This is a genomic window from Aerococcus sp. HMSC062A02 (assembly GCF_001809535.1).
GTDB lineage: Bacteria > Bacillota > Bacilli > Lactobacillales > Aerococcaceae > Aerococcus.
Genome location: NZ_KV797940.1, coordinates 11,056 through 57,825 on the forward strand (window position 1 = coordinate 11,056; position 46,770 = coordinate 57,825).

The 46,770-nt window shown below is 45.9% G+C and carries 41 protein-coding genes and 1 riboswitch; of the genes, 21 read left to right on the forward strand and 20 right to left on the reverse strand.

All coding sequences use genetic code 11. From position 1 onward, the window contains the following. Positions 1 to 478: 478 nt before the first annotated feature. The 3 genes from rsmG to HMPREF2626_RS07950 form a co-directional block, all read right to left on the reverse strand. Positions 479 to 1,195 carry a 16S rRNA (guanine(527)-N(7))-methyltransferase RsmG gene (rsmG, locus tag HMPREF2626_RS07940; protein WP_070619835.1) on the reverse strand — a complete coding sequence of 239 codons (717 nt, stop codon included), beginning with the start codon at positions 1,193 to 1,195 and terminating at the stop codon, positions 479 to 481. A gap of 8 nt (positions 1,196 to 1,203) precedes the next feature. Further along, entirely contained in the window at positions 1,204 to 1,533 is a 330-nt protein-coding gene (locus HMPREF2626_RS07945; protein WP_070619837.1) for a DsrE family protein, read from the reverse strand. A gap of 97 nt (positions 1,534 to 1,630) precedes the next feature. Then, the gene (locus HMPREF2626_RS07950) at positions 1,631 to 2,791 is read right to left on the reverse strand and encodes an MFS transporter (RefSeq protein ID WP_070619840.1); all 1,161 of its coding nucleotides are present in this window, start codon (positions 2,789 to 2,791) and stop codon (positions 1,631 to 1,633) included. Between the two features lie 292 nt (positions 2,792 to 3,083). Here HMPREF2626_RS07950 and HMPREF2626_RS07955 point away from each other — a divergent pair, with 292 nt between their 5' ends. Further along, the gene (locus HMPREF2626_RS07955; RefSeq protein ID WP_070619844.1) at positions 3,084 to 3,284 is read left to right on the forward strand and encodes a hypothetical protein; all 201 of its coding nucleotides are present in this window, start codon (positions 3,084 to 3,086) and stop codon (positions 3,282 to 3,284) included. Positions 3,285 to 3,293: 9 nt separating this feature from the next. Then, positions 3,294 to 3,509 (forward strand): hypothetical protein, encoded by a 216-nt coding sequence (locus HMPREF2626_RS07960; protein ID WP_070619847.1) that lies wholly within the window; start codon positions 3,294 to 3,296, stop codon positions 3,507 to 3,509. A gap of 883 nt (positions 3,510 to 4,392) precedes the next feature. Here HMPREF2626_RS07960 and mnmG read toward each other — a convergent pair. Together mnmG and mnmE are read right to left on the reverse strand one after the other, a co-directional pair. Next, positions 4,393 to 6,303 carry a tRNA uridine-5-carboxymethylaminomethyl(34) synthesis enzyme MnmG gene (mnmG, locus tag HMPREF2626_RS07965; RefSeq protein ID WP_070619851.1) on the reverse strand — a complete coding sequence of 637 codons (1,911 nt, stop codon included), beginning with the start codon at positions 6,301 to 6,303 and terminating at the stop codon, positions 4,393 to 4,395. Between the two features lie 21 nt (positions 6,304 to 6,324). After that, the gene (mnmE, locus tag HMPREF2626_RS07970) at positions 6,325 to 7,716 is read right to left on the reverse strand and encodes a tRNA uridine-5-carboxymethylaminomethyl(34) synthesis GTPase MnmE (RefSeq protein WP_070619854.1); all 1,392 of its coding nucleotides are present in this window, start codon (positions 7,714 to 7,716) and stop codon (positions 6,325 to 6,327) included. A 314-nt stretch (positions 7,717 to 8,030) separates the two neighbouring features. Here mnmE and HMPREF2626_RS07975 point away from each other — a divergent pair, with 314 nt between their 5' ends. Further along, positions 8,031 to 8,774 (forward strand): DeoR/GlpR family DNA-binding transcription regulator, encoded by a 744-nt coding sequence (locus HMPREF2626_RS07975; RefSeq protein WP_070619857.1) that lies wholly within the window; start codon positions 8,031 to 8,033, stop codon positions 8,772 to 8,774. A 72-nt stretch (positions 8,775 to 8,846) separates the two neighbouring features. Here the strand turns inward: HMPREF2626_RS07975 and HMPREF2626_RS07980 are convergent, their stop codons facing one another. The 4 genes from HMPREF2626_RS07980 to HMPREF2626_RS07995 form a co-directional block, all read right to left on the reverse strand. Then, positions 8,847 to 11,267, reverse strand: a complete 2,421-nt coding sequence (locus HMPREF2626_RS07980) for a glycyl radical protein (protein ID WP_070619860.1) — start codon at positions 11,265 to 11,267, stop codon at positions 8,847 to 8,849. A 94-nt stretch (positions 11,268 to 11,361) separates the two neighbouring features. Then, on the reverse strand, positions 11,362 to 12,153 hold the full coding sequence (locus tag HMPREF2626_RS07985; protein ID WP_070619863.1) for a sugar-binding transcriptional regulator: 792 nt from the start codon (positions 12,151 to 12,153) through the stop codon (positions 11,362 to 11,364). 33 nt (positions 12,154 to 12,186) lie between these two features. Continuing rightward, on the reverse strand, positions 12,187 to 13,224 hold the full coding sequence (locus HMPREF2626_RS07990) for a PTS fructose transporter subunit IIC (protein ID WP_070619866.1): 1,038 nt from the start codon (positions 13,222 to 13,224) through the stop codon (positions 12,187 to 12,189). An 11-nt stretch (positions 13,225 to 13,235) separates the two neighbouring features. Next, entirely contained in the window at positions 13,236 to 14,168 is a 933-nt protein-coding gene (locus HMPREF2626_RS07995; protein ID WP_070619869.1) for an ROK family protein, read from the reverse strand. Positions 14,169 to 14,394: 226 nt separating this feature from the next. On the opposite strand from HMPREF2626_RS07995, the gene HMPREF2626_RS08000 reads away from it, so the two are divergent. From HMPREF2626_RS08000 to HMPREF2626_RS08015, 4 genes are read left to right on the forward strand one after another with little or no spacing between them, the layout of a single operon-like run. Beyond that, a complete protein-coding gene (locus HMPREF2626_RS08000; RefSeq protein ID WP_070619872.1) occupies positions 14,395 to 15,189 on the forward strand; it encodes a glycyl-radical enzyme activating protein in 795 nt (264 codons plus the stop codon). A 14-nt stretch (positions 15,190 to 15,203) separates the two neighbouring features. Continuing rightward, positions 15,204 to 16,013 carry a tetratricopeptide repeat protein gene (locus HMPREF2626_RS08005; protein WP_070619875.1) on the forward strand — a complete coding sequence of 270 codons (810 nt, stop codon included), beginning with the start codon at positions 15,204 to 15,206 and terminating at the stop codon, positions 16,011 to 16,013. After that, a complete protein-coding gene (locus tag HMPREF2626_RS08010; protein ID WP_070619876.1) occupies positions 16,006 to 16,902 on the forward strand; it encodes a DUF4037 domain-containing protein in 897 nt (298 codons plus the stop codon). The genes HMPREF2626_RS08005 and HMPREF2626_RS08010 overlap by 8 nt, the downstream gene beginning before the upstream one ends. Before the next feature lies 1 nt (position 16,903). Continuing rightward, positions 16,904 to 17,470, forward strand: coding sequence for a DUF4125 family protein (locus HMPREF2626_RS08015; protein WP_070619879.1), 567 nt, complete (start codon positions 16,904 to 16,906; stop codon positions 17,468 to 17,470). Between the two features lie 63 nt (positions 17,471 to 17,533). On the opposite strand, the gene HMPREF2626_RS08020 is transcribed toward HMPREF2626_RS08015, so the two are convergent. Further along, a complete protein-coding gene (locus HMPREF2626_RS08020) occupies positions 17,534 to 18,490 on the reverse strand; it encodes a sugar-binding transcriptional regulator (RefSeq protein ID WP_070619882.1) in 957 nt (318 codons plus the stop codon). A gap of 132 nt (positions 18,491 to 18,622) precedes the next feature. On the opposite strand from HMPREF2626_RS08020, the gene HMPREF2626_RS08025 reads away from it, so the two are divergent. Then, positions 18,623 to 19,306, forward strand: coding sequence for a fructose-6-phosphate aldolase (locus HMPREF2626_RS08025; RefSeq protein WP_070619884.1), 684 nt, complete (start codon positions 18,623 to 18,625; stop codon positions 19,304 to 19,306). A 13-nt stretch (positions 19,307 to 19,319) separates the two neighbouring features. Next, the gene (locus tag HMPREF2626_RS08030) at positions 19,320 to 20,408 is read left to right on the forward strand and encodes a glycerol dehydrogenase (protein WP_070619887.1); all 1,089 of its coding nucleotides are present in this window, start codon (positions 19,320 to 19,322) and stop codon (positions 20,406 to 20,408) included. Positions 20,409 to 20,505: 97 nt separating this feature from the next. Here HMPREF2626_RS08030 and HMPREF2626_RS08035 read toward each other — a convergent pair whose 3' ends face one another. Next, positions 20,506 to 21,357, reverse strand: coding sequence for an HAD family hydrolase (locus HMPREF2626_RS08035; RefSeq protein WP_070619890.1), 852 nt, complete (start codon positions 21,355 to 21,357; stop codon positions 20,506 to 20,508). Between the two features lie 82 nt (positions 21,358 to 21,439). Next, positions 21,440 to 22,216: a DeoR/GlpR family DNA-binding transcription regulator gene (locus tag HMPREF2626_RS08040; RefSeq protein ID WP_070619893.1), complete on the reverse strand. Its 777-nt coding sequence runs from the start codon at positions 22,214 to 22,216 to the stop codon at positions 21,440 to 21,442. Positions 22,217 to 22,431: 215 nt separating this feature from the next. Here HMPREF2626_RS08040 and HMPREF2626_RS08045 point away from each other — a divergent pair, with 215 nt between their 5' ends. The 5 genes from HMPREF2626_RS08045 to phnX are packed head-to-tail and all read left to right on the forward strand — an operon-like array spanning position 22,432 to position 27,724. Then, entirely contained in the window at positions 22,432 to 23,196 is a 765-nt protein-coding gene (locus HMPREF2626_RS08045) for an ABC transporter ATP-binding protein (RefSeq protein WP_070619896.1), read from the forward strand. A gap of 1 nt (position 23,197) precedes the next feature. Further along, complete coding sequence (locus HMPREF2626_RS08050) at positions 23,198 to 24,829, forward strand: ABC transporter permease subunit (protein ID WP_070619899.1); 1,632 nt, start codon at positions 23,198 to 23,200, stop codon at positions 24,827 to 24,829. Position 24,830: 1 nt separating this feature from the next. After that, on the forward strand, positions 24,831 to 25,832 hold the full coding sequence (locus HMPREF2626_RS08055) for an ABC transporter substrate-binding protein (RefSeq protein WP_070619903.1): 1,002 nt from the start codon (positions 24,831 to 24,833) through the stop codon (positions 25,830 to 25,832). Between the two features lie 25 nt (positions 25,833 to 25,857). Then, positions 25,858 to 26,958 (forward strand): 2-aminoethylphosphonate--pyruvate transaminase, encoded by a 1,101-nt coding sequence (locus HMPREF2626_RS10235; RefSeq protein WP_070619906.1) that lies wholly within the window; start codon positions 25,858 to 25,860, stop codon positions 26,956 to 26,958. After that, positions 26,945 to 27,724, forward strand: a complete 780-nt coding sequence (gene phnX / locus HMPREF2626_RS10240; protein ID WP_070619909.1) for a phosphonoacetaldehyde hydrolase — start codon at positions 26,945 to 26,947, stop codon at positions 27,722 to 27,724. Before HMPREF2626_RS10235 ends, phnX begins: the two co-directional genes overlap by 14 nt. Positions 27,725 to 28,282: 558 nt before the next feature. On the opposite strand, the gene jag is transcribed toward phnX, so the two are convergent. Genes jag through rpmH form a run of 4 tightly spaced genes read right to left on the reverse strand, consistent with a single transcriptional unit; the run spans position 28,283 to position 30,817 of the window. Next, entirely contained in the window at positions 28,283 to 29,362 is a 1,080-nt protein-coding gene (gene jag / locus HMPREF2626_RS08070; RefSeq protein ID WP_070619912.1) for an RNA-binding cell elongation regulator Jag/EloR, read from the reverse strand. Between the two features lie 40 nt (positions 29,363 to 29,402). Beyond that, on the reverse strand, positions 29,403 to 30,257 hold the full coding sequence (gene yidC, locus HMPREF2626_RS08075) for a membrane protein insertase YidC (RefSeq protein WP_246818947.1): 855 nt from the start codon (positions 30,255 to 30,257) through the stop codon (positions 29,403 to 29,405). 34 nt (positions 30,258 to 30,291) lie between these two features. Continuing rightward, a complete protein-coding gene (rnpA, locus tag HMPREF2626_RS08080) occupies positions 30,292 to 30,639 on the reverse strand; it encodes a ribonuclease P protein component (protein WP_070619915.1) in 348 nt (115 codons plus the stop codon). 43 nt (positions 30,640 to 30,682) lie between these two features. Next, positions 30,683 to 30,817, reverse strand: coding sequence for a 50S ribosomal protein L34 (gene rpmH / locus HMPREF2626_RS09965; protein WP_083272416.1), 135 nt, complete (start codon positions 30,815 to 30,817; stop codon positions 30,683 to 30,685). A 583-nt stretch (positions 30,818 to 31,400) separates the two neighbouring features. Between rpmH and dnaA the strand changes: the two genes are divergently transcribed. The 3 genes from dnaA to HMPREF2626_RS08095 all read left to right on the forward strand — a co-directional run bounded on the left by dnaA (position 31,401) and on the right by HMPREF2626_RS08095 (position 34,618). Next, complete coding sequence (dnaA, locus tag HMPREF2626_RS08085) at positions 31,401 to 32,747, forward strand: chromosomal replication initiator protein DnaA (RefSeq protein ID WP_070619918.1); 1,347 nt, start codon at positions 31,401 to 31,403, stop codon at positions 32,745 to 32,747. Between the two features lie 204 nt (positions 32,748 to 32,951). Further along, positions 32,952 to 34,103 (forward strand): DNA polymerase III subunit beta, encoded by a 1,152-nt coding sequence (gene dnaN, locus HMPREF2626_RS08090; RefSeq protein WP_070619921.1) that lies wholly within the window; start codon positions 32,952 to 32,954, stop codon positions 34,101 to 34,103. 176 nt (positions 34,104 to 34,279) lie between these two features. Further along, complete coding sequence (locus tag HMPREF2626_RS08095; protein ID WP_070619924.1) at positions 34,280 to 34,618, forward strand: hypothetical protein; 339 nt, start codon at positions 34,280 to 34,282, stop codon at positions 34,616 to 34,618. Between the two features lie 61 nt (positions 34,619 to 34,679). On the opposite strand, the gene HMPREF2626_RS08100 is transcribed toward HMPREF2626_RS08095, so the two are convergent. Next, positions 34,680 to 35,858, reverse strand: coding sequence for a cation:proton antiporter (locus HMPREF2626_RS08100; RefSeq protein WP_070619927.1), 1,179 nt, complete (start codon positions 35,856 to 35,858; stop codon positions 34,680 to 34,682). Positions 35,859 to 35,917: 59 nt separating this feature from the next. Next, a riboswitch (Fluoride riboswitch) is annotated at positions 35,918 to 36,001 on the reverse strand. A 409-nt stretch (positions 36,002 to 36,410) separates the two neighbouring features. Here HMPREF2626_RS08100 and yaaA point away from each other — a divergent pair. From yaaA to gyrA, 4 genes are all read left to right on the forward strand, one after another. After that, entirely contained in the window at positions 36,411 to 36,668 is a 258-nt protein-coding gene (yaaA, locus tag HMPREF2626_RS08105; protein WP_070619930.1) for a S4 domain-containing protein YaaA, read from the forward strand. After that, positions 36,655 to 37,776, forward strand: coding sequence for a DNA replication/repair protein RecF (gene recF / locus HMPREF2626_RS08110; protein ID WP_070619933.1), 1,122 nt, complete (start codon positions 36,655 to 36,657; stop codon positions 37,774 to 37,776). The genes yaaA and recF overlap by 14 nt, the downstream gene beginning before the upstream one ends. An 18-nt stretch (positions 37,777 to 37,794) precedes the next feature. Next, a complete protein-coding gene (gene gyrB / locus HMPREF2626_RS08115; RefSeq protein WP_070619937.1) occupies positions 37,795 to 39,774 on the forward strand; it encodes a DNA topoisomerase (ATP-hydrolyzing) subunit B in 1,980 nt (659 codons plus the stop codon). 93 nt (positions 39,775 to 39,867) lie between these two features. Then, positions 39,868 to 42,480 carry a DNA gyrase subunit A gene (gyrA, locus tag HMPREF2626_RS08120; RefSeq protein ID WP_070619951.1) on the forward strand — a complete coding sequence of 871 codons (2,613 nt, stop codon included), beginning with the start codon at positions 39,868 to 39,870 and terminating at the stop codon, positions 42,478 to 42,480. Positions 42,481 to 42,545: 65 nt separating this feature from the next. Here gyrA and HMPREF2626_RS08125 read toward each other — a convergent pair whose 3' ends face one another. The 3 genes from HMPREF2626_RS08125 to HMPREF2626_RS08135 form a co-directional block, all read right to left on the reverse strand. Next, a complete protein-coding gene (locus HMPREF2626_RS08125; RefSeq protein ID WP_070619940.1) occupies positions 42,546 to 43,841 on the reverse strand; it encodes an ABC transporter permease in 1,296 nt (431 codons plus the stop codon). Further along, entirely contained in the window at positions 43,834 to 44,739 is a 906-nt protein-coding gene (locus HMPREF2626_RS08130) for an ABC transporter ATP-binding protein (RefSeq protein WP_070619942.1), read from the reverse strand. Before HMPREF2626_RS08130 ends, HMPREF2626_RS08125 begins: the two co-directional genes overlap by 8 nt. A 234-nt stretch (positions 44,740 to 44,973) precedes the next feature. After that, positions 44,974 to 46,086, reverse strand: coding sequence for a lactate oxidase (locus HMPREF2626_RS08135; protein WP_070619946.1), 1,113 nt, complete (start codon positions 46,084 to 46,086; stop codon positions 44,974 to 44,976). Positions 46,087 to 46,770 lie beyond the last annotated feature (684 nt).

Genomic DNA, 46,770 nt, shown 5'->3' on the forward strand with positions numbered 1-46,770 from the left:
ACGATCAAATTCAAAGCTCCACTCCTGCTCAAAACAATTGTAATAAATTTTTTTAAATCATTAGTCACTGACACTAAAACAGAAATAAGCAAAAAAGAAGCAGTAGATACTTAGAAAATCTACTGCTTCCTTATTTGTTTTGAATTAAATTGTCTTGATAGGCATTATTAGTGAGTAGGGTGGTGCAACTTCTAACCATCAGCTCTATTTAAAAGTTCGGCCCACGCTACTCTCAAACTCCGCTTCCATTTGAAAGCTGGGCAGCGGCTAGACAAGCCACCCTGCACCACCATAATAAAAATAAGCTAGCTAAGACCTTGCTTTGAGATTGAGCGCTCTTGCTCACACCCTTTATAGTCGGGTTCGCAAGAGCAGCTTTGGAGTGCTTTCGCAAGTCGGGAACGTGCAAGCGTGGCTTGCCCTTATCCCGACTTACTCCAAGCATCCAAAGCTAAACGCTCTCGCTCACACCTTTTTTTTACTGAATTGGTTTTTTGGCTGGGGTGCCGGGCTTTCTGGGGTATTTGTTGGGGCTTTCTTTTTTCTTGGCGATACGGATGATGTGGCGTTCGCCGGCGTTTTCGGGGAGTTCGAAGGCGGCGTCTTCGAGGAATTTTCCGCCGAGGGTGGCGATGGCTTTCTTGGCGTCCGCGAGTTCGTCTTCGGCCTGGGCTCCCTTCATGGCAACAAAAAGGCCGTCTTTTTTGACCAGGGGCAGGCAGAATTCAGCGAGGACGGAAAGGCGAGCCACAGCGCGGGCGGTGGCCAGGTCATAGTGGGCGCGTTGGGCCTTGTTCTGGCCGAATGTTTCGGCCCGGTCGTGGATGGCCTGAACCTGGTCTAAACCGAGTTCGTCAATAACCGTATCCAGGAAACCGATCCGTTTTTTGAGGCTGTCCACGATAGTGACCTGGAGTTCTGGGAAGGCGATCTTGAGCGGGATACTCGGGAAGCCTGCTCCTGCCCCGACGTCTACCAGGGTCAGCGGTTGGGAGAGATCAACGTGGAAGGCCAGGGTCAGGGAATCGTAGAAGTGCTTGAGGTAGACCTCATCGCGGTCGGTAATGGCCGTCAGGTTCATCTTCTCATTCCATTCGACCAAGAGCTCATAGTAACGGGCGAATTGGGCCATCTGTTGGTCGGTCAGGGAGATACCTGACTCTTGGAGTTTATTTTGAAATTGTTCGGGATTCATGGCGCCTCCTAGACTCTAATGTAGGCATAGCGGTCGTGTTGGTAGTCAATCAGGGCTGCTACACCATCTAAAGCAACTTCTAGGCCAACTTGGGCTACTCGGTCTTCGTCAATCCCTTCCCGCTCTAAGCTGGGCTTGGAGAGTTCAAAGGTCACCCCGCGGTCCAACCAAGGCTTGGCCTGGTCGAGAAGCTCCTCACGCTCAGCAATCCGAACGGCTGCGCCATTGGCAACAACCACCGTTTTCAAGTCAGGGGTCACTTCATAAGCTTTTTCTAAATAAGTAAATAATGTTGGCCATGATTTCATTTCATGGACATGGAATACCACACGTTTCATTCCGATCGACTCCTTCTCGTCTATTATCATTGTCAGTATAGCATACTTCCCCCCACAAAAAAATCCTCCCAAGCTCGTGCCTAGGAGGAGATAACACTTATTCAAAGTTCTTAGGATGGGTCACAACTAAGGCCAATCCCATCACAAACATAAAGATCGCAAAGAGCAGGGTGGCTGAGAGGCCAAATGACTTCAAGAGGAAGGCCCCGACCCCGCTGGCAATCATAATTGACAGGTCGAAACTGGTCGTCTGCAGGGAGATGGCAATATCTTGACCCTCTGAGGTTTGCCGGGTGGTAGCTGTCTGCATCAGGGTCGAAATCGGACCGAAGCTGAGCCCCCAGAGGAACATGCCGATGAAGCCCAACCAGAGCGAGGAAGCGCCCCAGATGAAGATAGCCATGGCGATGATCCCGATAATAAAGACCGTCAGCATGATGGACTTGAGGTGGTCGTCGATCAAACGGGCCACTGCAACTACCGCACAGATAGCACCCAATCCAAAGACAATCTGCATGGCTTGAAGGCCCATGCCTAATCTTTCCGCAATCATCTGAATATAGACATAACTGGTGTAATGGGCACAGACAAAGAGGAAGGTGAGGACAACCACCATCATCACGTTGCGGTTCTTCACCATATCCTTGGGGCTAATCAAGTGGGCACTGGATTGGCCAGGCACTGAAGGCAAGAGCTTATAGCCAAAAGCAGCAACAATGAAGAAACCTAAAGCCACCAATCCAAAGGCTAAGCGCCAGTGCATGGCTTGGCCAATATAGGTCATCAAGGGCACGCCCAGGCTCAGGCCAATGGTAGAACCCGAGAAGACCAGGGTTACCGCCCGACCCGCATGGGCAGCCGGCACCATTTGCAGGGTATAGGCTGCCAACATGGACCACATCAAGCCCGCACAAACGCCACCAATCAAGCGGGCCCCCATGACCAGCCAGAAGTAAGGCGAAATAGCTGTCAATAAGTTTCCCAGACCAAAGCCTAGGACCACCGCAATCAAGAGGGGGCGGCGGTTGACCTTAGTTACCATCCGGGTCACCGGAATCGCACCCAGGGCAGCGGTCAGGGCATAGGCCCCAACAAATTGGCCCACCATGGAATAATCCGCGGACAGGCTCTCGCCCATCTCCGTCAAGAGACCCGCCGGCAATAATTCAGAAATAATCGCTAATAATGTAATCACACTCATCAGGAGAATCACCGGCCAGGGCATGGCCTGGTCATTTCCCCGTAAACTTCTCGTCATCTTCTACCTCCACTCTAAAAACTTCACCAATAGCATTGTATTCGATCATTTTGGCAATCTTTGAGCAAAAAGTCAAGCTTGGCCGCCTAAAAGATTTATGAGAAAGGGAGTGAGAGCAGATAGACTGGCTAGGACATCCCACTAAGCTTGTCATACAAATTAATAAATAACGAACCATATAAAAATGCTCCATATATATATCGAATAGAAGCAAGTCTCTTTGAAAGCGCTTCTTATCCTTGTTAAAATAAAAGTGTAAATGAAAGACAGACAGCGAAAGGAGAGGCGTTTTATGGATAGAGTTCACCAATTCTTATACCGCACACCGGAATTAATTAAATTGCTCATTATAGCTGGTCTGCTCATCAGTAATTACATCTTGCTGGTCGAGCATTTCTCCGCACCCAGCCATCGGATGCTCCTCTCTCTTTCCTTTTTTATCCTTGCTGTCGTTTTAGGCATGGTCTTCCGCAGACCGAAGACTAAGGAATAGAGGGATTTCATGGATTTCTTTAAACAGTATAAAAATCAACTTATCGGCTATTCGACTAGGATCTTTATTGTCTATTCTGTCCTCAGTGTTTTCCGCGACTTTGACTCTTGGGAGAACTATTTCTTCCGCCTCTTCATTTTTGTCATCTTCATAGTAATTGTGTGTTGGCCACTGACTCGCTTGGCTAAATATTTCTATGAAGAAGGCAAGAAAAACCGTCAATGATAGGAAGTGAAGTAAGGATAAGGCTTACTTACTTTTAAATATATGAAACATACCAATTCATTAATCTATCTTTTTCTATTCTTCAACCTAATAGCTTTTGTCCATGCAGACCAAACTATCCAATACTTCTTACTCAGCCTATCCACCGCCCTCTTCCTCCTTCTAGCAGTGAAGGATCAGAGCGCTCGGAAGGCAAAGGAAAAATAAATCTATCATCTACGACCAGTAAACTTCTGAACTCTTGGAAGTTACTGGTCTTTTTTATTTATCGGATTGGAATAGCGCCGGCTTCCCCCTGGGCCTTGCTTAGCACAAGCAGAAAAACCAAGCCTACAAGGTCTTTCATCCTTGTAGGCTTGGTTTTCCTTATTTTTCAGTGAAGCTTGATAAGGCCAAGCCTCACTCGAAGGGCTTGAGTGAGTATTGGGACCTAGTAAGCCTCACTGGAAAGGGTTGATTGTGGGTTGAAACTTGTCAACATACAATCCAAGATCCTGAGTGTGTATTGAAGTCTAGCAGTCCACACTTGGAGCTTACGATTGTGTGTTGACAGCAGCCAACACACAATCCAGGCTCCTGTTTGAGGGTTGATTAGAGATAGTTAGTCGAATTCCAGAAAGCAGAAAGATAGACACTCTTTGATTTTTAATGATACTGCATACTAAGAATTGAATCAAAATTACTTAACCATGTCCTTATGAGCAAGAGTGGAGCTTTGAAGTTGATCCTTAGCCATGAAAAAGCAAGCGAAGAGAATTACGGATCGTAGGCTTTAGCCGTACGAGCCGTTTGAATCTCGCTAGGCGAGAGACCTTGGCTCGAGCCGGTGCCATGGCTTTTAAGGATCAAATTCAAAAGCGGAACGGATGCTCACTAGCACCATTTATATATTCTCCACCCTTTTAACTTTCCCTGATTGCAGGTACACGGCAAGGATGGAGATGTCGGCGGGGTTGACGCCGGAGACGCGGCTGGCTTGGGCCAGGGTGCGGGGGCCGATTTCGGCTAGGCGTTGGCGGGCTTCGGTGGCGATGCCTTCGATGGCTTCCCAGTCGATGTCTTCAGGGATAACCTTGGATTCCATCCGGTGGAGTTTGTCCACATTGCGCTGGGCTTTTTCGATGTAGCCGGCATATTTAACTTGGATCTCGACTTGGTCCCAGACTTCGTGGGGGTAGTCGGTGTCGGATGGGGCGAATTTCAAGATATCAGCAATTTTTAGTTCAGGCCGTTTGAGCAGGTCAGCGGCCAGGATGCCATCCTTCAAGCGAGCAGAGCCCTTGTCCTCTAGGTAAGCTTGGAGGTCGGCAGTCGGCTTGAGCCGGGTGGTTTGTAGGCGGTTGAGCTCGGACATGACCGCATTCTGTTCGAAGAGATAGCGTTGGTAGCGCTCGTCCGTTACCAGGCCGAGCTGGCGGCCGTATTCCGTCAGGCGGAGGTCAGCATTGTCATGGCGGAGGAGGAGCCGGTATTCTGCCCGAGAAGTGAGCAGGCGGTAGGGTTCGGTCGTCCCCTTGGTGACCAAGTCATCCACCATGACCCCGATATAGCCCTCGTCGCGGCCAATAATGAAGGGGTCCTTGCTCTGGATCTTCAAGGCGGCGTTGATCCCCGCATAGAGGCCTTGGCCGGCTGCTTCTTCGTAGCCTGAAGTCCCATTGGTCTGGCCGGCAGTATAGAGGTTGTCGATATGCTTGGTTTCAAAAGTGACCTTCAATTGATTAGGCCGAACCACATCGTATTCAATGGCATAGCCGTCGCGCATGATGCGGGCATTTTCCAAGCCCTTGATGGAATGGATCATGGCTTCTTGGACTTCTTCCGGCATAGAAGTCGACAGGCCTTGGACATAAATTTCATTGGTGTAGCGGCCCTCCGGTTCCAAGAAGAGCTGGTGCTTGTCCTTGTCGGCAAAGCGCACAATCTTATCTTCAATCGATGGGCAGTAGCGGGCACCAACCCCGTCCACAATCCCTGTAAACATAGGGGCCCGGTCCAAATTCTCACGGATAATCTCATGGGTGCCTTCATTGGTATAGGTCAGCCAGCAAGGGATCTGCTCGTCTGCAGGCAGGTAGTCTTCATCGTCAGAGAGGAAGCTGAAGTGGTGGGGAGCTTCATCCCCGGGCTGGATGCTGGTTTGGTCATAGTCCACGCTATCCTTGGCTACCCGGGGTGGGGTCCCCGTCTTGAAGCGGACAATGTCAAAGCCATATTTCTCAGCTAAGTTCTTAGTCAATTCAGTAGCGGCCTGGGAGTTGTTGGGACCTGAAGAATATTTCAGGTCACCGATAATAATTTCACCGCGAGCTGCTGTCCCGACTGTTAAGATCACTGCCTGGCTACGGAAAACAGCCCCTGTTTCCGTGATAACCCCCCGACACTGGCCGTCTTCAACAATTAAGTCACTCACGATACCCTGGCGCAAGTCCAGGTTTTCTTGGTTTTCAATGGTTTGGCGCATGGTTCGGGCATAGGCTTCCTTGTCGGCTTGGGCGCGGAGGGCGCGGACAGCAGGGCCCTTGCCAATATTGAGCATCCGCATTTGGATGTAGGTCTTATCGATATTGACCCCCATCTCCCCGCCTAGGGCATCGATCTCACGGACCACTACCCCCTTGGCTGGTCCCCCAATCGAAGGGTTACAAGGCATAAAGGCCACCATATCAATAGAAATCGTAATCAGGAGGGTCTTCTGTCCCATCCGAGCGGTCGCTAAGGCTGCCTCACAGCCCGCATGGCCAGCCCCGACAACGACAACGTCATAGTCTCCAGCTGCAAATTGTTCTACCATCATTTCATCCTTTCTCTGTCCTTACTTGCCCAAGCAGAATTGGGTAAAGAGTTGAGTAATCAGTTCATCCGGAGCACTCTCTCCAGTAATCTCACCGAGCAAGTCCCAGGCCCGGGTAAAGTCGATTTGGATCAGGTCGACGGGCATGCCGGCTGCAATCCCGGACTCGACATCATCCAAGGCTTGGTCGGCCTTCTGCAAGAGGTCGATGTGGCGAGAATTCGTCACATAAGTCGCATCTCGTTCGCCCGTCTGTCCACTGAAGAAGAGCTCAGCGATGTCTTCTTCCAAGGCATCTAAGCCGCTTCGTTCGACCATGGAGGTTTCAATCACTGGATCATCTGCTAAGTAGCTTTCTAATTCAGCCCGGTCGAGTTTTGTTGGCAGGTCGGTCTTATTAAAGATCACAATCCGTTGGCTTCCTGCTGTCAGTTCCAATAATTCCCGGTCCATATCAGTCAAAGGCTCGCTCTGGTTGAGGAGGAGGAGGACCAGGTCAGCTTGTTCCAGGGCTTTCCGAGACCGTTCCACGCCGATTCGTTCGACTTGGTCTTCAGTCTCCCGGATACCTGCCGTATCGATGAGTTTCAAAGGAACCCCACGGACATTGACATATTCCTCGATAGTGTCACGGGTGGTCCCTTCAATGTCCGTCACAATAGCCTTGTCTTCTCTGAGCAAAGTATTGAGCAGGCTAGACTTGCCCACATTAGGCCGGCCGATAATGGCAGTGTTCAAGCCATCACGCAGGATCTTCCCCTGCTTGGAGGTCGCTAGCAAGGATTGGATACCTGCCTTGACCTGGGCTGTCTTCTCAGCCAGGAGGGAGAGGGTCATTTCCTCCACATCATCGTATTCTGGATAATCGATATTCACCTCGACCTGGGCCAGGGTATTCAAGATTTCCTGGCGCAGGTCCTTGATGATAGAAGACAAGTGGCCGTCCAAGTGGTTGACCGCCTGCTGCATGGACCGGTCTGTCTTGGCCCGGATCACATCCATGACGGCTTCGGCCTGGGTCAAGTCAATCCGACCGTTCAGGAAGGCTCGCTTGGTGAATTCACCAGGTTCCGCCATGGTACAGCCCTCGCGCAGGGCCAATTCCAGGATCCGCTGGGTCGCTAACATCCCACCGTGGCAGTTGATCTCTACAATGTCTTCCCGGGTAAAGGTCCGCGGCGACCGCATCACGCTCACCATGACCTCATCGATTTCTTCATCCGTCTTGGGGTCCACAATATGGCCGTAGTGGATGGTATGGCTGTCTTGGTCAGCCAAGTGCTTCTTCCCCATCCGGTAAATCTTATCCGCAATCTCGACCGCATCAGTCCCCGACAAGCGCACAATCCCAATCGCCCCTTCACCAGGCGCCGTCGAAATCGCAGCAATCGTATCAAAAGCTTCCGTAAACATAAACCCACGCTCCCTTTCCTTAGCATTCTTCCTTAGCCTATAATCGTCTTAATTTATCTAACAAAAAAAGTGCCTAGTCTGCCCCCTAGAAACTAGGAAGCAGACGGACACTTTGACTGTCGTTGCTTAATGGTAAATATAAAGTCGACCATATTATACCGATTCTTTTGGAATTTGTAAACTACTAACTCTGTTTTTAATGACCCCTTTGACAAAAGTTTTTTAAAATTTCACTTTCATTTGAAAGACAAGGTATTGTTATTCAGAAAAACATATGCTATAGTTAAAATAATTTACAATTTAAGGAGGATTCTATGTCACGTCAAGAAGATATAATTGCCCTCGTGAACCAGGAAAAAAAGGTTCCAGTTAATAGCCTAGCAGAAAAACTTGGTGTCTCTAGTGTGACCATACGCAAAGATTTAGATAAACTTGAAGAACGTGGTATCCTCCATCGTGAACACGGTTATGCAGTCATTAATAATAGCGATGATATCAATTTCCGTTTAGCTCAAAACTACAACCTTAAACGTTTAATCGCTCAATCTGCTGCTGAAGCTATCCAAGATGATGACATGATTATGATTGAATCTGGGTCAACCTGCACCCTTCTTGCCGAAGAAATCGCTCGTTCCAATAAACAAGTCACGATTATTACAAATTCGTGCTTCATTGCCTCTTATATTCGCAAGTATCCTTCTGTGAGAATTATTCTACTAGGTGGCGAATATCAAAAAGACTCTCAAGTAAATATCGGCCCTCTTGTTGAACAAAATGTTAATAATTTCTTTGTCGATAAGTTCTTTGTTGGTATCGATGGCTTCGATAAGGAAAAGGGCTTCATGGGAACGGATATAGAACGCTCACAAACAGCTAACACTATGCGCCAAATCGCTAGAGAAACGATTATTCTAACTGATTCCAGTAAATTTCAACAAAGAGGTAGAGTCGCTGAATTTGACCTTAGCGATATCGCAATGATCTATACAGATAAAGGAATCTCCGAAGAAAGTAAGGCTTACTTTAATTCCCACCAGATTGAAGTCGTTACTGCATAAAATTTCTACCTTATAATGATAAAAAAAGGCTGCAGTCCATATTAGCGCAGCCTTTTTTACTTTGCCTAATTCTTACAAAGTATGTTCGGTTCTTTCGATAATATCATCCTGTGTAGCTTTAGAAAGTACATTAAAGAAGGCAGAGTAGCCAGCTACCCGGACAATTAAATCTCTATGATCTTCCGGATGTTTTTGAGCATCAATCAGAGTGTCACGTGAAACTACATTATATTGAATATGGTAGCCTTTCAGGCGGTTAAAGAAAGTCCGGATAAGCATGATCAGCTTCTGTTTATCAGAATCCTTAGCTAGGGTCTGTGGATTAACTTTTTGATTGAGTAAGACCCCTCCAACAATCTTATCTGTCTTGAGTTTTGAAATAGACTTCAAAACTCCGGTTGGTCCATGTTGGTCCATATTATGCGAAGGAGAACACCCTTCTGCCAAAGGTTCCCACGCATTCCGACCGTTCGGCGTCGCCATAGTTCCCATCCCCTGGCCTACATTGGCAGAGATAGATGAGGTACCCGCATAACGTTTCCCGCCAATTGGTCCGCGGTCATGACGAGTATTAGGATACTTATCAATTTCATCGATATAACTATCGTACGCTTCGACAATGAGTTGGTCTACGTATTCATCGTCATTCCCATATTTAGGTGCATCGTGGATAAGCATGTATTGAATTTCTTGTTCACGCTCAGATTGGAAGTTATTCATTAAAGCTTCCCATAATTCTTCCCTTCCAATCTTCTTCTCTTCAAATACTAACTTCTTAATTGCAGCTAGGGAGTCAGCCATATCGGCGATTCCAACTTGCAATCCCGAAATAAAGTCGTAAAGAGCGCCCCCTTCTTTAATCGCTTTACCACGTCCAATACAGTCTTCAGTGAGGGCTGAACAAAGGATATCTGGAACCATTCGCTCTAATCCAATGTCACATGAGTTTTCGACAATCACACTCATTCGCGTAATATCACGAACAATCTTATCCCAAGCCTTCATCAGCTCATCATATGAAGTCATATCTTTAAAGTGGCCCATTCCTTCACTGAAACGTAAGCCGGTTTTAGGATCAATCCCATCATTCATAGTAATCAGAAGAATTTTAGGGAAGTTCATATAGCTCATGCCTGTACAGCGATAACCCCACTTACCTGGAACTGCTGTTTCAACACATCCGATCGCACTATAATCATAGGCATCTGTATCTTTGACGCCGTAATCAATAAAGGATGGAATAATAATCTCATCATTATTGAAGGCTGGCATGCCGAATCCTAGTTTAACTACTTCAATACACTCATTCATAAAATCTGCATCTAAACCTGAATGATAACGAACTGTCAAATTTGGCTGAGGTAACTTAGTTTGTGCCACACTTCGCAAGACTAAATAAGATAATTTATTAACAGCGTCTTCCTTATTAGCTTTTTGGCCGCCAATGGTCACATTTTGATAGAGAGGACTCCCTGCAGAGCTTTGGGTATGAGATTGGCTCCTCACTTTGTTCACGGTGATAGTCTTGATCCATAAATTCGTTAGTAATTCTACCGCTTCATCCTCAGTTAAGGTCCCTTCTTCTAAATCTTTCGCCAAGTAAGGGTGCATATATTGGTCAAAACGGCCATAGGATAAGGAGTGACCATTCGATTCAATTTGCAAAATCAGTTGGATAAACCAAACCGATTGAACTGCTTCTCTAAAATTATGTGCTGGCTCATAAGGTACACGACTTGTTATTTCAGCAATTTGTCTTAACTCTTCTGCACGTTTAGGATCAGCAGTCTTCGCCATTTCTGTAGCCAAACTTGAAAAACGACCAGCATAAGTTCTTACCGCATTAAGAACAGTTAAAATGGCGTGGTAGAAGTGATATTTATCAATACTACCTAAAGCAGCTAAATCTAAGTTTTCTAATTGTTTTTGAACACGTTTTTCATAACCCTTAAGTCCATATTTTAGGACAGCTGCGTAGTCTACTGCTAAGTGCGCATCCCCTGAGTTCATCTTCCCTTCCATGCCAAAGAAACCAAGAAAAGGACGAATTTCTTCTGGTAGGATATTTTTTGAATAATCTCTCAGCGTTTTACCTTGCCAGAAGGACTCAATCGATCTTAAGTCATCTTTAGTTTCTTCTGTGATATAGAAGACATCCCCATCTCGTAACTCAAAGCTATCTAACTCATCAATCACAAATTCCATAGTATATTCTGGAAAAATTGGTGCCGCATTATTTTGTGAAGCTTGATTGCCAACAATTAAGGTGTCATCTTCAATAAAGATCTTCATGTTTACTAAAATATTTTCTAACATTTTAGCACGTTTAGTATAAACATGAGCACTTTCATATTTCTTATAAGCCTCTGTCGCTAGTAGGGCCCGATCGGAACAAATATAAGGTTTTTGACTAAGAACGGCTTCCCGATAATTAGCCATACGGTCTGTTAATAAACCAAAATGTGGGACACTTTCTTTGATACTTGTTTCCATTTTGCTCTCTCCTTAAATATTTTCGCCTACATTTTTCTACATTTAAAGTATATTATACTTTCATTCGAAAGTCAAACATATTTTTAATGATTAATCATCCTAGATTATCTAAGCGTAGAATTTCCTCAATGGTCTCTTGGTCAGTGATTAAACCGTTAACATAATGACCGCGCAATAGAGCTAAAATAGAGACAGCTTTGATATTATCCCTGGCAATTGCTATAGATAGAGGGATAGTTGCTAAATGATCGAGTTCGATACCAATTGTTCGCTTATCTAGCTGCGAGTGAATTTGATTACCATCGATATCATAAAAACGACAACAACAATCTCCAATCGCATTATATTTTCTTAGGTCCTCGAGATCATAATTATTAATTAAATCGCGCCAATGTTCTCTCCGATACCGCAAGGGACCGCCGACCCCTACTAAGGCAATATCCAGGTCTTCCCAACGATCGTTAATCCCTGAAAAATATCTTGAATATTGAATACCATCTGCTAGTTCAATCGTTTCTTGAATAACCGTAGCATTAATGAAGATACTTTTCCCGGACAATTTCTTCCCTAATTTGTAGGCTAAAGTGTTCACATGATACTCAGAATCAATATGACTAGGGCCTCCAACTACAGGTAAAACCAAGACATCTTTTACTTGGTTTTTGTTTTCAATTTGATCAACAACATTCCCAACCGTTTCACCCCAGGACAAGCCGATTAAATCACCGCTGTTAACCTGGTCTTCCAAAAATTCTGCTCCAGCCAGACTTAATTTCTTCTCCTTATCTGCCTCAGAATCCTCAGGATCTGTTGGCACAACCAACAAATGTTTTAAGGCGAACTTTTCTTTGATGATATTACTGAGATCTTCTATTGTTTTTTTCATGTTAATCCTCCTACCAACTAAAGCATTTATTCATTATTTACTCTTACTGAGCTTCAACTTACCTATTAAAACTAAGAGTATAAGACCTAGAATCACACCCGATACAACAGCGATGACGAAACCAAAGGGATTCGCATTTAATGGTAAGATAAAGAATCCACCAAAAGGAGCCATGACTGAGCACCCCAAGGCTACGGATAGGGCACCTGCTAACATAGCACCACCAATACAAGCTACACCAACCTGCAAAGGGTTCTTTACTAAGAAGGGAATGCCCCCTTCTGATATTCCTGCCAGTCCCATAATTAAATTTGAAATTCCCTGACTCTGCTCTTCTTTGGAATAATTTTGCTTAAAAAGTAAACTAGCAATACCTGTGACATAAGGGCCAATTAAGGCTCCTGCTAGGACAGCAGACATCATCGTATAATTACCTTCCGCCAATTGAGCAGTCGCAAAGAGATAAGCTACTTTATTAATGGGTCCACCCATATCTACCATCTGCATACCTGCTAATACCATACCTAAAATAATTTGGCTGGATCCACTCATCCCTGCAAGCATCTGGGTCAGCGATTCATTGACTTGTCCCAAAAGAGGTTCCACTATAAAAACTGAAGCTAAGCCAATTAATAGGGCTGAGACTAGAGGAATAATTAAAATTGTAACTAAAGCCTGTATACTATCTGGGACTCGGCGCAATACTTTCTTTAGAAAATTCACCAGATAACCTACAGCAAAGCCAAGGATTAAGGCACCAAAGAAACTAGACCGACCTGCATTCGATAAAGCCCCACCAAGTAAACCAGCTGGAATAGCGGCTGTACCTGCTATTTTATAACCAATAGCTGCAGCAAAAACAGGGAGCATAAAGGAAAAAAGTAAGTTTCCATTAGTATTAAAGAATGCCGCTACACTTGTATTCGTTCCAAATGTCTCTGGATTAATACTGGCATCATCTACCAAAAAACTAAGTCCTAACATAATCCCACCTGCAACAACAACAGGTAACATATAGTCAACCCCCGTTAAAATCGGATCCAATATTTTATTTGATTTTTGTCCAGTCATTTTTCTCCTCCTTATTTCTGGTCCAATATAGCACGGTAATCATCTTCAAGGTGTTCTTCAATGAAATGATAGAGCGTACCATAGAGATTAGCATCATTATTTAGTGACGATTGAACAATAACAGGAAGCATCGAATACTCCTTATTAGCTTCATACATTTGCTTAATTTCATTATAAATTTGATCCCGAACTAAGACTTGAGCACTGATTCCACCACAGATTACAAATTTTTCAGGATCAATAATATATTGAAGACTGACAATCATACGCGCAATCTTGCGGCAATAGGTCGTAAAAACCTGCCATGATTCTTTATTTTCAGGCTTAATATAATCAAACACAATCTGACCATCCGTATCTTCAGCTAGTCCATTTAAACGAGCAATGCTCCTTATCATCTTAGGAGCTGAAGCATCAAAGCCTTGTCTGAGATAAACATCAGGTGTATCAGTCGGATCCCCTACCATGTATGAAACTTCTCCTGCCGAATAATGAGCTCCACGGTGTAATTGATTATTAATAATAATCCCGCCCCCTATGGCGCTCCCCAGAACAAGTACCACGGCATCTCTGACATCATGAATGGCTCCTCGCCATAATTCAGCAAGCGCTCCTGCCTTACCATCATTTTCAACAGATACGGGAAGATTAAAACGTTCCATAAAGATCTTCTTTAAATTAGCTTGGTGCAGATAAGGCAAGTTGCCTCCCCAATATACAATTCCTTGATAAGAATCAACAACACCGGGGCAACACATCGAAATGCCTCGACATTTAAGCCCTTCTTTACCGTCAAGTTCTTCCACAATAGCAAACATCTGATGAATCAGATCATCTAATGAATCTTTAGGAGAAGGAAATTTATTCTTATATAGAATATTTCCAGATCGGTCTAATGCCGCATACTTAACGGCAGACCCTCCCATATCAAAGGCCAAATACATATACTTCTTCCTTCCATTAAGCACTTATATTCGAATAATTAAACGCTTTCATTTAAATGTATTCTATATTTCAAATTATATATTTTCAATAGCCTAGAGCTCTTTCATTATTATTTTCACATATGTGCGAAAACAAATTTATTCCGTTTATTTCTTTCATTTGAAATAATATAATATTGTAAATGTAATGATTAGGTGCTATTCTAGTGAAGAAGAGGTGACGATAATGATAGCTGAATCAAATAAAGTCAAAGATAAAGCATTAATATTTAACATCCAAAAATATAGCATCCATGACGGCCCAGGAATTCGATCTGTTGTTTTCTTCAAGGGATGCCCCTTACGCTGCTTCTGGTGTTCAAATCCCGAATCTCAACTCAAAAAACCTGAAGATATGTGGGATAACACAAAAAAAGCCATCACGACTGTTGGCGAATACAAGACCTATGATGACATTATTAATGAAGTGCTAAAGGATCGTGTCTTCTATGAAGAATCTGGAGGAGGGGTTACTTTTTCAGGAGGCGAGGTCCTTTTTCAGGCTGAATTTGCAACCGAATTAGCTAGACGACTACGTGATTTAGGTATCCATATGGCTTGCGAAACAACTGGCTATGCGTCAACAAAAACATTCAGTCATTTTATTGAGCAAATGGATCTAATTTTTATTGATTTTAAGCATCCTGACTCTAAGCAACATCGTTTAGGAACAGGTGTGCCTAATGAGTTAGTCATAAAGAACATTATGTATGCCAAGGAACATCATGACCAAGTTATTGTTCGCATTCCAATTATTCCTAATTTTAATGACAGTCTGGAAGTCGCCCATCAATTTGCACACAAGCTAAATGATATGCATATTGATGCCATTGAACTCTTACCCTTTCACCAATTTGGAGAAAATAAATATAAATATCTTAACCGAGACTATAAGATGAAAAATGTGCCCCAACTCCATGCTGAAGACTTAGAAGACTACAAACAGATTCTTGAAGCTGCTGGCATTACCGTTTCCATATAGAATGGAGAGATTTAATGATAAATGATCGCATTCAAAGCAAATTACATGAAGCTCATAGTCTCTGGCGTGAGGGAAAAGAGGAAGCTATGCTCAGCCCTTTAGAGGAAGCTCTTCAATTAGCAAGGCAAGTAGGGAATACGTCAAAAACAATTGAAATTCTATCAGAGTATGGTGGGGCTCTTCGCGTGACCGGTAATCTGCAAGAAGCCGAAAAAGCTCTAACAGAGGTCGTTAAGCTGCTAGAACAGATTCATGCTGAAAAGCATCCACCTTATGGGACAGCTTTAGTCAATCTAGCCAATCTCTATCGAGTGCAAAAGCGTCATAAATTAGCTTTATATATATTTAAAAGAGCTAAATATGTATTCGAAGATATTCATTGTTTTGACTACAATTACACTAGTCTCTGCAATAATCTTGCCTTACTCTATCAAAGTTTGGGAGAAGATACAGAAGCCATCCAACTTTTAAAAGAAACTATTACCTACCTTCAAGCAGATGAAAAATATCTTCTTCCCTTAGTCACAAGCTACAATAATTTAACCAGCCTCTATTTAAACCAGGGGGATTTATCTTTAGCCCAGTCTTATTTAGATCAAGCTAAAGATTTAGCTAGAGATAAGCTTAAACACAATGCTCCAATCCAAGCAGCTATCTTAAACAACCAAGGTCTTATCCACCAAAAAAATAAAAATTATGAAGCCAGTAAAACGAGTTTCCAAACAAGTTTAAAATTCTTAGCACAAAGCTATGGGGAAAATAGTCCTGACTATCAATCTGTTAAAAGTAATTTAGAAATTGTTAGGGGGGCCCTGCATGACTAAAGCAAACTCAGGTATGCAACTCGCCCAGGCTTTCTTTGCAGAAGAACTTTATCCCTATCTACAAAAGAACTTCCCTCGATTGCTAACAATTTCTGCCATTGGTTTGGTCGGACCAGGATCTGAATGTTTAGGTTACGACGATGATTATTCTAAGGACCATGATTTTGAGAGACGTTGTTGCATTTGGCTACCTGAAAAATATCTTACAAGTTCAAAAGCCATTGTCAACCAACTCAAAGTAGACTATGATGCTAAATTACATCCTATGGTCTTGGAAGATTTCTATGAGCATTATACAGGCATCCGCCATTGGCCCACTGATGATTTAAATTTACTTACCATCCCTGAAAATGGACTCTTAACAGCTTCTAATGGGCAAGTTTTTTGGGATTCTTATGGCTTATTTAGCCAATATCGTCAAGCGATTCAAGCTTATTATCCTAAAGATATTTGGCTAAAACGACTATCCTACCACTGTTTACAAGCTGCCCAAGCTGGACAATATAATTATAGCCGCTGTTTAAAGCGTAAAAATTATCTAGCAAGTTTCCAAAGCTTAGCTTTATTTATGAACCACTATAGCCATCTCATCCACCTGATCAATAAGCGCTATCAGCCTTTCTATAAATGGCAACAAGCCTCCTTACTGGACTGTCCTCTATTTGGGTCATTAACCGTCAAAGGCTTCAACCAACTGGTCCAGCAACCTTTTGACTTACAAAATCATCAGGTCATCGAACAAATGACTCAACTCCTAACAAACTACTGGTGCCGAGAGGAACTGAGTAAGTCCACAGATAATTTTCTATTAATACAAGCCGATGAATTAGCTCAACATATTAAAGACCCTAAGCTCAGAGAGAGCAATTTATGGACATTGGAGGTATAAAATGTCTAAAGATGAACTTATCACACAGATTGTTGATTTAGAATTAAAGGATTTTATTAGCACTAATGATGAAAAAAATAAAAGCATCTGCCAAAACCATCCTGAAAATTTCATCCTATCTCGGCTTGCCCAATGGTATATCTTTGATGAGGAGATTCTTTCATCTTATTTACAAGACATCCAGCAAGCTCACTATCAAGGAAGGAATATTGTAAGGGATAAGTATGCCTACATCATGGCCCTGACTAATCCCATCATCTGTCATTATCTAGCTGAACCCTCCCCGCATAAAAAAATACTCAGCCAGCAACTAACAGCGATGGTCATTGCTTATTATCAAAACTTAAAGGCTGGAGGAAAAACAGACTATATCCTTAAACGTCCACTATATCAGCATGAAGAAACTGATCAGATGATCTCAGTAGAAAGCTATCTCTTGGGGGAATATTATACCTACAGTGAGGAGACTCTCATTCGAATTCTCAATTATTTTAATTTATGTCAAAAAGAAAAGCTAAACCCTATCCAAAAACTGCTGGACCTACTAATGATTGAAGATTATATTTAAACTTCTAAATTAACAAAATAGGGCTGCAAAGGAGATTCATATTCCCCTTTGCAGCCCTTTTTATTATCTTTCTGCTTTCTCTAAGGCTAACACAGCTTCGATGGTCTGACGATCAGTCACTAAAGTATTAATATATTTTTGTTTCATCGCTACTAGAATAGCTCGCACCTTATGCTTGCCAAAAGCGATTGCTAGCTTATGAGGGACTTGAAGAAGCTCGTGAAGCGCCATACCAATAATGCGCTGATCTAATTCTGTATTGGCTGGTCGCCCTTCATTATCAAAGAATCGGCAACACAGTTCACCAACAACTTCCTTAGCCTCTAACTCATAACGGTCAGAAGCTGTGAGTAAATCTCGCCAAGGACTCTCCGAAAAATTTAATTCTCCTCCAATGCCCATGATCAATAAATCTAAATGTTTCCATTTTGCTTGAAGTTCTTGCATCTCCTTTTGCCGATAAATTTTATTGGCTAGAAAACTTGTCTCTTGTACTACCTGATGATTGATATACATTGTTTCGCCATGAAATATTTGAGCCATTCGGTAAACTAGAGTATTAACGTGATAAGAGCTATTCAATGAACTTGGAGCCCCTGCTATCGGATAAAAAGATGTACTTTTACTTTGTTTAGGATGAATTTTATCAATACTCGCTTTTAAACTAGCTCCCCATGATAACCCCACCTGCATTTCGTCCTGGATAACTTGTCGGATAACAAAAGCAGCACGCTCAGCTACTCTCTCCCTGATTTCATCGATACTTTCACCGACTTGATTGTCGACAATCTCTAGCCGCTCTAATTGATAATATTCTCTAACGAAATCTTCTAGCCTAATGCTATCTGCTTCAGGAAGCTTCAATTGAAAGGAAATTAAATCTTCTTTTCTTGCTTGGTCGAGTAAACGGCTCACAGTGGACCGATGAATTTTAAAGGAATTTCCAATTTCTTCTTGCGTCTTATTCTTTTCGTAATAAAGATAAGCTATTTTAGCTATCATGCGGTCTTTTTCTGTCATATAAATCCTCTTTCTACAAAATTCACATATGTGCATATTAAATTTACGTTTGAAACTAATATAACATTCAATTGACAATAAATAAAGTGGAGGATACACTAAAACTAGAACAATATTAAAGGAGTAATCATAATGGAATTCTTACTAGACACAGCAAATATTGAAACAATCAAACATTTAACAGACTTTCTTCCGATTAGTGGGATCACATCTAATCCCTCTATATTGAAAAAAGAAGGAAATGTATCATTTTTTGAGCATTTAAGGCAGATTCGCAATATTATTGGTAAAGAACGGAGCTTGCATGTTCAGACCGTTGCTGAAGATTACCAAGGTATGATCAAAGATGCCAAACGGATAGTTAATGAAATTGATCAAGATGTATTCATTAAAATTCCAACTAACTTGGAAGGTTTAAAAGCCATACGAGAACTTAAAAAACAAGGTTTTAAAATTACTGCTACTGCCATCTATACCACTATCCAAGCTGACTTAGCCATTGCCGCTGGTGCTGACTATATTGCCCCTTATTATAATCGGATTGAAAATATTGGCCTCTCGCCCGACCAGAGTATTCACCATATGGCCCAACAAATTGAAAGGAGTCAAGCTTCCACAAAAATATTAGCAGCGAGCTTTAAGAATGCAGGGCAAGTTTCTAAAGCCTTAGAAGCTGGTGCCCAGAGCATCACTGCTGCGCCAGATGTCCTCACCAAGGCTTTAAAGATGGCTGAAATTGGCCAAGCTATTGCTGACTTCTCCTCTGATTGGTCTGCGATTCATGGGGACGGTTCAAGTATTTCGACCTTAAAATAAAGGAGTTTTTTAAATGAAAATATTTACTAGTCCTAGTAAATATATGCAAGGATCTAATATTTTAGAGACTGAAATAGAAATCTTTAAGGAATATGGTCAGAAACTTGCCTTGCTTAGTGATGACAATGTGTACCATATTATTGGAAGCAATTTCCATAAACACTTAGAAAATCAAGGTCTAGAAGTGACCTACATCCCTTTCAATGGTGAAGCTTCAAATCAAGAGATTAACCGAGTGAGTGATATTTGCCGAAAAGAAAAGACAGAAATAATCGTTGGCTTAGGTGGAGGGAAGACCATCGATTCAGCCAAGGCTATTGCTGATGAGATCAACCAAGATGTTATTATTATTCCCACAATTGCTTCTACCGATGCACCAACTTCAGCCTTATCTGTTATCTATTCTGAAGCAGGAGTTTTCGAAGGCTATCGTTTTTATAAGAAAAATCCAGACTTGGTTCTAATTGACACACAAGTCGTTGCCAATGCCCCTAGTCATTTATTAGTAGCCGGAATTGGTGATGCTCTGGCAACTTATATTGAAGGTCGGAGTATTTATGAAGGCAATGGCGATAATATGTTAGGCGGTAAAGCAACTCTAGCCGCCCTAGCTATAGCAGAAAAATGCCAAGATACCTTGTTTGAAAATGCTAAACAAGCAATTAGTGCTTGTGAACGTCAGGTGACGACAGAAGCACTGGAACAAGTGGTTGAAGCGAATACCTTGCTCAGTGGTGTCGGATTTGAAAGCTGTGGACTAGCAGCTGCTCACTCCATCCATAATGGCTTTACAGCCTTGTCTGGAGACATCCATCAGCTGAGTCATGGAGAGAAAGTGGCTTATGGTACTCTCACCCAGCTTGTCTTAGAAAATCGTTCTAAGGAAGAACTCGATCGTTACTTGAACTTCTATAAAGAGATTGGCTTACCTACTCGACTAAATGATCTCCATCTCGATCAAGCATCGAAAGACAATCTGATGTCAGTAGCAGAACTTGCAACTCAAGAAGGTGAAACTATTCATCAAATGCAAAAAAATTATACTGCCCAAGATGTTTACAATGCTATAGTCACGCTTGACAGCTATAGTGCCAGTTTCTAGAACTTAATTACATAGCCTCTATATTAATTCATACAAAAAGCGGAAGCGATTGTTCTTTATAAAATCAGATCATTCGCTTCCGCTTTTTTTCTATTATTTACTTGCCTGACCGCACAAAATCCTCCATAAAGTCCAAATCCCCTGCTTCCAAATAGCGGTTGAGGACTTGGAGCACAGCCCCTTCATTATTGCTGCCAATCTCGTAGCGGCAGAGGGATTTGAGATCGGGATCGGCATTGGCCATGGCCACCGAGTAGCCAACCTCTCCCATCATGGAAGCGTCATTCAGGCTATCCCCGAAGGCCATGGTCTCTTCGGGACGGATCTGGTACTTGTCCTGCAGGTAACGCACAGCTGATCCCTTACCTCCCTCGGCATTGATGAAGTCCATCCACATGGTCGCAGAGGTCACGCCCGTTATCCGCGGGAAGGTCGCATTCATCTGAGTCACGAAATCCTTATTGGCCGCCAGCCCTTCAAAGGAATTGACCGCTAATTTCACCGGATGGTGGCCCAAGTCTTCAAGCTCTGCATAGGAATCTAGGAGGGTAATATCGGGACAATAAATCCGAATATTGGCCTCATTCTCAGCAATCAAGCGGGTGGAATAGAAGCCATCCCCAGCGCTGACTAAGGAGCTGTAGTTGGGATTGGCGTGGACTTCCTGGTCCAGGGCCAGTAAGTCATCTAAAGCGATGACCTTCTCTTCAATCCGCTCGCCTTCTTTTTCAATGACATTGCCATTCTCACCAGCCAAATAAACCAGGTCTTGCAGGGGACCCGACAAGTAGTATTCCAGCTTGGAGAGGCTATTGCCACTAGCAATGCAAGTCACAACTCCGCGCTTGCGCAAGTCCTTCACCATGTCTAAGAAGGCCTCGGCATCATAGGTCTTATCCGACCTTAAGAGGGTTTCATCCATATCGATCGCAAGTAATTTAACTGTCATCACGAACCTCCGTCTCTTTCGAACGCTTTTACCGCATTATAGCATGGGAAGGCAAGCTTGCAAAGCTAGGGCCATGTCTGACCTAGACCCTGGTCTTAGCTTCCGTTTCAATCAATTCAAGGCCCTGGTCAACTAGGGCTGCTCTTAGGTCTTCGTCTGGGCAAGCATCCACAATTAAGCTCTCAATATCTGATAAGGAAGCGAACTGTTCCAGGGTATGCTGGTTTAACTTGGAATGGTCACAGAGGACATAGCTGTGCCTAGCATTGGCAATCATCTGCCGACGGACCTGGTTCTCATCGAGGTGGTAATCCGTAAAACCTTGCTTAGCTGAGACCCCACTAGCCCCGAGGAAGCACCGGTCGGCATAATATTTCTTCAAGGCTTGGACAGTGTCAGGACCTGACGTCGACATTTCCTTAGCCCTTAAATTCCCTCCTAGGAGGATCACGGTAAAGCCAGCCTTCTCCCGCACCTCCATGGCGACCTGGACATTATTAGTAATAATAGTCAATTGGTTGAAGGCAAGAAGATAGGGCACCATGGCAGCCGTCGTCGTTCCCATATCGATGAAGAGGGTCTCCCCTTCTTTAACAAATTGGACGGCTTGGCGGGCAATGGCATCTTTCTCACGGGGGAATTGCTGCTTGCGCTGGTGGGCTTCCGGTTCGATAGCCACCTTATTGGAGACTGCCCCGCCATGGACCTTCTGCAAGAGTCCCTTGCTCTCCATGACATCAATATCATTGTGGATGGTTTGCCGTGATAAGTTAAAATAATCACTCAATTCAGAGGTTTTGACTACTTGCTGGCTGGCCAAGAGTTCCAAAATTTTTTGGTGGCGTTCGGCTTGAAGCATGTCAAGCGCTCCTTTCTTGTTATTGTCGTCTTTACAAATCTTAACATAAATTGGCTGATCTGAAATGATTTCTTCACAGAAGCAGTCTATCATTTACCGATAATTAACGGCATTTTTACATCAAGTTTACATTAGGTGTGTATACTTGAATTAGTTCGAACTGATGTAAACCATTGTTAAGTCATGTCTGTTAAAAATCGAAAGGAGTCCTTAACTTGCTCGAGTTAATCAATGTCACCAAGAGCTACGGTGATACCCAAGTCTTGCACGATATCAACCTCAGCATTGAGGAGAGTGATATTGTCTCCATTCTCGGCCCTTCCGGCTGTGGCAAGACCACCCTCTTGAATCTAATCCTCGGCATTATCCCAGCTAGCTCTGGTCAAATTCGCTACCAGGGCCAAGATATTACCAAGACCTCTATGGAGAAACGGGGCTTCAATATTGTCTTCCAAGACTATGCCCTCTTCCCCAACCTCAATGTCTACGACAACATTACTTACGGCTTGAAGAATAATCCCGATATTTCCAGTCAAGCCGAGGTCCAAGACCTCATCCAATTACTTAACCTAGAGAAACACCTGGAAAAATCCATCCGGCAATTGTCTGGCGGGCAGAAACAACGGGTGGCCCTGGCCCGTACCCTAGTGATGAAGCCCAAGATCCTCCTCCTCGATGAACCCCTCTCTGCCTTAGATGGCGTCATCAAAGAACAGATTAAGGAGCGGATCCACACCATCGCCAAGAAATACCAATTGACCACAATCATGGTTACCCATGACCCCGAAGAAGCTCTGACCCTATCGGATAAGGTCATCATCTTAAACCAGGGGCATGTGGAACAATATTCAAGCAGCCATCAGATTGTCGCCCAACCGGCGAGTGAATTTGTTGACCAATTCATCCTCAACCAATTAAGGATCAAGCGGGATAATATTGTGGGTCTCTTCCAGGAAGAGCCCGTAAAGGAGAGCGTCTAGGATGAGAGAGTCAAAGACAACAACATTCCTCAGCTGGACCATTATCGCTTTCTTTCTCTTAGCCTTGCTCTATCCTCTAATCAATTCCTTTGGGGTGGCCTTCCTTGAAGAGGGCCAGTTCACCCTCCAGCACTTCCAGAATGTCTTCCAAACAGGGAATATCGGGCAAATTTTTAAGAACAGTTTGGTCATCGCCCTCAGCTCGGCCCTCCTCTCTGTTTTTATTGCCTTCCTTATGGCCTTTGCGGTGAACTTTACCAATATGAGCCCCGGTCTGAAGCGAGCGCTCAGTCTTCTGATTATGATCCCCATGCTCCTGCCCACCATTACCTATGGCTTCACCATTATCTATTCTATCGGTAACCAGGGCCTCTTTACCCGGCTCTTAAATATCGATGCCCCGGATTTCTATGGTTTCAAAGGCTTACTGCTAGGCTATACCATCTATACCTTACCTGTCACCTTCTTAATGATCAATAACGGCATGTCCTTTATCGACAAGCGCTTCACCCTGGTTTCGCGCTTGATGGGGGATAAGTACTTCAAGCGGCTCTGGACCACCACCCTGGTGCCTCTCTTGCCTTCTCTGGGGGCTGCCGTCATCCAAGCCTTCTTCATGGCCTTTACCGATTATGGGATTCCGTCTTATATCGGAGGCAATTATGAAGTCATCGCTACCTCCCTCTACAATCAGATGCTAGGAACCATCCCTAACTTCAACAATGGGGCCGTGATTTCTCTAATGATGCTCCTGCCGTCCATTATCTCCATGGCCATCCTCCACTACCTGGACAAACAATCCATTGAATATGATAATTTCTCAGATTTTAGGGCCAAGGAGAACAAAGTGCGTGACCTGTGTTTCGCTATCTTGGCCATCCTGGTGGTTGCCTTTATCCTGATGATCTTTATCCCAATCTTTATTGTTCCCTTTACCGAGTCCTGGCCTTATAACCTGTCCTGGACCAGCAAGCACTTGGTGTCGGCCTTCAGGGATTCAACCATTACCAAGGCCTTCACTAATTCGGTCTTCATCAGTCTCTTAGTGGCTGTCATCGGAACGGCATTGGCTTACTTGGCTGCCATCCTAACCACCCGCAGCAAGCAGCCTGCTTTCATCAAGAAGGCCATCGACCTCATGGCCACCATCTCCAATACTATTCCAGGGATGGTACTAGGTCTGGCCTTCCTTCTGGTGATCAATGGGACCCCGCTTAAGTCCACCTTCACAATCATTATCATCGCTAACATTATCCACTACTTCTCAACGCCCTATCTTACCCTGAAGAGCAGTCTCGATAAGCTCTCCAAGTCCTGGGAAACCACGGCCGCTCTCATGGGCGACAACTTCTTCCAAACCGTTTGGCGGATTCTGACGCCCAATGCGGTGACGGCTCTATTTGAAGTGATGAGCTATTACTTCACCAATTCCATGGTAACCATCTCCGCTGTGGTCTTCCTCTATTCGACACGGACTATTCTCATGACCACCAAGATCCAAGAATTACAATATTACAACAAATTCAATGAGGTTTTCATCCTATCGATTATGCTTTTCCTCACGAATTTAATCGTACGTGCGCTCTTTAATTATCTCAGTCAACGCAATCAAAAGAAAATGGAGGCTCACTAAAATGAAACCACTCAAAAAATCTTTACTCGGCTTAACAACTTTCCTCGGCTTGATTGGCCTTACCCTCACCGGCTGTTCCTCGGCGTCCGACAAGGTCATCCTCTATTCGAACGCTGATGACGAAGCCATTGCTGCTATTGAAAGCAGCCTAAACGAAGACGGTTATGAAGGCCAATACGAGATTCAAACTTTCGGTACCTCTGAATTAGGGGGCAAACTCTTAGCTGAAGGCAAGGATATCGAAGCAGACATGGTGACTATGTCCACCTTCTACCTCGAATCCGCCCAGAACCAGCATGAAATGTTCCAAGATTTGACCTGGGATGTGAATACCCAGCAAGATTTCCCAGACTATGTCGCTCCCTTAACCGTCCAAGAAGGTGCCATTATTGTCAATGACGAAATGGCGAAATCAGAGAACTTAGATCTTCCTCAATCCATTAAAGACTTAGCCGATCCTAAGTATGAAGGCAAGGTTTCTGTCGTTGATATTGACTCTTCCTCAACGGCCTGGTTGATGGTCCAAGCTTTGGTTGCAGAATATGGTGAAGAAGAAGCTCAAGAAATCCTTGCCGGTATCTATAAGAATGCCAGCAACCATATCGAATCTTCTGGTTCAGGGCCTTTGAACAAGGTAGTCAGTGGAGAAGTCCCATTCGGCTTTGGTCTCCGCCACCAGGTTGCGGTTAAGCAGAATGAAGGCGCCCCAATCTCTCTCATTGATCCGACAGAAGGTAACTTCTCCCTAACCGAATCGGTCGCTGTGATCGACAAAGAAGACAGTGAAAAGGCCGAACTAGCGCAAAAAATGAGCGAAACGATTATTCAGAAAGGGCGTCCTAAGGTTCAAGAATTCTATCCCGTTGCCCTCTATGAAGGGGAAGAAACAGACTCCAGCAAGCAATCTGCCCATCCGAAACAATTCGATGAGCCACTGACTGCTGAATTACTCGCCAAACACCAAGAAATTTCCAATAAAGCTAAGGAAATGGCCCAACAATAATCTCGTCTAGAAAGAAGTGTTTACTTTGACTCAATATAAACTACTCACTCCTGGTCCGCTCACTGTGACGGACCGTGTCCGCCAAGCCATGAACTTCGATTACTGTACCTGGGACGAGGACTATAAAGCAGTGACCCAAGAGATCCGCCAAAAGCTGCTCCAGATCGCCCAAGTGGACCCTGACCGCTATACCAGCGTCCTCCTCCAGGGCAGCGGCTCCTATGCTGTCGAAGCCTGCCTGTCGACCTTCAGTCGCCCAGACACCAAATTCCTGATCCTGTCCAATGGTAAATATGGGGAACGGATCCTGCAAATGGCCGATTACCAAAAGCTAGACTATGAGGCTTACAAGGTCGCCTACGATGAGGTCCATGATCCTCAAGTAGTCGCTTGCCTGCTCGATAAGAACCCAGACATCAGCCATGTCATGATGGTACATTCAGAAACAACTTCAGGCATCCTCAATCCAATTGCTGACATTGCCCAAGTCGCTAAAGACCACAACTGCCTCTTCTTTGTCGATGCCATGTCCAGCTTTGGCGGTGTGCCGATTGACATGGGGCCTATTGACGCCCTGATCACCAGTGCCAATAAGTGCATCCAAGGGGTCCCCGGCTTTGCTATCGTACTTGTCCGTAAAGATCTTATTGAATCTAGCAAGGGGAATTCGTCTACCTTATCTTTAGACCTCTTCGACCAGTACCAAGAGATGGCCAGAGACGGGAAGTGGCGCTATACCTCCCCCACCCATGTGGTTATGGCCTTCCATGAAGCCCTCAAAGAATTCGAGGAACGCGGTAGCGTAGCGGCCCAACACGCCCGCTATCAGAAAAACCAAGAACTCCTCCAAGAAGGTATGGAAGACCTCGGTTTCAAGGCCTATGTCCCTAGGGAGCACCAAGGCCCAATCATCACGACTTTCCTTTATCCGGAAGGTCAAGCTTGGGACTTCCAGGACATGTACCACTACATCAAGGAACGAGGTTATGTGATCTATCCAGGTAAACTCACCGATGTGGATACCTTCCGCATCAGCAATATCGGTGAGATTTATCCTGAAGATATTACCCGCGTGCTCGATATTTTTAAAGCTTATATGGAGGAGAAAGACAATGACAGACATTAAATTATTAATCTGCGATTGGGCAGGAACAACTGTTGACTATGGCTGCTTCGCCCCAATCCAAGCCCTGAAATTAGCCTTCGATAAGGCAGGCATCCCAGTAAGTGATGAGGAATTGCGCCAACCCATGGGCATGGGCAAGAAAGACCATATCCGCACCATGCTCGATATGCCACGTATCCAAGAAGCCTGGACGGAAACTTATGGCCAGGCTCCAAGTGAAGAGAATGTCGAAGGCCTCTACAGCAACTTTAACGAAGCCATCCTAGAGACCCTAAAGGCTCCTGAATTCGCCCAACCCAAGCCTGGTGTTGTCGAAGGTATAGACAAATTACGGCAAGCTGGCATCCGGATTGGCGCGACCACCGGCTACACCGCTGAAATGATGGAACTCGTTGAACCCGCCGCTGCAGACCAAGGCTATGTGCCAGATTACTCCGTGACTTCAGAAGCAGTTGGCCAGTTCGGCCGACCCTATCCCTATATGATCTTCGCCAATATGACCCACTTCGAAATCGAAAGTGTTGGCCAGGTCCTAAAAATCGGCGACACCCTAACGGATATCAAAGAAGGGAAAAACGCCGGCGTTCTATCCTGTGGCGTCATTGAGGGTTCCTCTGAAATGGCCCTAAGCCAGGAAGAATTCGAAGCCCTGCCAGCTGGTGAACAAGACCAGTTAAAAGAAAAAATTCGCCAAAAGATGTTAGAGGCAGGAGCTGACCAAGTCTTCGACCGCTTCGAAGACCTTGTGACCTATCTGCTGGACTAGAACCAAAAAAAGATGAAGGAGGCCTTTGAGCTTCCTTCATCTTTTTTATTGATTTAATTTTCAGGGGCTTGCTCACACCCTTAGTCGGGTTCGGTCACGCAACTTTCGTGTCACTTCACAAGCCTCCGCCGCAGTCCTTCAGACTGCTTTGGTGACTTGCTCCAGTGAACGAAAGTTGAACGCGTGCCCTCACACCCTGATAGTTGGGTTCAGTCGCGCAGAAGTGGCTCCTCTTCACAAAGCGCCGTCGAAGACTTTCAGTCTTCTCTGTTGCTTTGCTCCAGAGGTCCACTTCTACCCGCGCTCCCTCTCACCCTTTAGTTGGGTTCGACTTGGCAGAAGCTTCTCCACTTCACACGAACGAAACGTGCAAGCATGGCTTGCCCTTTTTCGTTCGTGCTCCAGTGGTAAGCTTCTAACCGCCAAGTCTCTCACCCTTTCTAGTCGGGTTCGACTTGGCAGAAAGGGAGTGACTTCAGCAAAGCGGAACGACCGGCTAATGCCGCTCTTTTCCTCTTTGCCACCAGTCATCCCTTTCTAAACGCCTTTGCTCACACCCTAATGTCTATAGTCTACAATCAGATAGCGGTGGGGTTCTCGGCCTTCTGACCGGGTTTCGATGTGGTCATACTTGGAGAGGGCTTGGTGGACGATTTTTCGCTCGTTGGCGGGCAAGGGGGAGAGTTGGACGGAGGATTGTTTGACCGTCACTTCATCCGCTGTACGTTCCGCCAGGCGCTCCAAGGTCTTCAAGCGGCGTTCCCGGTAGTCGCCGACATTGACCACGACGTTGACGCGATTGCGGACATGGCGGTGGACCAGCACTTTGGCTAGGGCTTCGAGTGAATTCAAGATCTTACCGTGCTTGCCGATAACGAGGCCTGGCTTATCGGTATTGATGTGGTAGATAATTTCCCGGTCGTGGTCTTCTACATCCACTGTAACATCGACCCCATAAGCTTCACAGACATCGATAATATAGCGGGCGGGGAAGTCGACATCGTAGAAAACTTTGTTATTTTCATCTTCAGCCGGTGTGTCTTCTTCCTCTTGGTTAGCCGCTTGATCAGCCTGTTCTGAAGCTTGCTTACTAGCTTCCGCTTCTTCTACAGCCGCTACTTCTTCGTTATCCGAATCTTGGGCTGCTTCCTCTTGCTGGCTCGTCTCAGTGCCTGTTTCTTCTTCAGAAACAGATTCTTGGACAGGGTCAGCTAGGGGACGGCCATCTTCCTGGATCTCATCCTTGGCGAGGACAGGCGCTTCTTCAGCTGAAATCGCTTGGACTTCTTCGACAGAATCGCTAGCAGGATCATGCCCTTGTTGACTCCGGGCTTGCTTATCATCTGCGACATAGACAGCGGACGTGCTCGCTTCATTGGTCGGATCAGCGACCGACTTGCTGACGGGGTCATCTGGATCGTCAGCATCCTCTCTAGCTTCTGTTTGACCTTCTTCTGAGTGATCAGCTGCCTTGACAAATAATTTAACAATGGCATCGCGGGCCCCAATGCCTAGGAAACCCTTGCGTGCTTCCTGCAGCACTTCCACTTCAACTTCTTCTTGGGCGACTCCTAATTCTTTTAAACCAGCCTTGATGGCGGCTTCCACAGAGTCGGCTTGAAATATTTTGGCTTGCATGCTTGCTTCAAACTCCTTTCACTCATTGACTTTTCATTACTTAACGCTTCTTTTTGGTCGTCCGGGGGTGGCGTTTAGCTTTTTCCAAACGTTTCTCGAGGTCACGCTCAGCCTTTTCCTTCTCTAAACGGGCTTCCCGCTTCTTATAAGGGTTATTCAAAATGAGCGTCTGACCAATGGTGAAGGCATTCGATGCCACCCAGTAGAGAGCGATAGCACTTGGCAGCGTCGCCCCCATAAAGAGGATCATGGCAGGCATCATCCACTGCATGGCAGCCATGCTCTGGTTACTTTGCGGATTGCCGATCGTCATCAGGCGGGTATTGTACCAGGTTAAAGCAGCAGCTAGGACAGGTAAGATGAAGTAAGGGTCCGGTTGACCGAGTTCCATCCATAAGAAGTGACCATTGCTGAGCACTTCGGTCCGGCTGATGGCCTGGTAGAGGCCCATAAGGATAGGTAATTGGATCAGCATGGGCAAGCAGCCTGAGAGGGGGTTATAGTCATACTTCTCATTGAGCTTGGCCATTTCCTCTTCCAGTTTTTGCTGGGTTTCTGGATCCTTTGAGGCATATTTTTCACGCAGGGCCTGCATTTCAGGTTGGACTACCTGCATTTTTTCTGTACTTTTAATCTGATAGTGATAGAGAGGCACCAGGACCAAGCGAATGATTAAGGTAAAGACAATAATCCCCAGGCCATAATTCCCTCCGAAGAGGTCTGATAGCCAGATAATCAAACGCGAGAAACTATAGACAATATAGCGGTCCCAAAAGCCGGTAGATTCCGCTGTGATGGGTTCACGTGCCGTTGCACAAGCCCCCAAGAAGAGGGGCAAGGCCATTAAGACTAAGATAAGGCTTAGCTTTTTCTTGGTCCAAAATTTTGATTTCAATTGACTCCTCCAAAATATCTGTCGTCCAGCCCGACTACTTGGCCTCGGACTTGAAGATGCCGGCTAAGTTGAAGACGTGTTCCAGACTCTTCTTAATTTCAGCCATGGACATCTGTGCCGTGGGTTTACGGGCAATTACAATAAAGTCTTGGTTAGGGCGAATGACATCTCGCAATTCATAAACGGACTGGCGGATCCGGCGCTTGACATAGTTACGAGTCACCGCATTGCCAATCTTCTTACCGACGGAGATCCCCAGGCGAAAATGCGTTTGTTCCTTATCTATAGTATAAACAACAAACTGACGGTTTGCAGTACTTTTACCTTGGTGGAAGACCCGACCAAAGTCTGCTTCAGATTTCACCCGATAGGCTTTACGCATTCAAATCCCCCCTAAAAAAAATAAGACCACAGCTTTTGTGGTCTTAAGCAGAAATAACTTTTCTTCCTTTACGACGGCGAGCTGCTAATACGCGACGTCCGTTTTTAGTACTCATACGTTTACGGAAACCATGTTTCTTTTGGCGTGAACGTTTATTTGGTTGGTAGGTTCTCTTCATGACTACACCTCCTATGATGATTGAATGTTTTTATCATTTGATTTCAACCTGTCGACTTGCTATTGAAAAGTTGAATGTCAACACAAGGGTTATTTTACCATAACACAAGCGTTTGACTCAAGCCCTTTTTCGGATAAATTTCTATTTTTTTCTTCACAATTGTGGATTTCTTTTAAACAAGGAGGTGGATAAGGCGACTTGTGGGTAAGTTTTCCCAGCCTTCTTCACAGGCTTGTGGACATATCAACAGAATGTTAATTGTTATCCACAACTGTGAATAAGTTGCATGAAGTGTTAATAAGCGAGCTTTTTTATACCTAAAACTATCCACAAGGACAAATTATCCCCATTTATACAAGTGTCTTTCCACAGTTTGTGGATAAACTAAATCACAACTTGGGATAATTTCTATTCACAGCTTAATTATCTGTGGAAAAAGACTTTTTTTCATGTTATCCTTTTATTACCATTAATTTGGGGATAACTTAGCTTTTTTTATTGAAATGATCTTTTCCTTGCCACTTATCATAAGTTATCCACGATAGGAACGATATACAAATTTGTTTATTAAGGAGATATACGCATGGAAGAAATGATGAAACTTTGGGAGTATATTGACAATTATTTTAAAGAAGAACTCTCAAAAGCCAGTCACGAAACCTGGTTTTCAGAGTTACGACCGGAGCGTTTAGAGAATAATACCCTCTATCTTGTGGCGGGCTCTGAACTACACAAGAAACATATTGAAAACCACTACCTGGTCCAAATCCGCCAAGTGGCCTTTAACTACCTAGGTTATGACATCGATGTGGTCGTCCATCTGGCTAGCCAACCGGCGACCAACTTCACCCTCAACGGCCAGCGTCCCCAGGAAGAAGAGAAAACCAACCGCTACCACGACCGCAGCACCATGTTGAACCCTAAATACACCTTCGATAATTTCATCGTTGGGGAAGGCAATAAGATGGCCCATGCCGCTGCTCTAGCGGTTGCTGAGGGACCAGGCCGGGACTACAACCCGCTCTTCTTCTTCGGAGGCGTGGGGCTAGGGAAGACCCACTTGATGCAGGCAATCGGCCATGAAGTCTTACGGACCAATCCCGAAGCCCGGGTTAAATATGTCACTAGTGAGACCTTTACCAATGACTTTATTGAAGCCATTCGGACTAACTCAACCTCTGAATTCCACGAAGAGTACCGGACAGTCGATATCCTACTCGTGGATGATATCCAATTCATTGGGAACAAGCAGTCCACCCAAGAGGAATTCTTCCATACCTTCAATGCCCTCTATAATAAGAACAAACACATTGTGCTAACCTCTGACCGGGACGCTAGCCAGATTCCCGAATTAGAAGACCGGCTGGTTTCCCGCTTCAAGCAGGGCTTGTCAACCGATATTACCCCACCTGACCTGGAAACACGGATTGCCATCTTGCGCAATAAGGCCCAGGTCAACCACATCGACATTGAGGACAACACCCTCACCTATATTGCCGGTCAAATCGACACCAATATCCGTGAACTAGAAGGGGCCCTGACCAGCGTCCAAGCCTATGCTGTCATGCACCAGGAAGAAATTACCCCTAGCATGGCAGCCAAGGCCCTCCGCAATTATAAAGACACTTCAGCCCAGGCCCTGCCCTCGATAGCCGAAATCCAAGAAACAGTAGCCCAGTACTTCGACCTCACCGTTGAAGACCTCAAAGGGAAGAAACGTAAGCGGGAAATCGTTGTCCCCCGCCAGATCGCTATGTACCTCTCCCGGGAAATTACCGAAGCTTCCCTGCCTAAGATTGGCCAGGAATTTGGCGGCAAGGACCACACCACCGTCCTCCACGCCCATGAAAAAATTCTTGGCGAAATCGACGAATCGACCGATGTTAAACGCGATGTCGAAAACATCGAAAAGCTACTCAAAAATAGCTAATCAATGTATCCACAAGCTCACTATGTTAAAATAGTAAAAAAGCCCCTGTGGATAATTATAGGAAAAGTCCCCAGCTTATAAACAGACTTTCCACATGTGGAAAAGCAGGAGTCTTATAAGGATTAGCCACTTATCCACAGATTTAACAGGCCCTATTACTATTATTATCTTTATATTAATATATATAAATAAAGGAGTGCTCAAATGAAATTCTCAGTGAACCGTGCTGTCTTCGTTGAAAATCTCAGCAATGTCCAACGTGCGATCAGTTCACGAACTACCATTCCTGTCCTTACAGGAGTCAAAATTCTAGCAACTGATAACGGCATCCTCCTTACCGGGAGTGATTCCACTATCTCGATCGAAGCCTTTATCGATGCCAATAATGAAGACAACCAATTGCAAGTGGAAAAAGCAGGTTCCATTGTCTTACCTTCTCGTTTCTTTGGCGAAATTGTTAAGAAATTGCCGAATGAGATCATGCACTTAGAAGTTAAGGACAATTTACAGACAGATATTACTGCTGGCCAAGCTGCCTTCACCCTCAATGGGACCGCAGGCAGTGAATACCCCAAGCTACCGGAAATCGATTCCGATACCAGCTTTACCATTCCAGCCAATATCTTCCGGCAAGTGATCAACCATACCATTATCTCTGTCTCCAACCAGGAAATTCGGCCGATTTTTACAGGGATCCATTTTGTAATTGCGGATAATCATCTCAAGGCAGTTTCCACAGATTCCCACCGGCTCAGTCAACGAATTGTGCCCTTGGAAGTTCCTGAAAGCCTAGCTGATCAAGAATTTGCCTTAAATATTCCGGGCCGCAGTCTGAGTGAACTGACTCGGATTGCTGAAGATAGCGATAACATTGAGATGATGGTGGCAGATAAGCAGGTTCTCTTTAAGACCGATAACATTTACCTCTATTCCCGGCTCCTTGAAGGCAAGTACCCTGATACGGACCGGCTCCTGCCCGAAGACTACCAGACCCGGATCCAGATTGATGCGCCGGACTTATTGAGTGCCATCGAACGGGCCCTGATCCTGAGCCATGAAGGCCGCAACAATGTGGTTAAGTTGACGATTGATAGTGACCAGGTTGTCCTATCCGGTCAGTCTGCTGAAGTCGGTGAGGTGGAAGAAGAATTAAATATTTCCTCTGCTGATGGGGAAAGCCTAGCAATCTCCTTCAACCCGGACTACATGCGCCAAGCATTGAGAACTTTTGGCGCCCAAGAGATTGCTCTGCGCTTCCAATCCCCTTCCCACCAATTTATTCTCCTGCCAGCCAATGCCCAGGATAACTTCAACTTTGTTCAATTGATTACCCCTATCCGGACACCGGGGAACTAGACTTAAAAAATTAAAAAAGCGCCTCCTGACCTGTTTTTAGCTGAGATGAGCTAAGACTGGCCTAGGGGCGCTTTGTTTATGGTGTAGTTTACTGACTTGCAACTTTATGTCTTTGCCTTTTTATTTTATACTATAAATATAAGACGAATGATTGGATTTCAAGAGAGGTGGTCGTGATGACAGAAGATAGGCTAAGAAAAGTAACCAATGCGCTTATTTGCTTGCCTTTGCTGGCATATGTTGTGTTAGTTTTTTCAGATGTCAGCCGCTTCGTTGAAAATTTGGCCCTCTATACTTCTTGGACGATGATTTATTTTAAGAAGGCTTGCGAAGAGCATGGTTTTGATAAATGGCCTAGCAACTTAGTCCGAGCTTTGGTGCAAATGGGGGTCATTTTACTTTTAGTCAACCTAATTATCCAAGTGTTCCCAGAAGCTTCTCAGCGTCGTCTAGCCCTCTTTTTGGTCTTACTTGCCTATATAGCTTATCTATTATTTAAACAAATAAAAAACTAAGACTTAAAAAGACCTTCCCACGAGCAGTGGGAAGGTCTTTGTTTTATCCACATGTGGATGATCATTTCTGCTTGAGCCATTTGCGATAGGTCAGATCGATGCCGAATGCGCCTAGGGGGGCGGTGAGGAGGATGGCGACGACGGAGACGGTGAGGATGATTTCGCCAGCAGGCAGGCCCATAGCTAGGGGAATCCCCCCAATAGCTGCTTGGACGGTGGCCTTAGGCAGGTAGGCGATAACACTGAAGGCCCGCTCTTGCAGGCTAAGATTGGTCCGGCTGAGGCTGATGAGGACGCCCACTGCACGGAAGCAGAGTACTAGGGCAATCAGTAAGATGGGCAGCCAGCCGGCTTGGAAGGCATAAGGGAGGTTGACGGAGGCCCCCACCAGAACAAAGAGTAGGATTTCACCTGGAATCCACAAAGCATTGTAGTAGCGGGAGAGGTCCTGGGCGCGGTTGCCGTCCAAACGGTTGATCAGGATACCCATGCTCATGACAGCCAAGATACCGGAGAAGGGGACTTGAGGGAAGGTTTTCTCCAAGGAGACAAAGACGAAAGAGAAGCCAAGAAGGAAGATGACCTGACTAATGCTCGACCAGTTGAAGCGTTTGAAGAAGGCATTGAGCCCTGCTCCAACTAGTCCACCGACCAGGATACCGAGGACAATAGAGACTGGGATATTTAGGAGCTGGCTGGCTTGGAAATCGCCACCTTGGGCTAGCCCAAGGAAGGAGGAGAAAAGGACTAGGACATAGATATCGTCAGCCGAAGACCCCGCTAAGACGATCTGAGGGATCTGCTTGTCCATACCGTAGCCTTCGTCTATGAGTTTAATCATCTTAGGGACGACGACAGCCGGCGAAACAGCACCCAAGACGGTCCCCAAAAGCAAGGCATCAATCCGAGAAATGTCTAAAATGCTAGGAGCCAGTAGCGCCGTCCCCAAGATTTCGAAAGTCGCTGGGACAAAGCACATGAGTAAGGCCGGACGTCCCACCTTCAATAAGCCCTTGAGGTCGAGCGACAGGCCCGCCCGACTGAGAATAATAATGAGGGCGACTTGGCGGAGGTCAGCCGACAGGTCAAGGATCCCCCCATCCAAGAGATTGAAGACATGGGGGCCGAGGACAATTCCTAGAAAGAGAAAACCAACCAAGCTCGGCACCTTGAACTGCTTGCAGAGCCGGTCAATCAAGAGACCAAAAATAAAGATATAAGCAAAGCTCATCAGTAACATCGTATCACTCCTTTGAATATTTAGTTGAATAAAGAGCAAAAAAGCTGATGCCCCTGCTCTTTACAGCAGAAGTCATCAGCTTTTGAATCATCAATAGCGGTTTAGGGCTAGGCCCAAGGAAGACATTCATTTCCTGTGTCTTGATTATAGGCAGTTTGTTCGTCTTTTGTCAATCGGAACTTTCCATCGCATGAAATAAGTTTCATTTATCTTCTTTGCTTGCTTCTTTTGATTGAATACTCGGCTTTCACAAAAATAAGACAAGTTTTTTCTTAAAGTGGCCTTATTTTGTCCTGAGAAGGCTTTTCATTATTTAGAGACAAATTCCCCTCCCAATAAAAAACAAGCCAATAGCCCCCTCTCTTTGCAAAAAAGCGGTTTTTGGGGTATAATAAGAAGTGACAGTATAGATCTAAATGAGCTATAGATTTTTTAATTTGCGACGACCGCTTTGGCTCGTATTTGGCTAAATCGCAAATCTCTGCCGGTTCGAGCAGGGATTGCGATTTTTTATTTAGCGGAAGCTAAGGAAGATGGAAAGGAAGTGACGCAATGACTGAGACCATTGAGATAACGGGTGACTTTATGACTTTGACCCAATTGTTGAAGGAAACAGGCATTATTGCAACGGGTGGCCAGGCGAAATGGTACCTGTCTGAATTTGCGGTTTATATTGATGGTGAGCAGGACCAGCGTCGAGGACGAAAGATTTATCCAGGGTCAGTAGTTGAAGTGCCTGCTGAGGAAGCCATTTTCCAGCTTGTCAGTGCTTCTGACGCGGCTTTGGATGATGCCCATGATCCTCGATGAGATCCGCCTGCTCAATTTCAGAAATTATGAGTCTGCTGAGGTGACTTTTTCACCGGGGATCAATGTCTTTATTGGGGACAATGCTCAGGGGAAGACCAGTCTCTTAGAGGCGATCTATATCCTCTCCCTAGCCCGCAGCCACCGGACTAACCATGACCGCGAGCTCTTGCGCTGGGAGAGTCAGGAAGCCCTGGTTGAAGGCCGGGTCAGCAACCGTTTCGGCCAGCTGCCCTTGAGTGTCAAGCTGACCAAAAGCGGCAAGTTGGTTAAGGTCAACCACCTCGAACAGCGTCGTCTGAGTGACTATATTGGCCGCTTGAATGTGGTGCTCTTTGCCCCTGAAGACCTGGACCTGGTCAAGGGGGCCCCGCAATTGCGGCGGAAATTTATTGATATGGAGCTCAGCCAGATGAGCCCTGTTTATCTGCATACTTCGGTTGACTACCAGCAGATCTTAAAGCAGCGTAATGCCTACCTAAAGCAGCTACTCAGTCAGCAGGCCCAAGATAAGCTTTACTTGGAGATCTTGACGGAGCAAGTGGCTGCTGCGGGTGCCCGGATTATTTGCCAGCGCCTGGCCTTCCTTGATAAGTTAGAGGGCTGGGCGAGCGAGCTCCACCACAATATCTCCCAGGGCAAGGAAGAACTCAGTCTGCGCTATCGGACTGCGGTCGACCTGCCCCAGGCTCCCTCTGAGGAGAATGTCTATGAGGCCCTCTTGGCTAAGTTTGAAGAAGTTGGGGCACGGGAATTGGACCGCGGGGTGAGCTTAGCTGGCCCCCACCGGGATGACCTTCAATTCTTGATTAACGGCCAGGATGTCCAGAAGTTTGGCTCACAAGGCCAGCAGCGGACCACCGTTTTGAGTATGAAATTAGCAGAAATTGAGTGTATGCAGGAGATGACGGGGGAATACCCCATTCTCTTATTGGATGATGTCTTGAGTGAGTTGGATGATGACCGGCAGACCCACTTGCTCAAAACCATTGAAAAGAAAGTTCAGACCTTTTTGACGACGACCAGTCTCGATGGGGTCCAGGAAGAACAGATTGATGAGCCGGCGCTGTTTGAGATTGCGCAGGGACAAGTCCAACGATTGGATGACTAGAAGGAGTGATGGAAAGCGATGGCAGATGAGAAACACTTTGAAGACCAAGCACAGGAAGAAAGCCACGAACCAAGCAAGGAGGAGCTGGCCCATCTGGCAGAGAGTTATGATGCCAGCCAAATTCAAGTCCTAGAGGGGCTCGAGGCGGTTCGGAAACGGCCTGGGATGTATATTGGGTCGACCAGTGAGACCGGCCTCCACCACCTAGTTTGGGAGATTGTCGACAACTCAATCGATGAGGCCTTAGCTGGTTTTGCCAAGCATATCCAAATTGAAATCTTGGAAGATAATGTGATTCGGATTACAGACGACGGCCGGGGGATTCCTGTCGATATCCAACAAAAAACGGGCCGGCCAGCGGTAGAGACGGTCTTTAATGTTCTCCACGCTGGCGGTAAATTCGGTGGAGGCTCTTATAAGGTCTCTGGCGGTCTGCACGGGGTTGGGGCTTCAGTGGTGAATGCTCTCTCCGAATGGCTCCACGTCGATGTCTACAAGAATGGCAAGGTCTACCACCAAGAATACAGCCGGGGGAAGATCATGACTGAGCTCGAAGTGACGGGAGAAACCGACCAACAAGGAACGGTCGTCACCTTCAAAGCCGATAGTGAGATTTTCCAAGAAACAACGGTCTATAACCGAGAAATTCTGAATAAACGGACCCGGGAGCTCGCCTTCTTGAACAAGGGCTTGCGGATTTCACTGACTGATAAGCGGGAAGAGGAAATGGTTGAATACAGCTACCACTTCGAAGGTGGGATTAAGGAGTATATCGACTTCCTCAACCAGAATAAGACTCCGCTTTTCCCTGAACCGATCTATCTAGAAGGGGAACAGGATGATATTGAAGTCGAAGTTGCCCTCCAGTATACGGACGACTTCCATGTGAACTTTATGAGTTTTGCTAACAATATCCATACTTTTGAAGGGGGGACCCATGAATCTGGGGTTAAGACCGCCCTCACCCGGACCATCAACGACTATGCCCGGAATGTCAATATTCTCAAGGACAATGATGAGAACCTGACCGGAGAAGATGTGCGTGAAGGCCTGACTCTGATTGTTTCAGTTCGCCATCCCGATCCTCAATTCGAGGGGCAAACCAAGATGAAACTCGGGAATTCGGAAGTACGAACGATTACCGACCGACTCTTTGGCCAGCACTTTTCAACCTTCCTCTTAGAGAATCCTAATATCGGCCGGCAAATTGTCGATAAAGGGCTGGTTGCTTCTAAGGCACGGAAGGCAGCCAAACGGGCCCGGGAAATGACCCGGAAGAAGTCTGGGCTAGAGATCTCCAACCTACCGGGTAAATTGGCTGATTGTTCCAGCCGGGTGCCCGAGGAATGCGAACTCTTCATCGTCGAAGGAAATTCCGCTGGGGGTTCCGCTAAGAACGGCCGGGACCGTCACTTCCAAGCTATCTTGCCTATCCGTGGTAAGATCTTGAATGTTGAAAAGGCATCTATGGACCGGATCTTAGCCAATGAAGAGATTCGTTCCCTCTTTACAGCGATGGGGACGGGCTGGGGCAATGACTTCGATGTCTCCAAGGCCCGCTACCACAGGCTCGTTATCATGACCGATGCCGATGTCGATGGGGCCCACATCCGGACCCTCTTATTGACCCTGATCTATCGTTACATGCGTCCCCTCTTGGATGCGGGTTATGTGTATATTGCGGTTCCTCCCCTCTACCAGGTACGCCAAGGGAAGAAGATCCAATATATTGAATCGGATGCCGAATTAGAGGCTTATATGGCCAGTCTTCCTGAGCGACCCAAACCCGTTGTCCAACGTTATAAGGGGCTGGGCGAAATGGATGCCGAACAGCTCTGGGATACGACCATGGACCCAAGTACGCGTCGCATGCTTCAAGTCAGCGTTGAAGACGGAGTGGAAGCCGACCAAATGATCTCCATGTTAATGGGCGACCATGTGGCACCGCGTCGGAACTTTATCGAAGAGAACGCCACTTATGCGACCATCGACCTTTAGTCATGACCAATTGGACGACTAGGCAAGCTAGAATAGGAGGCTAGTATTTTGGCTTTAGACAATAGATTAGAACGTCGAGAAATCTCCCATGAAATGCGGACATCCTTCCTCGACTATGCCATGAGTGTTATCGTGGCACGGGCACTGCCGGATGTTCGGGATGGGATGAAACCTGTCCACCGGCGGATTCTCTACGGGATGAATGAATTGGGGGTTACCCCAGATAAACCTTATAAGAAGTCAGCGCGGATTGTCGGAGATGTCATGGGTAAGTACCACCCCCATGGGGACTCCGCCATCTATGAATCCATGGTGCGGATGGCCCAGGACTTCTCCTACCGCTATATGCTGGTAGACGGCCACGGGAACTTCGGCTCCATCGATGGGGACCAGGCCGCTGCCATGCGGTATACCGAAGCGCGAATGAGTAAGATTGCCACTGAAATGTTGCGGGATATCAACAAGGACACGGTAGATTTTATTGCCAACTACGACGGCGAAGAGCGTGAACCAGAAGTTCTCCCTTCCCGCTTCCCTAACCTCTTAGTTAATGGGGCGACCGGGATTGCGGTTGGGATGACCACCAATATTCCACCCCATAACTTAAATGAGGTAATCTCAGGTATCCACACCCTGATGAAGAATCCAGAAGCAACGACAGCCGAGCTGATGGAAGCCATCCCTGGGCCGGACTTTCCGACCGGGGGGATTGTGATCGGCAAGTCGGGGATCCGCAAGGCTTATGAAACAGGCCAAGGACGCATCATTGTCCGCGGCAAGCTGGATATTGACCAGATGTCCAGTGGCCGCGAACGGATTGTGATCCATGAGATTCCCTATATGGTCAACAAGGCCAAATTAGTGGAACGGATTGCGGATTTAGCTCGAGATAAGGTAATTGAAGGCATCACGGCGGTCCGGGATGAATCCGGCCGGGATGGCATGCGGATTGTGGTGGAATGCCGCAAGGACGCCAGTGCCAGTGTGATCGTCAACAACCTCTACAAGCTGACCCAGCTCCAAGCCAACTTCAACTTTAATATGTTGGCCATCGTCAACGGTGTGCCTAAGACTCTGAGTCTCAAGGAAATCTTGACCTATTACCTAGACCACCAAGAAGAGATTATCCGTCGTCGGTCAATCTTTGAGAAGAAAAAGGCTGAAGCCCGGGCCCACATCCTGGAAGGTTTACAAGTGGCCCTGGACCATATTGATGAAATCGTCAATATCCTGCGCTCATCGCGTTCTGGTGACGAAGCCAAGGAAATCTTTATGACCCAGTACAAGCTCTCAGATAAGCAAGCCCAAGCCATCCTCGATATGCGTCTGGTTCGCTTAACCGGTTTGGAAAGAGAAAAGATTGACAAGGAACATGCCGAACTCATGGCTGAAATTGCCCGCTTGACAGAAATCCTTGCCAGCGAAGAGAAACGTTATGAAATTATTTACCAAGAATTATTAGAAATCCAGGCCCGCTATGGTGATGACCGCCGGACCGAACTGCGGGTAGGCGAAATCACCAGCCTGGAAGATGAGGACTTGATCGAAGAAGAGAATGTGCTCGTTACCCTGACTCGGAACGGTTATATTAAGCGGATTGCCGATGATGAATTCCGCGTCCAAAACCGCGGCGGTCTCGGTGTCAAAGGCATGAGCATGAATGATGGGGACTATATTGAAACCATGTTCTCAACTTCTACCCATGATATTATCCTGTTCTTTACGGACAAGGGGAAGGTCTACCAGATGAAGGGCTATGAGATTCCAGAATATGGTCGGCAAGCCAAGGGGATTCCGATCGTCAACCTCCTGAACCTGGAAGAGGATGAGAAGGTCCGCGATGCCGTTAATGTAACCCCGATGGACCATGACGGCGATTCTGATGGCTACCTAGCCTTTATTACGCGCCAGGGTGTTATCAAGCGGACCCCCGTTCGCGACTACTTCAATATTCGTAACAACGGCCTGATCGCCCTCAATCTCAAGGAGGATGATGAGCTCGTCGATGTGCTCTTTACCAATGGCCAGCGCAACCTGATCGTGGCTTCCCACAATGGTTATGCGGTCAGCTTCAATGAACAAGACGCCCGGTCGATGGGACGGACAGCTACCGGTGTTCGGGCCATCCGCTTGGACCCTGGTGACTATGTGATTGGGGCCGCCGTCCTAGCTGACGATGCGGATGTCCTTGTCGTGACCGAAAACGGTTATGGTAAGCGAACCCCAGCCAGCGAATATGCCATCCGCAAGCGTGGTGGTAAAGGGGTCAAAACCATCAATGTCAGCCAGCGGAACGGGATGCTTGTGGGCATGACAACCGTTGACCTGACTGAAGATATCATGTTGATGACCGATGAAGGCGTGGTTATTCGCTTCCATGCAGCTGATATTTCACAAACAGGCCGGGTGACCCAGGGCGTTCGCCTCATGCGCTTGAATGATGACGCCAAGGTCTCAACTATGGCCAAGGTGGCACCTGAAGAAGAGGAAGAAACTACTTCTGCAGGCTCGGTCCAGCAGCCAGAGAGCGAGGATGATTTCTCAGCCATTGCTGAAAAGGTCAATGAAGAAACCGAAGACAGTGATGAATCGGTTTATGATGACCAGGATATCCTTCAAGCACGCCTGTCGGATGACCAAATCCAAGAAAACCTGCACCATTTCACCAATGAACTCTTGGACGAAGAAGACGCCGACCAAGAATAGGAATAAAAGTAAGCAAAAAGCCAGCTTGAAAGCTGGCTTTTTCTTATGAATTTTTGTTCGTATTTCTAAGCCTCTTTCTCGCTGCGCCAGAGGGTCCAGGACCGCTTCAGGGTGTCCAGCATGCCCTTGTCACTGTAGGTGAGGACATTGCTCTTGTAGAAGGCCGCTGAGAGGTAGAAGATGGCTACCATCGTGATCAGACTGAGGACGATAGAGAGGCCAATTTCGAAGCCTGAGACACTCTCTCCAGCGATACGGAAGGGCATCACGAAGGGAGTGAAGAAAGGAATCTGTGAGCTGATCCGCACCAAGGCATTGTTGGCTGAGGAAGCGAAGGCGAAGAGGCCGATATAGAAGCCCGCAATCCCTAGGAAGACAACAGGCATGATGGTTTTTTGGACATCTTCAGTCTTGGAAACAAGAGAGCCTAGGAAGCCCGCAAAGCTTGTATAAATCAGGATACCGATGAGGGCGAAGACCAGGCCCAGGGCAAAAATGGGCAGGGCTTCTTGGATCAGACTGCTTAGTTGTAAGTTGTCTAAGAGCTCATCTGGAATCGGCAGGCTAACTAGGGAGCTAGCAAAGGCAGCCGCTCCTAGGAGATAGAGGATTAGGTAGCAGCCAATTTGAGTTAGGATCATGAGCCCCACCCCAATCATCTTGCCGAAGAAATGGGTCCGGGCTGGGATACTGGAGAGGATAATTTCCATAATCCGCGAGCCCTTCTCTGCTGCAATCTCTTGGGCAATGATGTTGACATAGGAGATGATAAAGAAGAAAACAATAAAGCAAGTAAAATAGGCCATAAATGAGCGAATGATATACTTGACTGAATTCCCCTCTTCTTGGGAAAGCTGACCATCGTCTCCGAAATTCAAATTATTGACATTGATTGCTACCGATTGGTTTTGGAGCTTGGCCAGGTCAGCTTGGCTGAGGCCCAAACTTTGAGCCAAGCGCCGGACCTGTAAATCTTGGAGGCCTTTTTCAATCGTGTCTAAATTAACATCGCTAGAAGTGGTCTTGTGGAAGAAGTTGGCCTTGATTTGCCCTTCTTCTTCGCCAACTTTCAGGTAGCCATCAATCTTATCATCGCGTAAGGCAGCTTGGGCCTCTTCCTGGTTGAGGTCCAAGATAATTTGATTGTGGCCCTTATTCGCCTCTACAATCTCTTGGATTTCGGGAGAAGCCTGGACCAAGGCGATATCCCCCGACTTAGTGGCCTCGCTCTGACCAATGAAGTAGCCGATGAGGCCAAAGACAGCGACCATAACCAGGGGCGAGACGACCATCCAGACGAAGGACCAAGAAAAGACATTCTTGCGGTAAACATTCTTAGCGACAGTCCATAATTTACTCATTGGAGCCACCTGCTTTCATTTTAAAGATTGCTTCGAGTGTAGGCGGTTGCTGGCTGAAGGCTTTAATATAATGGCCCTGGGTCACTTGGTCGAAGATCTGCGAGCCATAACTTTCATCCTGGAGCTCCAATTGATAGACGCCAGGGCGGTCGCTTTCAACCTTGTCCACACCTTCTAATCCGGCCAATTGTTCAGCTGTCCACTTGTCTGTCTCCAGGTAGAGCCGGGTATTGCCGAAGCTTTCACGGACTTGGTGGATGGGGCCATAGAGCACGCGCTTGCCATCATGGATCATAATCAGTTCATCACAGAGCCGCTCGACATTATCCATATTATGGCTGGAGAAGATGATAGAACTCCCCTGGTCTCTCAGATAGAGGATGCCATTCTTGAGCAAGTCAGCGTTGACCGGGTCCAAGCCAGAAAAAGGCTCATCTAGGATCACAAATTCAGGTTCATGGATGAGGGTGGCGATCAGTTGGACTTTCTGCTGGTTCCCCTTAGACAGGGTTTTAATCTTGTCCTGGCGTTTGCCCTTAACCTTGAAGCGGTCCATCCACTCATCAATCCGACCCAAGACATCCTGGCGCTTCATCCCCCGCAATTCAGCGAAGTAAATAATCTGCTCTTCGATGGACATCTTCTCGTAGAGCCCCCGCTCCTCTGGTAGGTAGCCGATAATATTATAAATTTGGGTGTTCATGGCCTTGCCATTCCAGGTCACACTACCCTCGCCTTCTGGTGTCAAAAAGTCCAAGATCATCCGGAAGATGGTCGTTTTTCCAGACCCATTACGGCCAATCATGCCAAGAATCTTTCCGTTCTCCAGCTGGAAGGAGACATCATCAACCGCAACATTCTGCCCGAAAGTCTTGGTTAGGTGCTTAGCTTCAAGCATTTCCCTCACTCCTTTAATTTTTCTTAAAATTAATTTATCCCTAGTATAGCATGTGTGCCCAAAGACATAAATTAAAGACTAGATCTTCTGGGGAAAAATATTTGTGTATTGACAGTGATTAACTAAATAATAGCGAATACAATTTGGATTGTGAGCAGAAGGCATGCTCACTCATAAGATTTACTTTAGAAAAAAACTGGCTTCCCCAAAAGGAGGAAGCCAGTGACTTTGGTCCTAATTCCAGTTATCTAAGGCTTTTAAGCGGGCTGCTTTGACTTGGTCAATGTTTTGCGTTCCAGCCAATTGCATCACGCGTTTGAGGTCGGTCTCGAAATACTCAAAGACGGATCGCACGCCCTTCCAGCCGCCTAGGGCTAAGCCGAAGAGGACAGGACGGCCCAGAGCAACCAGGTCGGCACCTTGGGCTAGGGCCTTGAAGATGTGTTCACCGCGGCGGACACCTGAGTCGAAGACAATTGGCACCCGGCCAGCAACCGCATCAGCAACTTCGGCTAAGCATTCAAAGGAGCCTGGTGCTTCGTCTAATTGGCGGCCACCGTGTGTGGATACCCAAACACCGTCAGCCCCTGCTCCGATGGCCACATTGGCATCCTCAGCTGTTTGCAGACCTTTAACAAAGACAGGGAGGTCTGTGTTTTTCTTGATAAATTCCACATCACGTGGCGTAATCTTCTGCTTGGACTGGCCATAGATGTTGTTGAGGGACATATTCTCCCCAGTGCCGCTTAGGTAGCGGGAAACAATTGGCATACCAAAGGGATAAACAAATTCATTCTTGTCATCGCGGTCCCGGTTACCAGAAATCGTGGCATCAGCTGTTAGAATAATAGCGGAGGCACCATCTGCCTTAGCCTCGTTTAAGATATTGATATTTAATTCATCATCTTTAGACATATAAATTTGGAACCAGCGTGGGTTACCTTGGAGCCCTTCATCGATCTCTTGGAAGCTTGCGCCAGAATAAGCAGAAATGGACATAATGGATCCACCAAATTCAGAAATTCCCTTGGCTGTCCCAGCTTCTTTACTTTCGTGGGCTAGACCGTGGGCAGCGATAGGCGCCATGATGAAAGGTACTTTAAGTTTTTGGCCAAAAATTTCAGTTTCTGTCTCTGGGAATTCCACATCGGCCAAGACACGAGGAAGGATGCCTTGCGATTTAAAGCATTGAACATTGCGTTTTAAGGTGAATTCTTCCCCAGAACCACCGGCTAGGTAGTCAAAGCCTCCCTTAGGCATGACTTCTTTAGCTAAATCTTCTAATTCAATCGTATTGTAAATAGTTAAATCTTTCACCTCAGAAGGTGCTTTGTATTCGGCTGACATAATTTTTCTCCTTTTCTTTGAATAATGAAAGCTTAATGAAAACACTTTCTTTATACTTCTAAATTAACATAAAAGCCTTAAATTAAAAAATAAAACGCTTACTTTTTAATAAAAAATTATCGCTGTGAAATATAGACTATAGGTATAGATTGAAAGATTCAGTTTTAGGACTCAAGATTTAGTTTGACGTGTAGGGATTTGTTGACCTGCGACTTGCTTGTGTTAACTTTCGAATACAGATCTTGTTCGCAAGTTGGCCCCCTGCTAGGCAAGCTGCCTAGCCTCCTCATAATGTAAACAAGCTAGCAAGGGCCCTTGCTAGCTTGTTGATTCTTATTTTATATTTTCAAGATTGATACTGCATGTATCCAAAGCTAAGCGCCAAGTCTCACACCCTCCAGTCGGGTTTGCAAAGGCAGAAAGGAAGTGACTTCAGCAAAAGAGACCGATCGACTGAAGCCGCTCTTGTCTCTTTTGCCTCCAGTCATTCCTTTCTAACCGCCTCTGCTCACACCCTGGTCTAGTCGGGTTCAGTCGCACAGAAGTGGCTCCTCTTCACAATAGGCCTACGAAGTCTTTTTGACTTCTCTGGCCTATTGCTCCAGAGGTCCACTTCTAAACGTGCGTCCTCACACCCTTTCCAGTTGGGCTCGCAGAGGCAGAAGCTTCTCCACTTCACACGAA

Bases quoted from the DNA above. Each gene is read 5' to 3' on its own strand.
- rsmG (WP_070619835.1), bottom strand. From the start codon at position 1,195: ATGAATCCCGAACAATTTCAAAATAAACTCCAAGAGTCAGGTATCTCC.
- HMPREF2626_RS07945 (WP_070619837.1), bottom strand. From the start codon at position 1,533: ATGAAACGTGTGGTATTCCATGTCCATGAAATGAAATCATGGCCAACA.
- HMPREF2626_RS07950 (WP_070619840.1), bottom strand. From the start codon at position 2,791: ATGACGAGAAGTTTACGGGGAAATGACCAGGCCATGCCCTGGCCGGTG.
- HMPREF2626_RS07955 (WP_070619844.1), top strand. From the start codon at position 3,084: ATGGATAGAGTTCACCAATTCTTATACCGCACACCGGAATTAATTAAA.
- HMPREF2626_RS07960 (WP_070619847.1), top strand. From the start codon at position 3,294: ATGGATTTCTTTAAACAGTATAAAAATCAACTTATCGGCTATTCGACT.
- mnmG (WP_070619851.1), bottom strand. From the start codon at position 6,303: ATGGTAGAACAATTTGCAGCTGGAGACTATGACGTTGTCGTTGTCGGG.
- mnmE (WP_070619854.1), bottom strand. From the start codon at position 7,716: ATGTTTACGGAAGCTTTTGATACGATTGCTGCGATTTCGACGGCGCCT.
- HMPREF2626_RS07975 (WP_070619857.1), top strand. From the start codon at position 8,031: ATGTCACGTCAAGAAGATATAATTGCCCTCGTGAACCAGGAAAAAAAG.
- HMPREF2626_RS07980 (WP_070619860.1), bottom strand. From the start codon at position 11,267: ATGGAAACAAGTATCAAAGAAAGTGTCCCACATTTTGGTTTATTAACA.
- HMPREF2626_RS07985 (WP_070619863.1), bottom strand. From the start codon at position 12,153: ATGAAAAAAACAATAGAAGATCTCAGTAATATCATCAAAGAAAAGTTC.
- HMPREF2626_RS07990 (WP_070619866.1), bottom strand. From the start codon at position 13,224: ATGACTGGACAAAAATCAAATAAAATATTGGATCCGATTTTAACGGGG.
- HMPREF2626_RS07995 (WP_070619869.1), bottom strand. From the start codon at position 14,168: ATGTATTTGGCCTTTGATATGGGAGGGTCTGCCGTTAAGTATGCGGCA.
- HMPREF2626_RS08000 (WP_070619872.1), top strand. From the start codon at position 14,395: ATGATAGCTGAATCAAATAAAGTCAAAGATAAAGCATTAATATTTAAC.
- HMPREF2626_RS08005 (WP_070619875.1), top strand. From the start codon at position 15,204: ATGATAAATGATCGCATTCAAAGCAAATTACATGAAGCTCATAGTCTC.
- HMPREF2626_RS08010 (WP_070619876.1), top strand. From the start codon at position 16,006: ATGACTAAAGCAAACTCAGGTATGCAACTCGCCCAGGCTTTCTTTGCA.
- HMPREF2626_RS08015 (WP_070619879.1), top strand. From the start codon at position 16,904: ATGTCTAAAGATGAACTTATCACACAGATTGTTGATTTAGAATTAAAG.
- HMPREF2626_RS08020 (WP_070619882.1), bottom strand. From the start codon at position 18,490: ATGACAGAAAAAGACCGCATGATAGCTAAAATAGCTTATCTTTATTAC.
- HMPREF2626_RS08025 (WP_070619884.1), top strand. From the start codon at position 18,623: ATGGAATTCTTACTAGACACAGCAAATATTGAAACAATCAAACATTTA.
- HMPREF2626_RS08030 (WP_070619887.1), top strand. From the start codon at position 19,320: ATGAAAATATTTACTAGTCCTAGTAAATATATGCAAGGATCTAATATT.
- HMPREF2626_RS08035 (WP_070619890.1), bottom strand. From the start codon at position 21,357: ATGACAGTTAAATTACTTGCGATCGATATGGATGAAACCCTCTTAAGG.
- HMPREF2626_RS08040 (WP_070619893.1), bottom strand. From the start codon at position 22,216: ATGCTTCAAGCCGAACGCCACCAAAAAATTTTGGAACTCTTGGCCAGC.
- HMPREF2626_RS08050 (WP_070619899.1), top strand. From the start codon at position 23,198: ATGAGAGAGTCAAAGACAACAACATTCCTCAGCTGGACCATTATCGCT.
- HMPREF2626_RS08055 (WP_070619903.1), top strand. From the start codon at position 24,831: ATGAAACCACTCAAAAAATCTTTACTCGGCTTAACAACTTTCCTCGGC.
- phnX (WP_070619909.1), top strand. From the start codon at position 26,945: ATGACAGACATTAAATTATTAATCTGCGATTGGGCAGGAACAACTGTT.
- jag (WP_070619912.1), bottom strand. From the start codon at position 29,362: ATGCAAGCCAAAATATTTCAAGCCGACTCTGTGGAAGCCGCCATCAAG.
- rnpA (WP_070619915.1), bottom strand. From the start codon at position 30,639: ATGCGTAAAGCCTATCGGGTGAAATCTGAAGCAGACTTTGGTCGGGTC.
- rpmH (WP_083272416.1), bottom strand. From the start codon at position 30,817: ATGAAGAGAACCTACCAACCAAATAAACGTTCACGCCAAAAGAAACAT.
- dnaA (WP_070619918.1), top strand. From the start codon at position 31,401: ATGGAAGAAATGATGAAACTTTGGGAGTATATTGACAATTATTTTAAA.
- dnaN (WP_070619921.1), top strand. From the start codon at position 32,952: ATGAAATTCTCAGTGAACCGTGCTGTCTTCGTTGAAAATCTCAGCAAT.
- HMPREF2626_RS08095 (WP_070619924.1), top strand. From the start codon at position 34,280: ATGACAGAAGATAGGCTAAGAAAAGTAACCAATGCGCTTATTTGCTTG.
- HMPREF2626_RS08100 (WP_070619927.1), bottom strand. From the start codon at position 35,858: ATGTTACTGATGAGCTTTGCTTATATCTTTATTTTTGGTCTCTTGATT.
- yaaA (WP_070619930.1), top strand. From the start codon at position 36,411: ATGACTGAGACCATTGAGATAACGGGTGACTTTATGACTTTGACCCAA.
- recF (WP_070619933.1), top strand. From the start codon at position 36,655: ATGATCCTCGATGAGATCCGCCTGCTCAATTTCAGAAATTATGAGTCT.
- gyrB (WP_070619937.1), top strand. From the start codon at position 37,795: ATGGCAGATGAGAAACACTTTGAAGACCAAGCACAGGAAGAAAGCCAC.
- gyrA (WP_070619951.1), top strand. From the start codon at position 39,868: ATGCGGACATCCTTCCTCGACTATGCCATGAGTGTTATCGTGGCACGG.
- HMPREF2626_RS08125 (WP_070619940.1), bottom strand. From the start codon at position 43,841: ATGAGTAAATTATGGACTGTCGCTAAGAATGTTTACCGCAAGAATGTC.
- HMPREF2626_RS08130 (WP_070619942.1), bottom strand. From the start codon at position 44,739: ATGCTTGAAGCTAAGCACCTAACCAAGACTTTCGGGCAGAATGTTGCG.
- HMPREF2626_RS08135 (WP_070619946.1), bottom strand. From the start codon at position 46,086: ATGTCAGCCGAATACAAAGCACCTTCTGAGGTGAAAGATTTAACTATT.